Below are 45,555 nucleotides of genomic sequence, written 5' to 3'. Positions count from 1 at the left end.
TGGGCGATTTGTTCGCTGATGTTGCTGGTCTCTTCTTCCTCTCCCCCCCCCCCCCCCCCCTCCCCTCCCCCCCCCCCCCCCCCCCCCCCCCCCCCCCCCCCCCCCCCCCCACCACGTCGAACGCTGGGACGGCAGCCCCGGCCTCGACCTGCGCCTGCCGCCCGTGCACGCCGTGGGCCACCGCGTCGTGCACGGCGGCACCGGGTTCACCAGCCCGACCCTCATCACCGCCGACGTCCGCCGCGAGATCGCCGCCTTGACCGACCTGGCGCCGCTGCACCAGCCGAGGGCCCTGGCCGGCATAGACGCCGCCCAGGTGCTGTTCCCGGCCGTGCCGCACGTGGCGTGCTTCGACACCGCGTTCCACCGCACCCTGCCCGCCGCCGCGTCCACCTACCCGTTGCCGGCCGCCTGGCGCGACCGCTGGGACCTGCACCGCTACGGCTTCCACGGCCTCTCGCACGCATACGCTTCCCGCCGCGCGGTCGAGCTGGCGGGCGGCGGCACCCGCGTCGTGACCTGCCACCTCGGCGCGGGCTGCTCGCTGTCCGCCGTCCACGACGGCCGCTCGGTCGACACCACGATGGGCTTCACCCCACTGGCCGGTCTGCCCATGGCCACCCGCAGTGGCGACCTCGACCCCGGCCTGCTGCTGCACCTGCTCGACCGCCTCACCACCGACGAACTCGCCGACGGCCTCGCGCACCACTCCGGCCTGGCGGGTCTGTCCGGACACGCCGACCTGCGCGATGTCCACGCTGCGCTCGCGGCCGGTTCCGCCGACGCCGCGCTGGCCCTGGACGTGTTCACCCACCGCCTGCGCCAGGGCATCGCCGCCATGGCCGCGTCGATGGGCGGACTGGACCTGCTGGTCTTCACCGGAGGCATCGGCGAGCACGACGACCAAGTGCGAGCCCGAGTGGTGGACGGCTTGGCGTTCCTGGGTCTCACCCTCGATCGCGAGGCCAACGCCGCGGCTTCGGGCGATGCCGGAATCGGCGCGAAGACGTCCCGGACGCCGGTCTGGGTCGTCACCGCCCGGGAGGACGTCGAGATCGCGGCCGGCACGCGGACCACGTTGGCCGCCGACACCGTGTTGTAGAGTTGAAGAAGTTTTCAACTTTGCAACTTGTCGGAGGCCGTCGTGCCACTCCCGCTGTACCAGGCCAAGGCCGAGTTCTTCCGCATGCTGGGGCATCCGGCGCGCATCAGGGTGCTCGAGCTGCTCCAGGACGGCCCGAAGCCGGTGCGCGACCTGCTTGCCGACATCGGCATCGAGGCGTCCAGCCTCTCGGCCCAGCTGGCGGTGCTGCGCCGTTCGGGGATCGTCACGGCGACCCGCGACGGCACGACCGTGGTCTACGCGCTGACCGGCGACGACGTGGCCGAACTGCTCCGCGTCGCGCGCAAGGTGCTCACCGGTCTGCTGACCGGCCAGAACGAGCTGCTGGAGATGCTGCGCGAGGAGGAGCGGGCGTGACGACGTTCCTGCCGGCCAGAGCGGACTGGGCCGGCGCGACGCGAAGAGACCTCGTGGCGGGGGTGACGGTGGCGATCGTGGCCCTCCCGCTGGCCCTCGGGTTCGGTGTCGCTTCCGGGCTGGGGGCGGCGTCCGGCCTGGTCACGGCCGTGGTGGCGGGGGCGCTGGCGGCGGTGTTCGGTGGTTCCAGCCTCCAGGTGTCCGGACCCACCGGTGCGATGACGGTGGTGCTGGTGCCGATCGTCGCGCGCTACGGCGTGGACGGCGTGCTCACGGTGGGGCTGCTGGCCGGGATCTTGCTGGTGCTGCTCGCGGTCGCGCGTGCGGGCCGTTACATGCGGTACGTGCCCGTGCCGGTGGTGGAGGGTTTCACGATCGGCATCGCGGCGGTGATCGCGTTGCAGCAGGTGCCCGCAGCCCTGGGGGTGTCCGCACCCGGCGAGGACCACGTGGTGCTCGCCGCCGTGGCGGCTGTCGGGGACTTCGTCGCGGCACCGCGCTGGGAGGCCGTCGCCCTGGCGGCCGGGGTGGCGTCGGTGATGCTGATCGGCGCCCGGTGGCGTCCCGGCGTGCCGTTCTCGTTGCCCGCCGTCGTGGTGGCGACGGTCGTCGCGCAGTGGGCCGCGCTGCCCGTTGCCACGATCGGGGCGCTGCCGAGGGTGCTGCCCGCAGCGTCGTTGGGGTTCCTGGACCTCGGCGCGCTGTGGTCGCTGTTGCCGTCGGCGGTGGCGGTGGCCGCGCTCGCCGCGTTGGAGAGCCTGCTGTCGGCCGCGGTCGCCGACGGGATGAGCGTCAACCAGCGGCACGACCCGGACCGGGAGCTGTTCGGCCAGGGCTTGGCGAACCTGGTGGCGCCGTTGTTCGGCGGTGTGCCCGCCACGGCGGCCATCGCGCGCACGGCGGTCAACGTCCGCTCCGGCGCGACCTCCCGGCTCGCCGCCCTCACCCACGCCGTCGTGCTCCTGCTGATCGTGCTGGTCGCCGCGCCGTGGGTGGCCGGCGTCCCGCTCGCCGTGCTCGCCGGCGTGCTGCTGGCCACGGCCGTCCGGATGGTCGAGGTCGGCTCGGTGCGCGCCCTGGCCCGGGCCGGTCGGCCCGACGCCGCCGTGCTCGGGCTGACCGCCGTGGCGACGCTCGCCCTGGACCTCGTCACCGCCGTCATCGTCGGTCTCGTGCTGGCCGGCGTGTTCGCCCTGCGCGCGGTGTCGCGGACCGCGCGCCTGGAGGAGGTGCCGCTGGAACCGGGTGACCACCGCGAGGAGGAACGCGCCCTGCTGGCCCAGCACATCGTCGCCTACCGGCTGGACGGCCCGCTGCTGTTCGCCGCCGCCCACCGGTTCCTGCTGGAGCTGACCGAGGTCACGCCCGTCGCGGTGGTGATCCTGCGGATGTCGCGGCTGTCCGCCGTCGACGCCACCGGCGTGCAGGTGTTGCGCGACGCCGTGCGGCGCCTGGAACACCGCGGCATCACCGTCCTGCTCTCCGGCGTGCGGGACGAGCACCGCCGCGCACTGGGCACGACGGACCTGCCCGTGTTCGACCACACGCCCGACGCCATCGACCACGCCCGAACCTTGCTGAGGAAACGGGACCTGCTGCCTTGATCAGGCCCGCAGGCCGTGCGCCGCGAACTGGCCGCGCACCCGCTCGACCAGTTCCGCGTCGGGCGTGGGGGTGTCGGCGAGTGGGAACGGCAGGCCGATGGCTTCGTACTTGGGTGCGCCCATTTTGTGGAACGGCAGCACGTCGACCCGCTCGACCGACGGCAGCGTGGCGACGAACGAGGCGATGCCGTCGACGTTGTCGGGGTCGTCGGTCTGCCCTGGTACCAGGACGAACCGGATCCACATCGGTTTGCCCAGGTCGGCGAGGCGGCGGGCGAACCGCAGCGTGGGTTGGACCTCGCCGCCGGTGACGTGGCGGTAGGTGGTCGGGTCCCACGACTTGATGTCGAGCAGTACCAGGTCGGTGTCGGCGAGCAGTTGGTCGGTGGCGCGGTCGCCGAGGAAGCCGGAGGTGTCCAGGGCGGTGTGCAGGCCCAGGTCCTTGACGGCGTGCAGCAGTTCGGCGGTGAACTCGGGCTGGAGCAGTGGTTCACCGCCGCTGACGGTCACGCCGCCTCCGGCGACTTCGATGAACCGGCGGTACTTCGCGATCTCGGCAATGACGTCGTTCACCGTGACGCGCCGGCCGTACCGCGTGAACCGGGTCTCCGGGTTGTGGCAGTACAGGCAGCGCAGCGGGCACCCGGCGGTGAACACGACGAACCGGGTGCCGGGGCCGTCCACGGCCGTGGCGAGGTCCCAGGAGTGGACGGCCCCGGTGGTCATCACAGTCCTCCGTGGAACGTGCGGTTGACCACGTCGCGTTGTTGTTCGGGTGTCAGGCGTACGAAGTTGACCGCGTAGCCGGACACGCGGATGGTGAGCTGCGGGTACTTGTCGGGGTGTGCCATGGCGTCGAGCAGCACCTCGCGGTTGAGCACGTTGGCGTTGAGGTGGAAGCCGCCGGCGTCGGTGTAGGCGTCGAGCACGCCGACGAGGTTGGTCACCCGCTCTTCGGTGTCGCGGCCCAGCCCGTTCGGTGTGATGCCGGCGGTGAGCGAGATGCCGTCGAGCGCTTCGTCGTAGGGCAGCTTGGCGACCGACAGGGCCGCGGCGACCAGGCCGTGGCGGTCCTGGCCGTTGGACGGGTTGGCACCGGGTGCGAACGGTACGCCCCCGCGCCTGCCGTCCGGGGTGTTGCCGGTGTGGCGGCCGTAGACGATGTTGGAGGTGATGGTGAGCACCGACTGGGTGTGCACGGCGTGCCGGTAGGTCGGGTAGCGGCGCACCAGGGCCATGAAGTCCTCGACCAGTCCGACGGCGATGGTGTCGGCGCGGTCGTCGTTGTTGCCGTAGCGGGGGAAGTCGCCCTCCACCGCGAAGTCGACGGCCAGACCCGTGTCGTCGCGGATCACCTTGACGCGTGCGTGCTTGATCGCGGAGAGGCTGTCCGCGACGACCGACAGACCGGCGATGCCGCAGCCGAGCAGCCGTTGGGCGGGGTGGTCGTGCAGTGCCATCTCGATGCGTTCGTAGGCGTACTTGTCGTGCATGTAGTGGATGATGTTGAGCGCGTCCACGTAGGTGCGGGCCAGCCAGTCGAGCATCCGGTCGAACGCGGCGCGGACCTCGTCATAGTCGAGGTACTCGCGCGCGAGCGGAGGACGGTGCGGTGCGACCTGTTCGCCGGTCATCTCGTCGCGGCCGCCGTTGATCGCGTACAGCAGGGCCTTGGCCAGGTTGACCCGCGCGCCGAAGAACTGCACCTGCTTGCCGACCTTCATGGCCGACACGCAGCAGGCGATCGCGGTGTCGTCGCCGAAGCGGGGCCGGATCAGCTCGTCGTTCTCGTACTGGATCGAGCTGGTGTTCACCGAGACCTTCGCGCAGAACCGCTTGAAGCCCTCCGGCAGCGCGGGCGACCACAGCACGGTCAGGTTCGGCTCCGGCGCCGGGCCCAGGTTGTAGAGCGTCTGCAGGAACCGGAAGCTCGTCCTGGTCACGAGTGGACGGCCGTCCTCGCCGATGCCGCCGATGCTCTCGGTGACCCAGGTGGGGTCGCCGGAGAACAGCTCGTCGTAGGCCGGGGTGCGCAGGAACCGCACGATCCGCAGCTTGATCACCAGGTCGTCGACCAGTTCCTGCGCCTGCGACTCGGTCAACCGACCGGCGTCGAGGTCGCGCTGGAGGTAGACGTCCAGGAACGTCGAGGTGCGGCCCAGCGACATCGCCGCGCCGTTCTGCTCCTTCACCGCCGCCAGGTAGGCGTAGTACAACCACTGCACGGCTTCACGGGCCGTGGTCGCCGGCCGGGAGATGTCGTCGCCGTAGGACAGCGCCATCTGCTTCAGCTCGTCGAGCGCCCGGATCTGCTCGGCCAGCTCCTCGCGGTCCCGGATGATCTCCTCGGTGGACGGGACGTCGTCGATCGCGGCCCGTTCGGCCCGCTTGGCGTCGATCAGCCGGTCCACGCCGTACAGCGCGACCCGCCGGTAGTCGCCGATGATCCGCCCACGTCCGTAGGAGTCGGGCAGGCCGGTGATCACCCCGGCGCGGCGGGCGCGCTTGATCTCGTCGGTGTAGGCGTCGAACACGCCGTCGTTGTGCGTCTTGCGGTACTTGGTGAACACCTCGCGAACGGCCGGGTCGAGCTCGTAGCCGTAGGCCTCCAGACTCGCCTCCACCATGCGCAGGCCGCCGTTGGGCATGATGGCCCGTTTGAGCGGCGCGTCGGTCTGCAACCCGACGATCAGCTCCTGTGCGCGGTCCAGGTAGCCCGGCCGGTGGGAGGTGATGGTGGACGGGGTGTGCACGTCCACGTCCAGGATGCCGCGCCGGCGTTCCTCGGCGAACAGCCCGGACAGGTCCCGCCACAGGCCCGTCGTCCGCTCGGTCGGCCCGGCCAGGAACGCGTCGTCGCCCTCGTAGGGGGTGTAGTTGTCCTGGACGAACCCGCGCACGTCGATGTCGTGCCGCCAGTCCACGCCGCGGAACCCGGTCCACGCGTCCAGCCGTTCCTCCACGGCGGTCATCGGGTCAGCACCACCTTCAGCGCGCCGGTCTCGCCGGCCCGCGCGAACACGTCGTAGGCGAGGTCCATCTCGTCCAGCGCGAAGTGGTGCGTGGCGAACCGCTCGGCGTCGAGCCGGCCGTTCGCCAGCATCGTGAGCAGCGTGGGTGTGGTCACGGTGTCGACCAGGCCGGTGGTGATGGTGACGTTGCGGATCCACAGCTGCTCCAGGTGCAGCGTGGCGGGCTTGCCGTGCACGCCGACGTTCGCGACCCGGCCGCCGGGGCGGATCAGCCGCGTGCACAGCTCGAAGGTCTCCGGCACGCCCACCGCCTCGATCGCGAGGTCCGCGCCCATGCCGCCGGTCAGCTCGGCCACCACCCGCTCGACATCGTCGGCCGCGTTGACGGTCAGGTCCGCACCGAACTGCTTGGCCGCCTCCAGGCGCGACTCGGCCACGTCCACCGCCACGACGTGGCCGGGGCTGTAAAGGCGGGCGGTCTCGATCGCGGCCAGACCGATCGGTCCGGCGCCCACGACGACGATCGTCCGGCCCGGCTCTACCTTGCCGTTGAGCACGCCGACCTCGTACGCGGTGGGCAGGATGTCCGACAGCATGACCGCGGCGGCGTCGGAGACGCCGTCGGGCAGCAGGTAGGTCGAGGTGTCCGCGAACGGCACCCGCACGTACTGCGCGTGCGTGCCGTCCACCGTGTGGCCCAGCACCCAGCCGCCCCCGCCCAGGCACTGCCCGTACACACCGGTCCGGCAGTACGAGCACCGACCGCACGCGCTGATGCACGACAGCAGCACCCGGTCACCCGGCTTGATCCCGGTGACCGCCGCGCCGACCCGCTCGACCACGCCGACACCTTCGTGGCCCAGGATCCGACCAGGCTCCACCTCGGGCACGTCGCCCTTGAGGATGTGCAGGTCCGTGCCGCAGATCGTGGCCGCGGTGATCCGGACGATCGCGTCGGTCGGGTCGACCAGCTCCGGGTCGGGCACGTCCTCCCACGCCCGTCGGCCCGGACCGTGATAAACGAGTGCCTTCATCGTCTCCTCCTCGAATTCCGTCCACTCCGAGCGTCCACCCGGGCCGGTTCGGGAGGCAGAGCCCGAGGTCCCGGCAGGACAGGGCAGTTGGCCGCTGTCGGCCGGTCCGCGGGAGGGGCAGCGTGGTGAGACGACGAAGCAGAGAAAGGTGGTACCGGCGATGGCACGGGCACTCGTGGTCTTCGAATCCATGTTCGGCAACACCAGGGCGGTCGCCGAGGCGGTGGGTGCGGCCTTGGCGGAAGGCAGGCAGGTCGACGTCGTGGAGGTCGCCGCGGCGCCGGACGTGCTGCCCGAGGGCGTCGACCTACTCGTGGTCGGCGCGCCGACGCACGCGTTCAGCCTGAGCCGGGTTTCCACCCGCAAGTCCGCCGCCGACCAGGCGACCGGTGGACTGGTGTCGCGTGGACGCGGCGTGCGCGAGTGGCTCGACGCGCTCGCGCCCGTCGACCGCACTGTGAGCGCCATCGCGTTCGATACCAAGGTCAAGGTGGGATGGCTGCCGGGCTCGGCCGCCAAGGCGATCACCAAGCGCCTGCGGCGACTGCGCTTCACCCTCGCGGGCGCGCCGGTGTCGTTCTACGTCGGAGGCACCCCGGGCCCCTTGCTGGAGGGCGAGATCGAGCGTGCGACGGCCTGGGCCCGGACCATCCGCGCCACCAGCCGGACGTGACCCGCCTGGTCGTGCGGGGTGCGCTCACGACCGACAGGACGGCAGAGCACCAGCCACACCGCTGCGGACGGTGAACGGTCCGTGGTCCGCCGCGCGTGGTTTCCGGTCCGGTGTGCCGGGTAGGCGCTGGTGAGGACCCGCCGGCAAGGAGTGGCCGCCCACCGGAAGGCGCTGTCGACGGAAATCACCGGATCAGGGGAAGATTGCGATGAAGGCCCAGGACCTGATGACACACGCCGTGGTGACCGTGCGGCCGGGGATGGCCGCCAAGGACGCGGCGCGACTGCTGGTGGAGCACGGTTTCACCACGCTGCCGGTGGTCGAGGGCGGCGACCGCCTGGTGGGCGTGGTCGCCGAGGCGGATCTGCTGCGCAACCGCGTCCTCCCCGACCCGCGGACATTCGTGCACGGACAGCCGCCCGAGCCGCTCGCGCCGGCGTCGACGACCGTCGCGGAGGTCATGACGACCGACGTGGTCGCGGTCGACCCGCGCACGCACGTGTCCGAGTTGAGCAGGCTCATGCTGGACAAGCACCTGCGCGTCGTCCCTGTCGTGCGAAACGGCGTCCTCGTCGGCGTGGTCAGCAGGCGCGACCTGTTGCGCATGATCGCGCGGGACGACGACGTGATCGCGACCGACGTGCGGCACCAGCTGGCCGTCGCGGCGGGGCGCGTGCCGTGGCGGATCTCCGTCACCCATGGGGTGGTCACTCTTGCGGGTGAAGGTGCGAACGACGGGGAGCGGCACGTCGCCACCGTGGTGGCCGGTGCGGTGCCGGGGGTGGTCGGCGTGGAGGTGGCCGAGCCCGACGGCACCGCGTGAGGTGCACTGGCGTGTCAGTCGGGCACTGTGCTGTAGGTGATGTCCGCGTTCGTGTAGTCGAACTGGGCGTAGGCGAAGGGTCCGTCGGGCAGGTGCCAGACGGCGGTGCCGCGACGGGGGCGCATGCGGCCCGCGACCAGGCACCAGCCGTCGACGGGGGTGGACCAGCGGGTCTTGACCAGGCCCTCGGGCAGGTCCGCCCAGCGGTCGTCGGTGCTGAACTCGTGTGGTGCGCCTCGGTCGTCCACGGTGACCTGTGCGGTGACGGTGTTGTCGTGGTCGGTGAGGGTGAGGCCGAAGGTGTGCTCGTCGATCGGAGTCCACTCGACGGGAAGGCGCAGCAGCATCGACGGGGCCAGCAGGACGGCGTCGTCGAGGAAGGTGACCAGCTCGCCGAGGTCGAACTCGCGGCCCTCGCCGTCGGCGACGGGAAACAGGCCCAGGGCGGTGGCGTGCATCCGGCCGTGTCCGTGCTCGTAGACGTCCTGCGCCCGCACCGGGATGAGGTGCGCGAGCCTGAGGCGCAGGCGGAAGTCGCGGGTCAGGCTGGTGGCGTCGTTGTGCTGCTCGCTGGTGCAGGCGACCCAGCGCTGGTCCGGGCGGGTCCGGAAGAAGCCGTGCGCGGTGGCGTGGAACGACACGTCGGCCGGACGTCCCGGCACGAGGGCGAACCTCAGGTAGCGCTGTGCCGGCTCGGGCAGGTGGGCGAGGTCGCCCGCGGTGATCGGACCGGCGTGAATCGTGCTCGTCATGAGTGGCACCTCCACGTCTGAGCCTGCTCGAACCCCTGGGCGGGCGGCAGGGCCGAAGGCAACCGTCGGGAGAGGACTTCCGGCCGCGTCATGCCGGTGAGCCGCTCGTGCCGTCGACCATGCCCGGTCCGAACACCTCGTGGTGGATGCGGTCGGCGGGCACGCCCCGGCGCAGCAGGCCGTCCCGCACGTGACGCATGAACGGCAGCGGGCCGCACAGGTGCGCGGTGACGTCGTCGGGCAGCGGGAGGGCGTCGACGTCGATCAGGCCGGGCAGTCCGTCCTCGCCGGTCTCGTACCAGGTGAGCACGTCGGCGTCGGTCAGGCCGGTGGCGAGGTGGTCGACCTCGACGCGCAGGGCGTGCCGGTCGGGGGAGCGCTCGGCGTGCGCGACCACCACCTGTCGGGTGGGGTCGGTGCGGGAGATGTGGTCGAGCATCGCCGCGGTGGGGGTGATGCCGATGCCGCCGCTGACCAGCAGCACCGGTCCGGTGCCGGCGGCGAGGGTGTTCTCGCCTGCCGGTGGGCCGACCAGCAGGGTGTCGTCGGTGTGGACGTGGTCGTGCAGGTGGTTGGACACCGCGCCGTCCGGGGCGTCGCCGAGAGCGCGCACGCGGCGCACGGTAATCCTCAAGGAGCCGCGCGCCGGGCCCTGCGACAGGGAGTACTGCCGGGGCTGGCGTCGCCCGTCGGGCAGGTCGACGGCGACGGAGACGTACTGGCCGGGCGCGAAGTCGGGCACCGGGCCGCCGTCGTCGGGCACGAGCGTGAACGACACCGCGTCGACGGCCTCGTCCTGGCGCTTGGCCACCCGCCATCGGCGCCAGAGCGCCACGGGGTCGACGCCGCCGCGCTCGTACAGCCGTGCCTCGGCGGCGATCAGCTCGCACGCGAGCAGCCAGTAGACCTCGTCCCACGCGGAGGCGACCTCGGCGGTGACGGCGTCGCCGAGGACCGTGCCCACGGCGGCCATGAGGTGGCGGCCGACGATCGGGTACTGCTCGGCGCGGATGCCCAGCGACACGTGCTTGTGCGCAATGCGCTCGGCGATCGGGGCGAAGGGCGGGGCGGCGGGGTCGAGCAGGTGCTCGGCGAAGGCCACGACGGCGGAGGCCAGCGCGACGCGCTGTTGCCCGTTGGCCTGGTTGCCCTGGTTGAACAGGTCGAGCAGCTCGGGGTGGGCGGCGAACATCGACGGGTAGAACACGCCGGTGATCTGCACGGCGTGCTCGCGCACGGCGGGCAGCGTGGCGCGCACCACCTCGGCGGAAGCAGCGGACAGCACGGGTTGTCTCCTCAGGGTGGGGGAGGGGGGTCTCGGCCACAACACTGGACAACGCCCGCCTCGGCGGCCAGGGATCATGGGGCCACCTCGGTCGGGACTTTGGCCTCTGCCGCTCCTCCGGGTGGTGCGCGGGCACATCGGGCACCTCGGAGCCGTGCCCGACGTCCCGGCCGCAGCGGGTCCGTCGACCCTGTTCCACCGCCCACCCGCGAGGTGGACTGGGGGGCATGGTGCTCGTGTCGGGAAGCCATCACACGCCCGAGGGTCGGCGTGCGCCCCTGGTGAACCGGGTGGTGCTGCGCCTGCTCGGCACGGTGGGACGCCGTGCGCTGGACGGCAAGGTGTGCGGGTTGCGGTATCGCGCGGGCGGTGGTGCCACCGTCGAACTGCCGGTGCAGTACGTCCGCGACGGCGACCGGCTGGTGGTGGTCGCGGGTCGGGCGTCGGGCAAGCGGTGGTGGCGCCACTTCCGCGCGGCTGCGCCCGTCGAGGTGCGGTCGGGCGGTCGGTGGGTCACCGCGTCGGGCGTGGTGCTCGGCGCCTCGGAACGCACGGCAGCGCTGGAGGTCTACCGCCGAGTCTTCCCCCGGACCACCGACGACGTCCAGGTCGTGGCGATCACCGGCCTGCCCGCCGGCGGTCCGCCGTTGCGCGGACGGGCGCTGTTCCGCACCTGGTTCCCGCTCGTCACCTTCGCGGAGTTCCTCGGGTTCGCGGTGCCTGCGGGTGTCGGTGCGCTCACCGCGGACAAGGCAGCCGCGCTGGTCGTCCCGGCGCTTCTGGCCGCGGGCGCGGTCGAGGGGGCGGTGCTCGGATGGGGTCAGGCCACCGTGCTGCGGCGGGCACTGCTGGGGGTGTCCCGCTCGCGCTGGGTGGCAGCGACCTCGGGAGCGGCCGTCGTGGCGTACTCGGCGGGCCTCGCGCCCTCCACCTGGGCTGCGGGGATGGCGACGTGGCACCCGGTGCCGTTGGTCGTGGCGTCCGCCGCGCTCGGGTGCGTGCTGCTCGGGTCGATCGGCGCGGCGCAGTGGCTGGTCCTGCGCGGGCACGTGCCGCGGGCGGGCCGTTGGATCGTCACCACGGCGGTCGCCTGGCTGCTCGGGCTGGCGGTCTTCCTCGGGTTCACCATGCCGCTGTGGCAGCCCGGGCAGGCCCTCGCGGTCACCGTGGCCATCGGAGTCGTGGGCGGCCTGCTGATGGCCGCCACCACCACCGCCGTCACCGGCTACGTCCTGCGACGCCTGCTTCCCGCGTCATCATGATCCGATGGACGTCAACGAGGTGCTGTTGCCCGGTGTGGGGCTGCGCTACGAGTTCACCAACGCCGACGGGGACCGGATCGGCGTGATCGCCCGCCGGGACGGCGACTTCGAGCTGGTCGCCTACCCGCCCGAGGACCCCGACGAGGGCCGGCCGCTGTTCCGGCTCACCCGGCAGGAGGCGGACACGGTCGCCGAGATCCTCGGTGCCCCGCGCATCGCCGAGCGGTTCGCCGACCTGTCCAGGGAGGTCCCCGGACTGGTGTCGGGCCGCGTGGACGTGCCGGCCGGGTCACCGCACGTCGACCACCCGCTGGGCGCGATGCGGGCGCGCACCCGCACGGGCGCGTCGGTGGTCGCGGTCGTCCGCGGCGAGGACGTCGTCGCCTCGCCCATGCCGACGGAGGTCATTCGCGCGGGTGACGTGCTGGTGGTGATCGGCACGGTCGAGGGCATCGAGGGCGTGCGCCGGATCGTCGAGGGCTGAGCACGGGTGCACACGTCACTGGCCCTGCTGCTGGAGCTGGGCGTCATCCTGGTGGTCCTCAGCGCGCTCGGCACGGCCGCCCGCCGGTTCGGTCTTCCGCCGATCCCGCTGTACCTGGTGGCGGGCCTGGCGCTCGGCGAGGGCGGCGTCGCTCCGGTGCCCGCGGCCGGCGGGTTCGTCGAAGCCGGCGCCTCGATCGGTGTCGTGCTGCTGCTGCTCACGCTGGGACTGGAGTTCTCCACCGCCGAGTTCACCCACAGCCTGCGCCGCCACGTGCCCTCCGCCGCGGTGGACCTGGTGCTGGGCGCGGGGCCCGGCGCGGGCGCGGGGTGGCTGCTCGGCTTCGACGCCGTCGGCATCGTCGCGCTGGCCGGTGCGACGTGGGTGTCGTCCTCGGGCATCATCGCCCGCCTGCTGGGCGACCTGCGCCGGCTGGGCAACCGGGAGACACCGGCCGTGCTGGCGGTGCTGGTCATGGAGGACTTCGCCATGGCCGTCTACCTGCCCGTGCTGGCCGTGCTGGTGGCGGGCGGCACGTGGTGGCAGGCGACGCTGGGCGTCCTGGTCGCGGTGGCGGCCGTCGCCGTCGCGTTCGTGCTGGCCCACCGCTTCGGCCACCACGTCAACCGGTGGCTGGCCCACCCCGACGCCGAGCAGCTCATGCTCCGGGTGCTCGGCACGACCCTCGTCGTGGCCGCCCTGGCCGAGTACGTCAACGTCTCCGCCGCCGTGGGCGCCTTCCTCGTCGGCCTCACCCTCACCGGCGAGGCCGCTGAACGTGCCCGCCAGGTGCTGGGACCGCTGCGCGACCTGTTCGCCGCGGCGTTCTTCCTGTCCATCGGCCTGGCCGTCAGCCTCGCCGACCTGCTGCCCAGCCTCCCGACGGCGCTGGCGCTGGCCGTGGTCGGCGCCGCGGGCAAGGTCGCCACCGGCTGGTACGCCGCCCGCCGCGACGGAGCCGCCCGCCGGGGCCGACTGCGTGCGGGCACCGCGCTGATCGCCCGCGGCGAGTTCTCCATCGTCATCGTGGGCCTGGTCGGTGCCGTCCAACCCGAACTGGGGCCGCTGGTCACCGCCTACGTGCTCGTCCTGGCCACCACCGGACCGCTGATCACCCGCTGGGCCGGCTCACCGACCGCAGGCCCACCCCGGAGAGGGTTCCGGCGGACCCCGATGTGAGGTCGGGCAGACCCACCGGCGCGGGCCGGGGGACCGTCACGATCCCGCGCTTTCTCACCCGGACGTGCCAGAGCGGGCGAGCCGTCGAGGCCCGCCCGCTCCAGTGGTCGTCATCGCAGCCAGGCGTGGTCGCGGACCACAGGCAGGGTCGCCCACCAGCGGCCGAGGCCCCAGGTGGCGCCCGCGCCGGCGAAGGCGACCGCGATCAGGGCGACGGCGTAGATGATGTGGTAGTCGATGACGGGGTTGGTGGACATGCTGGGTTCGCCGGCCGACGTGAATTGGGCGAGTGGCCATTCGGCGGCCCACATGAGCAGCATCATGAGGGTTCCGGCGGTGGCGGCGAGGCGCAGGCCGATGCCCGCCACCACCGCGACGCCGATGGCGAGAAGGCCGAGCATGAACAGCCAGTCGGCCCACCAGGCGCCTGCCACGGCGTGGAAGGTGGACTCGAACGGTCCGACCGCGACCCGGCTGAGGAAGCCCTTGGTGGGCGACCCGCCGTTGATCCACGCGTTGGCGGCCTTCGTGGCGTAACCGAGGCCGAACAGCTTGTCGAAGAACGCCCAGAGGAACACGAACCCGGTCGTGATCCTCAGGACCGCGAGCGCGATGCCCCCGGCGTCGGCGCGGACCGCCGTCGTCGCGGTCGTACGGGCCGTGGCCTTTGTCGTGGCACCGGAGTGGCTGAGCGCTGTCATGGCTTCTCTCCTCTTGCTCTCGTCTTCGCCATGAGCTTCGCGCCGCCGACGGTCGTGCGACGCGGGCGAAGGTCCCTGATCGACTGGGACGTCCGGCACCACGTGAGGCTCGTGGTCGTCACGGGTCGACGTCCGGTGCGACCAGGGCGTGCAGGAGCTTGACGAGCTGGACCAGGAGGGCGATCGACACGGCGACGAGCACGATGGTCAGCGTCGTGCGTGTGATCGTCGTCCACGGGATTTCCGCGTCGTCGAACCGGAACGGCCACACCGCCGACATCGATGTCAGCGCGGCCAGCGTCGCCGTCGTCGTCAGCACGTCGCCGAGCAGCACCAGCCGGCGTCGGGGGAACAGCGCGCAGAGCGTGTTGACGACGATGCCGAGCACCAGCCCGACGTCGACCCACACCACCACGTCGACCGCGTCCTCGGTGAGGAACGGAACGGCACCCCACCCCGGTGACACGTTGACCAGGACCAGCAGGATCACGTTGACCACGGTGCCGACCAGATAGCCGGCACGTGGTCCAGTCGTGACGATCGGTCGGATCGATGTGCTCGTCATCGTCTCCTCCTGACCGGTCAGGTCCGCGGTGGTTCGTGCCGCTCGACGTCGATCGACCACTCGCTCGCCAGGGCCGCGATCGCCGCGACGGCGGTCACGACGGGGGCCACGACCGCCGCCACGACGCCTGCCGTCACAGGGATCTCCATCACGGTGTGGCCCTTGTCGTCCTTGATGACCAGACGCCGGACGTTGCCCTCGTGGAGCAGTTCCTTGACCTTCTCGACGAGTGCTTGCCCGCGCAGGCGCGTGGTCCGCGGGGTTTCCAACTGCTCGGTCATGTCGAACCTCCGTTCCCGGTCACCTGGTCAGGTGCGCCGGCTCGTGGGTGACACCCTCGATGTCGGACGTCGCGGCGTCGAGGAGTTGGTGGGCGAGGTCGGACAGCGCCCTCGCGGTGGCGAGTTCGTCGCCGATCTCGGGGATGTCGGTGTCGGCCGGGTTCAGCCTTGCCGTGCCGACACCGACCAGGTGGGTGTCGTCGCGTGTGTGCAGGCGCGCCTTCGCCCTGGTCTTGTCGTCGTGCTCGTCGATGGTGACGTTGACGCGCCACTGCTTGGTCTCTCGCATCGGGTCCTCCTTCACTCTCGTGTCCGTGGTCAGCGGTCGCGGGGTTCGACGTGGTGCTCGATCCGCACGGCGACGCGCTCGAGCGCGGCTCGGTGGCGGCGTTCGTGGTGGTCGCAGAACGTCAACTGCCCGTCCCTCAGCACAATGCGCACCCGTCCACGCGCACCACACCGGTCACACCGGTCCGCGACGGGGTTGAGGCTGGTCGTGATGGTGTCGAGCGCGGCGGTCATGGCGTCCCTCTCTCCTTTGTGCTTTCCAGCCTTCTCCCGGGCGGTGCGGCGGTACAGGGACCTTCGACCCGCGCAGGCCGGGATCCGCGCCGAGTGCCGGGACTTGGCCCGTGAGGACCTCCGACCCTGGGGTTCGCGGTTCCGGAAGGCGAAGGTGGAAGCGCACGGGCAGGTGTTCGAAGCGTCACGTCCACCCGGAGGAGGAACCGCCATGACCAGTCGCATGAACGACCACGGCACACGCACGGACCAACCGAAGGACTTCGTGGTCTCGTGGCCCCCGGAGGCCGATCCTCCGGAGACCTTGGCGTTCCCGACGGTCCGGTCCGACACGCCGGCCGGAGAGCGTCCGCTCGACGGGTTCCACACGGGACGGCTGTGGACCGGTGGAGCCGCGACCGCGCTGGTCGCCGGACTGCTGGCGGTCGTCGGGATCCTCGTGGCCCGCGGGTTGCTCGACATCGCGGTGCTCGCACCGAAGGGCGAGGGCGCCTGGGGCAACGCCAACACCTTGACCTACGCGCTTGTCTCGGCGGTGTGCGCGTTCGCGGCCACCGGCCTGGTGCAGTTGCTGCTGACGACCACCCCTCGTGCGGTCCGGTTCTTCACCTGGATCATGGTGCTGTTGACCGCGATCGCGGTGGTGCTGCCGCTGAGCCTCGACGTGGCCACCGAGAGCCGTGTGTTCACGGCCGTGCTCAACGCCGCGATCGGCTTCTCGATCACGGCGCTGCTGTCCGGTGTCGTGGGCAGCGCCCGCCGACGGTGGAACGCGTGAGCCGTACCGGACGCGTCCAGTAGACGAGGTCGGTGAGTCCTGATGCGACGGTTCCGTGCGCTCTCGCGCGAGCTGCTGCTGTTGATCGCGGTGAGTGCGCTGCTCGTCGGTGGCGGGATCGCCCGGTTGTCCGGGTCGGTTCCGGCGGATGTGTTGTGGGCGGCCGCGGCCGGTGTGGCGTTGGTCCCGGCGATCGCCTGGGTCGTGGCGGACCTGCGTGCCGGTCGGTGGGGCGCCGACCTGCTCGCCGTCCTCGCTCTCGGCGGCACGCTGGCCGTGGGTGAGTTCCTTGCGGGGGCGATCATCGCCGTGATGGTGGCCACGGGACGAGTGCTGGAGAGCGCGGCGCGCCGCCGCGCGCGACGCGACCTCTCCGCCCTGCTCGAACGGGCGCCGAACCGCGCGCACGTGCGACGGGGCGACCGGGTGGACACGGTGGTGATCGGTGACGTCCGGCGTGACGATCGTGTCGTGGTGCTTTCCGGTGGGATCGTGCCGGTCGACGGCGTGCTGCTCGACGGCGGTGTGTTCGACGAGTCGGCGCTCACCGGGGAGGCCGCGCCCGTTGCGCGTGTCCGTGAGGACTCGGTGCGCAGCGGTGTTGTGAACGCGGGGGCCGCTGCGGACCTGACCGCGTCGGCCACGGCCGAGGACAGCACGTACGCCGGTGTGGTGCGGTTGGCCCGTGAGGCTGCCGCGGGCAGTGCCCCCGTGGCGAGGCTGGCGGATCGGATCGCGGTGTGGTTCCTGCCCGCGGCCTTGTTGCTCGCCGCGGTCGCGTGGGCGGTGACCGGGGACCCGGGACGTGCGGTGGCGGTGCTGGTCACCGCGACGCCGTGCCCGCTGCTATCGACGTGGCGGTGATCCTCAACGCGCTGCGCGCCCTGCGCAGCCCTGTCCGACGCCACGTCACCGACGAGGCCGACCGGCTGCTGCACCGGTTCGCGCACGAGCACGGGGAGCTGCTCGCCGCGCGCAACGCCGTCCGGCAGGCCGCCGACGCACTCTCGGACGGAGCCTGCCCGGACGCCGACGCCGCCATCCGCCGGGCGCACCACCTGCTCGCCGAGCGGATCCTGCCGCACGAACGAGCGGAGGAGACCGAGCTGTACCCCGCGTTGGTCGGGCTCCTGAGCGGGCCGGAGAGCACGGTGACGATGAGCCGCGGCCACGCCGAGATCGAGCGCCTGGGCCGCAGGCTGGATAGGCACCTGCGCGAATCACCCGACGGTATCGAGCCGGAGCAGGTCGACGACGTCCGCGCCACCCTCTACGGACTGGACGCCGTGCTGACGCTGCACTTCGCCCAGGAAGAAGAGGCCTACTTCACGCTCGCCTCGGCGCATGAGCCGACGCCCCGGAGCTGAGGGCACCACCATCACCCCAGCCGCTCGGCCGCCCGGATAACGCGATCGCTCGGGCCGCTCGGCGCTGCCTGAGCCACACAGTCGTCAGCCCGATGGGCCTCCCGAACGTCGGGTGGCCGGCGGACGCCCGTCCGGGGTCGGCAGACGGATGGTGCAGGTGCTTCCCCCGGCCGCTCCCGACGCAGCCGTGACGGTGCCGCCGTGGGCCCTGACGACCGCGAGGCCGCGGCACCGCGTGCGCCACCAGGGTGGTCCGGGCGGTGGCCCGTGAGAAGGATCGGCCGTCGCAGGGGTCGGGGGTGATCCCGAGTCCCTGTGTCGTGCCGGATCCACGACTCTGGCGTACCGCACGGCGGCGCCGTCGTGTGACGGTCGGTGCTCGGCGGTTGGTTTCACGCTGTCGAACCGTGTTGTCCACGTCGATCAACGCGACGGACAAGTGCAACCGGGTCTCACCGGACGTGTCGGCGCGGACCGCCGACATCCTGTCACCGCTCGTCCTCCTTTCCGCGCACCACCAGAACCGGGCACGGCGCTTGGTGGATGACGGCGCGGCTGGCGGAGCCGAGGGCGTAGCCGGTGAGCGAGCTCCGACCGCGACAACCGACGACCAGTGGTGACGACGCCGTCGAGTCGTCCGGTCCGCACCGTGGGTCAGGTGCCCTGTGGCACGCGGATGACGTCACCGGGGTTGATGACGTTGGGGTTGGTGATGGTGAGCGGGTTGGCGGCTACCAGTCGGTAGTAGAGGTTGCCGGAGCCGTAGTAGCGGGTGGCGATCGCCCACAGCGTCTCGCCCGCCGAGACGACGTGCTCGAGGTAGGAGTGGTAGCCGGGGACGATCTTGGAGCCGAGGACCACGGGGACGATCACCTTGTCGAGTTCCTCACCGTCTTTGGGGGAGGTGTGGTAGACCTCGATGAATACCCGGTTCAGGGTGAACGCCGCCCCGGTCACGTCCGCGGCGACCTGGAACTGGCCGTGTCCGCCGGTGCCGTCACCGGCCATGAAGTACCCGACCACCTCGTCGTGGCCCTCGTGCACGCGGTAGTTGAAGTTGGCCTCGAACGCGCCGCCGGCCACCCCGGCGAGTTGGATCACGTCGCCCACCAGGTCGTAGGCCTTCGGTTGTTGCACGTCGATCGACATGGTCACACCTCTCTTGTGGACATTCCCGTGGCGATGGCGGGATCACCGCGGAACGCGACCGCCTCGGTCGCGGCTCGAAGCCGATGACCACGAGCCTTCAACGACTCCTCCGACCAGTCTCGGACGCGCTGCGGCACGCCTCCAGGGCAGAAAGTCCCGGGATGGCGGGGAACCCGCCCCGAAGGACCGATCGACCGATGAATCCGGCAGCGGGCCGCACGCGCACGGGGCGAGAGGGGCGAAGTCGCCGCCGCGCCCGTCGCATTGCCGATGGGTGGTCGAGGAGCAGGCGGTGCGGCTCGACGAACCCGTCCCCGTGCGCAGGTGGTCCACCGCTTCGTCGGCCCGCGTCCGGATCCGGTCGAGCGGCGGGTCGCGAACACGTCGCGTGGTCCGGCACACCAGCGGACGGCGAGGGGCACCGTCGGGCCGGGACTCCCGACCCTGGGATCCACACGGCGCCGGTGCCGGCGTTGGCGGTTAGAGGTCCGCGTCGAAGGGGGCCGGCCCCTTCCGGGACGACGCCGGCGTGTGGGCAGCCGGTTGCCGCACCGGTGAAAGGCGCGGCGAGTCGGACTTCGTTGTGCCGTCACGTCCATGGTGCCCTCCGGATTCGTCGTCCGAGGGCGTCCTCGGGTCGGGACTGCCGGACCGGCGGGCAACGGCGCCGCGAGACGGAACGGCTGCAAGCGGCGACCGTCCGCTCGCGAGCTGTGGACTACCTACCGGGAATATCGGACGCAGTTGCGGGACGAGTCGATACCCGTGCGTCGAGGCGGACCACCGCGACGTTGAGCCGATTCCGGCATCGGCCGGCGCACCGCCGTTGCCCGAGGTCGGAGGCCGCGGTGGGAAGTGCGTGTCCCGGTGTCGGGCGGTGTCCGATGCGCCCCGTGGTGGCCAGGGACGTTCGGAGCGTCGACCGGGGACCTTCGGCAGCGGCGTGGCCGATGCGGCCGGTGCATCGTGAGAGGGCGGGATGGGACCGGATGGAGTGCCGTCATGAGCGGTTTGATCGTCTGCGGCATCGCGATCTTCGGGCTGTTGCCGGAGGCGGCGTCGATCAACGTCCTGAAGCGGCGTGAGCAGGGACCACCCCGTGCGCGTGCCGGTCCGAGTGAGCCTCCCGGCTTCCGCCGTGCCGTCCAGGCACCTGTTCAGAAGCGACTGAAAGAGGAGCGATGACGATGCCCAAGTACGTGTACGACTTCGCCGAGGGCAACCGGTTCATGGCGGACCTGCTCGGCGGAAAGGGCGCCAACCTCGCGGAGATGACCGTGATGGGGCTCCCCGTGCCGCCCGGGTTCACGATCACCACCGAAGCCTGCCGCGCCTACCTGGCCACCGGTGCGGTGCCGGAAGGGCTGGCCGCGGAGGTGGACGAGCACCTGCACGCGCTGGAGCGGGCGATGGGCCGCAAGCTGGGGCAGGTCGACGAGCCGCTGCTGGTCGCGGTCCGCTCCGGCGCCCGGTTCTCGATGCCCGGCATGATGGACACGGTCCTGGACATCGGGTTGACCGACGACTCGGTGGCCGGGCTGGCCGCGTGGGCGGGGGACGAGCGGCTCGCGTGGGACTCCTACCGCCGGCTGGTGCAGATGTTCGGCACGACGGTGCTGGGTGTCGACGGGGAGCACTTCGCCGCTGCCCTGCGGGCGGCCAAGCGGGCCAAGGGCGTCACCGGCGATCTCGGCCTGGACACCGCCGACCTGCGCGCGCTGACCGCGACGTTCAAGGACATCGTCCGCGAGCACACCGGCCGGGAGTTCCCGCAGGACCCGCGTGAGCAGTTGGACATGGCGATCGCGTCGGTCTTCGCGTCGTGGCGCACCGAGCGCGCCCAGGTCTACCGGCACGCCGAGCACATCCCGGAGGACCTGGGCACGGCGGTCAACGTGTGCGCGATGGTGTTCGGCAACCTGGGTGACGACTCGGGCACCGGTGTCGCGTTCACGCGCGACCCGGCCACGGGTGCGCCCGGCGTCTACGGTGACTACCTGCCCAACGCCCAGGGCGAGGACGTCGTGGCCGGCATCCGCAACACGCTGCCGCTGCACCGCCTCGCCGACCTGCAACCGAGGGGTCACGAGCAGCTGATGGGGATCATGGCGACGTTGGAGGAGCACTACCGCGACCTGTGCGACATCGAGTTCACCATCGAGCGCGGCAAGTTGTGGATGCTGCAGACCCGCGTGGGCAAGCGCACCGCGGCCGCCGCGTTCCGCATCGCCGACGCGTTGCGCGAGGAGGGCTTGATCGACGACGACGAGGCGCTGCGGCGGGTGACCGGCGCGCAGTTGGCCCAGCTGATGTTCCCGCGCTTCGGCGACACCGACCGGGCACCGCTGGCCACCGGTATCGCCGCGTCGCCCGGCGCGGCGGTCGGCGAGGTGGTGTTCGACTCCGCGACCGCGGTCCGCCGGGGCGAGGAGGGCGCGGCGGTGATCCTCGTGCGCCGCGAGACCAACCCCGACGACCTCGACGGGATGATCCACGCCCGAGGGGTGCTCACCAGCCGAGGCGGCAAGACCTCGCACGCCGCGGTCGTCGCCAGAGGTCTCGGCCGGACCTGCGTGTGCGGCGCGGAGTCGCTGACCATCGACGCCGAGGCCCGCCGCTTCACCACCGCCGACGGCACGGTGGTCGCGGAAGGCGACGTGATCTCGGTCGACGGGACCTCCGGCACGGTGTACCTCGGCGAACTGCCGGTGGTCCCGTCCCCCGTCGCCGACTACTTCGAGGGCCGCCGCCCCGCCGGGGGCGACGACCTGCTGCGGGCCGTGGACCGGATCATCATCCACGCCGACCGCCGGCACCGGCTGGAGGTGCGGGCCAACGCCGACACCCCCGAAGACGCGCGCCGTGCCCGCCGACTCGGCGCCACCGGCATCGGGCTGTGCCGCACCGAGCACATGTTCCTCGGCGACCGTCGCGTGCTCGTCGAACGACTGATCCTCGCTGCCGATGACGACGCCCGTGCCGAGGCGCTCGCCGCGCTGCTCCCGTTGCAGCGCGGCGACTTCACGCGCATCTTCGAGGAGATGGACGGCCTGCCGGTCACGATCAGGCTGCTCGACCCGCCGCTGCACGAGTTCCTGCCCGACCGCGTCGAGCTCACCGCTCGCGTCGCGGTCGCCAAGGCGCTCGGCCGGACGGACGCACCGGAGGACCTGCTGCGCGCGGTCGACCGGCTGCACGAGCAGAACCCGATGCTCGGCACCCGCGGCGTGCGGCTCGGGCTGCTCATCCCGGCCCTCTACGACCTGCAGGTCCGCGCGATCGCCGAAGCCGCGGCGTCGCGGATTCGGGCGGGCGGGAAGCCGCACGTGGAGATCATGATCCCGCTGGTCGGCGACTCGCGCGAGTTGGAGGTGGTCGCGGCGCGGGCCCGGCGAACCGTCGCCGACGTCGCCTTCGAGTCCGGCGTGGGCATCCAGTACCGCATCGGCACGATGATCGAGCTGCCACGCGCCGCGGTCACCGCGGGCCGCATCGCCGGGACCGCCGAGTTCTTCTCCTTCGGCACCAACGACCTGACGCAGACCGTGTGGGGCTTCTCCCGCGACGACGTCGAGGGCTCGTTCTTCCCGGTGTACGAGGCCGAGGGCGTGTTCGACGTGTCGCCGTTCGAGACGATCGACCGCGAAGGCGTCGGCCGGTTGATCCAGATCGCGGTGAGGGAGGGCCGTGCAGCGCGTCCGGACCTCGCACTGGGCGTGTGCGGCGAGCACGGTGGCGACCCCGCGTCCATCCGGTTCTTCCACGAGGTCGGCCTCGACTACGTGTCCTGCTCACCGTTCAGGGTGCCCGTCGCCCGCCTTGAAGCAGGCCGTGCCGCGGTCGGCGAGGCCGACGCGACCACCGACAACCGTTAACAAGGGCCCGTCGACAGGACGCTCACCGGAGAACGTCCTGTCGACGGTCTCCCGGACGTGCGCGGGGTGCTTCGGTTACTTGGGGTCGTTGCGGACCTCGACACCACCGAGCAGCGCCGTGGCGTTGACCTTGAGCACGGGCGCGTCGAGGGCGTTCGCCGTCTCGCGTTCGGTGTTGTCGTCGTAGCCGCCGAAGAACGGCAGTCCTCCCATCGAGACGCGCCACCCCCTCGGAACGAGGATCTCCACGCCGCCGAACAGCGCGAAGGCGTCGACAGAAGCTTCGTCGTCGATGTGCGCGTCGCGGAGGTCGAGGACCGCTCCGCCGAACACGGCCGACACGCTGGCGCGGGTCAGGTGCTCGGCGCGGCTGCGTACCTTCGTGCCGCCGAACAGCGCCACGGGCACGCCGATGTCGTCGGTGTCGTGGTGGTCCGCCGTGTGGAGGGTGCGCAGTCCGGCGAGAACGGCGACGCCGACGAGCAGCAGCAGGACCGGCCACAGCAGGTTGCCGGTGGTCCACCCCTGGCGGTCGGCCAGGAGCACGAGCCCGATCGCGCTCACCGCGGCCGGGCCGAGCGAGACGTGCTTCTGGGTGAGCATGGCGGTGAGGCCGACGCCGATGACGGCGATCGGCCACCAGTCGCCCAACGTGGTGCCGAAGTCGAGGACGTCCGTGGCGTCGAGCACGCCGAGCACGCCGAGCGTGACGAGCACGGTGCCGATCCAGATCCGCACGGGCTTCATGATGGTGCCACCTTCCGGTCCTGGTGCCGTTCGAGGGTGATGGTCCAGCCGCACGAGAGGGCGGCGATGGCGGCGACCGCGGTCACGATCGGCGCGAGGGCGCCGAGGACCACGCCGGCGATGACCGGCATCTTCACCACCGGATGACCGTCGTCGTCCTTGACGACGACGTACCGGGCGCCGGCTCCGCGCGCGAGTTCCTCCGCCTTGTCGACGATCGCCTGACCCGTGACCTGTGCGGTGTAGGTCCGTTCCTGTTGTGTGGTGGTCATATCCGTCTGCTCCTGTCATCGTGTGACGTCGTGGCGTTGGAACACTGCAATTGCCGCGCCCATCAGGACTGCTGTGACGAGCAGCAGCACCGCGATCCCGCCCCAACCCGGGTGACCGGCGAGCGCGTCGTCGATCCCGGCGTGGTGGAAGGGCGAGAGCACTCGCCACGGCCGCAGGTCGTCGCTCAGCGCGGACAAGGCGTCAAGCAGGAACGTGGGCAACGCGACACCGACCGGCACCGCCACCGCCCACCCCGGACGGCCGGTCGTCGCACCCACCAACAGGGCGAGCGCCCCGAACGGCAGCGCGACGACCGCCGAAGCGGCGCACGCGGCCATCAGGCCGGGAACCGGCACGTCCAGACCGGCCATCCGGCCACCGACGACGAGCACGGCGGCCAACGCCGCCGTGACGGCCAGCAGGCTCACCACGATCGCGAGTGCTTTGTCCGCCAGAACCCTGGTGCGGGACACCGGGTTGGCCAGGAGCAGGTCCAGGGTCCCGGCGCGCTCCTCGGCCGCGGTGGCGCGGGCGGCTTGGCCGATCACGACGCCGAGCAGCACCAGCGGCGCGAGGAAGCCGAAGACCTCGGCCTGCACGTACCCGACGCCACTGGTGAACGAGCCCTGCACGCCGAACAGCGCCTTGAACGCCTCGGGGTAGGCATCGAGGAGTTGGTCGAGGTCGGCGCGGGCATTGCGGACCGCCGGGTAGACGGCCAGCTGGAGACCGACGCTCGCGACCAGTACCGCACCCCAGCCCAGCGCGCTGCCCCGGTTGTCCCGCAGGGTCTTCCCGATCAGCTCAGCGGCCACGGTCCTCGCCCTCCACGTAGTCGAGGAAGATCTCCTGCAAGTCGGGTTCCTGACTGGTCACGTTGACCAGGGAGTACAACGCCGCGGCACGGACCAGTTCGCCGACCGGGCCCACGACCCGGCAGTGCACGGACATGCCGTCGGCACGCACCTCGCGCACGCCGGCGACGCCTTCGAACACCGAGGCCGGCACCGGCTCGGCGAAGGTGAATGTCAGGGCACGCAACGCCTTGGCCTTCAACGCGTCGACCCGCGCGTCGACGACCAGGGTCCCCGAGAGCAGGATGCCGACGCGGTCGGCGACCTGCTCGACCTCGGACAGCACGTGCGAGGAGAACAGGGCGGTGCCGCCGTCGGCGGCGAACTCGCGCAGGTGTGCGTGGAACTCGCGCTGGGCCACCGGGTCCAGACCGCTTGCGGGCTCGTCGAGGATCACCAGCTCGGGGTGGTGCAGGAAGGCCTGCACGATGCCCAGCTTCTGCCGGTTGCCCTTGGACAGCTCGCCCGCGCGGCGGCCCAGGTCCAGGTCGAGCCGCTTGGCCAGCACGCGGGCCTCGGTCAGGTCCGGGTGCCCGCGCAGCCCCGCGAACAGCCGCAGGTGCTCCTCGCCGGTAAGCCGGTCGTAGAGCACCAGGTCACCCGGCACATAGCCGATGCGCTGACGCGCCTGGACCGAGCCGGTGGCGAGGTCCTCGCCGAAGAGCACCATCCGGCCCCGCGTGGGGCGGATGAGGTCCATCAGCAGGCGGATGGTGGTGGTCTTGCCCGCGCCGTTCGGTCCGAGGAGCCCGTAGACCTCGCCGGCGTGCAGGTCCAGGTCGAGCTGGTGCAGCGCCCGCCGACGGCCGTAGTCCTTGCTCAGCTGTTTGGTGTGGACGACGACGGTCATCGGGTGCCACCTCGTTCGGCGTGTTCCTTGATCGACCGCAGGACCGCGTGTTCCAGCAACGTGACGAATGGGCCGGCCAGGTGCCAGTAGCGGCGCAGGCGTGCCCACGACCGCGGGTCGGTCGCGGTGGTCCGCGTGTCATAGGTCAGCAGCGTCCGCCGCTGCCCGTAGGGGACGACCGACAGGGAGCAGACGACCTTGCCGTAGCCCGGCCGGACGAAGTCGGGGAAGTCGCGCGCTTCGAGATCGCGGACGTGCACGAACGGCCGCCAGAACGTGCCGATGGCGCCGAACACGATCTCGGTGCCCGGCAGTTCGGCGAGGCGGACCCACCCCGAATCGGCGGGGATGTCGTCCAAGGTCATCCGGGCGTGCCAGGTGGGACGCCCCTTGAGCAGGTTGGGCAGCCTGCGCGCCCAGGTCATCGCGTCCAGCACGGGCCCGTGGAGGTCACTGAAGTCGAGCTCGCGCAGCGCGTCGTAGGTCGCGACCGGGTCGGCCTCGACCACGACGTGCGCGGACCGGGTGAAATCAGGCCGCGGCGCGAGCTGGTCGATCAGCAGCGGACGCGGGAGGGTGGAAGTCACGGCGGATCACCTCGGTTCAGGGGTTTCGCAAGAGGTCGCGCACGCGCCGGAACTCGTCCGCGTCGATCTCGCCCCTGGCCAGTCGGGCCTCGAGGACGCGCAGCGCGGAGCCCTGGTCTTCGTGCGGGCGGCGCATCGCCAACACGGTGATCGCGACCGCACCACCGAGCAGCAGGAGTCCGATCAGGGCCATCATCACGCTGCCGTAGCCGATGCCATACCCGTGATACCAGTGCATGACCACTCCTCTCGTCGACACCAGTAGCTCACCCGGCACCCCTCGGTGGATGCGGTCGAAGGCCCTCGACGAGCGGGGCACTAGGTCCAGCGATCGGAGTACAAGGACCCTGTGGTCTCGCACGCCACCGGGAGGACGCTGGCCGGTATGAAGAGGCACAAGACCTGGTTGGAGATGACCTCCGCGCAGCGGCGCGGCATCCTGGCGCTGAGCGCGGTCGAGGTCGCGCTCGCGGGCGCGGCGTGGGCGGACCTCGCGCGGCGGCCCGCCGAGGCCGTCAACGGCCGCAAGCGCTGGTGGGCCCTGGCGATCGCGGTGAACATCGTCGGCCCACTGACCTACTTCCGCTGGGGCCGCAAGGGGCACGCCCCCCGACCTCACCGGGACAGCGACCGGTGCAGGCGCCACGCGCCGAACGCGAACAGCACGACCGCGTAGCCGGCCAGCACGCCGATCTCGGGCAGCACGTCCACCAGACCGCCGTGCCGGGCCAGTTCGGCGAACGCGTTGTTCGCCCACGCGTGGGGCGTGACGAGCGCGATGGTCCGGACGGTGTCGCCGAACAGCTCCAGCGGCACCATCGACCCTCCCAGGGCGGCGAACCCGATGCCCAACATCAGCGCCGCCGCGCCGACCTGCTGCTCGGTGCGGAAGACCGCTCCCAGCACCATCCCCGCACCGCCCGCGACGAGCGCGAACACCAGCAGCAGCACCCCGGCGGCGATCGGATCACCCCAGCGGACGCCGAAGAGCAGCGAAGTCCCGGCGACGATCACGACGCCCTGCACCAGCGCCACCGCGACGCGGCCGAGTCCTTCACCGAGGACGATGGCCGTCGAGGTCGTCGGTGTGGCCAGCATCCGTCGCGACACACCGAGCCGTCGGGTCTCCACCAACGCCGCCGAGCCGGTGAGCGCGGTGAGGAACACGAACAGCAGCAGTTGCGTGGACGCGCTGGTGTCGAAGCGCCCGGCGCTCTCGGGGAACGCCGATCGGCCGCTGGTCGTGACCTCGACCGACACCGGCGGCACCGCGTCCACCACCGAGTCCACGACAGCCAACGCCGCCGACTGGTCCACGCCGGTCTGCGTCGAGGTGAACCGGGCCGCGGCGAGCCGCGCGGACTCGCGGGACAGCACGTCGTCCACGGCCAGCCGCATCTGCTGCCCACCCTGGTCGGGCCTGGTCAGCAACCGCACCTCGGTCGGTGTGACGACCAGACCCGCGCTGACCTCCCCGCGTTCGACCGCGGTCCGCAACGCGGCGTCGTCGGCCGAGGTCTCCACCTGGAGCGCCCGGTCGGCGCGCAGGGCGTCGAGCAGGTGCGCGTCACCGCCCACCACGCCGAGCTTGGGCGTCACCCCGCCGCCGAAGGCCGCGCCCAGCACGAGCACGAGCAGGAACGGGAGCACGAACAGGAAGAACAGGCCGACGCGGTCGCGGAACATCCGACGCAGGTTCACCCCGGCGATCGCGAGCGCCTTCACAGCGCCACCGCCTTCTTCGTCATCAGCAACGCCGCGCCGATCGTGAGGACTGCGAACCCGCCCAGCGCGGCGACCGACGGCAGCACCGCGCTCACCTCACCGGCGGACAGGTCGGCCAAGCCGCGCAGGAACCACTGGTGCGGCGAGAAGCCCGCCGCTGCCGCCAACGCCCCGCCGACCTGCGCGACGGGGAAGAAGGTGCCGCCCAGCGAGCCGAGCGTGACCGCCACGACCGCCTGCCACCCACTGGCCTGCGCGGCCGTGCGCGCGAGCACGGACACCACGGCGACCGTTCCGGTGGCCGCCGGCACGCACACGGCGACCAGCAGCGCGACCCCGAGCGGGTTGCCCCAGCGGGCGCCGACGAGCAGGGTCGTGCCCACCACGAGCAGGGCCGTGCTCACCCACCCGACGGCGACGCTGGTCAGCAGCTTGCCCACCAGGATCGACGAGGGCCTCAGAGGCGCGGCGAGCAGCCTCGCCAGCGTGCCGTCGTGGCGCTCGTCCAGCAGGCTGGTGATCCCGAACTGCACCGTGAAGAACAGGAAGAACACCACCATGCCCGCCGCGTAGTACGTGGTGGTGTCGAGCTCGCGGCGCTCGGTCGGGTCGTCCACCACCGGCCGGGGGTCGGGTTCCGCGGCGGCCAGTCGGGCCAGTTCGGCCGGGTCGAGCGCCGATCCCGCCCGGACGGCGGCGGCCACCGCGACACGCGTCGAGTGCAACCCGTCGGTGAACGACGCGGCGATCGACCTGGCGACTTCCGTGCCGAGCGGGGCGTTCACGTCGCCCACCACCTCGATGGCGGCGGCCGTACCGGACAGCACGTCAGTCGACAGGTCGGCGGGCAGCAGGAACGCCGCCGAGACCTCGCCGTCCGCGACGAGCCGTCGCGCCTCGTCGGTCGTGGCCGCGGTGCGGACCTCGACCGCCCCGCTCTCCTCGGCAGCGGGCAGCACGTGCTCCACGAACGCGACCGCCACGGGTCCGTGGTCGTCGTCCACGACGACGTACCGGAAGGGCGACGAGCCGGACAGATCGCCCAACACCAGGTTGAGCACGAGGACCAAGCCGAGCGGGAGCAGCAGCCCGAAGAGGAACACGGACTTGTCCCGGGCGCGTTCGCGCAGGTCCTTCGCGGCGATGAGCACAGCGTGGCGCATCCGGCTCACTCCCTCAACGCTCGGCCGGTCAGGTGCAGGAACACGGCCTCCAGGTTCGGTTCGGCAACCTCGACCGACCGCACCACGACCCCGTCGACGCGCACGGAGGCGAGCACGTCGGGCAGGCACGCGCTCGCGTCGTCGACCACCAGGTCGATCTCGTGGCCGTGCGCGGCGGCCGCGAGCACGACGGGCAGCGAGCCGACCGCGCGCAGCGCCTGCTCGGTGTCGCCCTGCAACACCAGCGAGATCCGATCGTGCTCGCCGAGTCGGTCCACCAGCTCGCGCCGGGTGCCCTCGGCGATCAGCCGACCCGAGTCGATGACGCCTACCCGGTCGCACAGCCGTTCGGCCTCTTCCATGTAGTGGGTGGTGTAGAGGATCGCCATGCCGGTGGCCGCGAGCGCGTGGACGTTGTCCATGATCTGGTTGCGGCTCTGCGGGTCCACGCCCGCCGTGGGCTCGTCCAGCACCAGCAGCAGCGGCTCGTGCAGCAAGCCGATGCCGACGTTGAGCCGCCGCTTCATCCCGCCCGAGTACTCCTTGGCGAGGTCACCCGCCCGGTCCGCCAGACCCACGACGTCGAGCACGTGGTCCACGCGCCTGGTCGCGGCCCGGCCGGACATGCCGTACAGGCGGGCGAAGAAGCGCAGGTTCTCCCGACCGGTGAGGTCCGGGTAGAGCGCGAGTTCCTGCGGCACGTAACCGATGAGGCGCTTTGCGTCGGTGGTCTTGGTGGACAACCGCCTGCCATCCACCATGACCTCGCCCGCATCGCGTTCGAGGATCCCGACGGCCATCGAGATGGCGGTCGTCTTGCCCGCCCCGTTCGGGCCGAGCAGCCCGTAGGTCTCACCGGCGGCCAGTTCGAAGCTCAAGCCGTCGACCGCGACCAGGTCACCGAAACTCTTGCGCAGGCCGCGACAGGTGAGCACCGTCCGCGTTGTCATCGTCCTTACCTCCCACCGGGACGATCACGACGGGGCAGTGGCCGTGCCGCAGGCAGTGCGCGGTCACCGAGCCGACGACCTCCAGTCCCGCCCTGCGGTAGCCGTGGCCGCCCAAGACCAGGACGTCGGCGTCCTTCGAAAGTTCCACCAGCACGTGTCCGGGACCGCCGGTCGGCACGAGCCGCTCGACGCCCTCGGCCTCCGGTCCGACTTCCGCCACCGCATCGCGCAGGAACCGCTCGTGCAGGCCGCGGAACGCGTCCGGTCCGGTCCCGAGTGGCGGTGACGCGTTCGTGGGCACGGGGTGCACTTGGCACACCGAGACCGCCGTCACCCGTGCGCCGTGCTCCTCGGCGTGCCGCACCGCCCAGGCCAGTGCCGCCTTGCTCGCCGCTGATCCGTCGACACCGACCACGATTCGCTTGAAACCGTCCACAGCAGGACTTCCTCTCTGAACGAGGGAGCAGGCGGACCGGGGGAGGGGAGGTCCGCCTGCTCCGGGGCGTCACCGCAGCCAGGCCTTGTCACGGACCTGGGGCAGGCGCGCCCATTGGCGGCCGAAGCCCCAGGTGTCACCCGCGTTGGTGAACGCGACGGTGACCAGGGCGACGGCGTAGACGATGTGGTAGTCGACGATGGGGTTGGTGGACATGCTGGGTTCGCCGGCTGAGGTGAACTGGGCCAGTGGCCATTCGGCGGCCCACATGAGCAGCATCATCAGGGTTCCGGCGACCGCGGCGAAGCGCAGGCCGATCCCGGCGATGACCGCGACGCCGATGCCGAGCAGACCCAGCATGAACAGCCAGTCTGCCCACGAGTCGCCGGCCCAGGCGTGGAAGGTGGACTCGAACGGGCCGACCTCGACCCGGCTGAGGAAGCCCTTGGTCGGCGACCCGCCGTAGAGGTACGCGCCGGCCGGCTTGGTGGCGTAACCCAGCCCGAAGAACTTGTCGAAGAACGCCCACAGGAACACGAACCCGGTCGTGATCCGCAGGACCGCGAGCGCGATCGCACCGGTGTCGGCGCGGGGCGCGGCCTTGGTGTCGGCAATGGCGGTCATGGCTACGTCTCCTCGTCTCGTGCCTCGTCCCCAGCCTGCTGGGCGCGGCTCACGGGCGACGCCGTCGAAAGTCCTCAACGGCCCGGGACGTCTGTCGCGACTTCCCGCATGACCTCGCGCACCAGCTCGGGGACGGCCGCGGCGACCGGTGGGCTGAGGCCGGGGCCGAAAGCCACGTCCGACACCTCCACGGCCAGCACGACCAACCGCCGCGGCAACCGGTCCAGCGCCTGCGCCAGCTCGACCGCTTCCGGAACGCCGAAGCCGTGCGAGCTGGTCGCGCTGCCACCGGCGTCGAGGAACGACATGCGGTGCACCCGCCCCGGTCGTGCGGGCGTGCACCGGACCGCGTCCACGACCACGACGAGGTCGGCGTCCGCCCACGCCTCCATCAGCCGCACCGGGTCGCCATCGGTGATCTCGGCGCGCACGCCGAGGGCGCTCACCGCGCGGGCGACAGCCGGACCGACCCCGTCGTCGCGGCGGAACTCGTTGCCCACGCCCACCACGACGGCCGTGCTCATCCGCGGTCCACGGTGAAGTCGAGGAAATGTGCCGAACACGAGATGCACGGGTCGTAGTTGCGGATGGCCCGCTCGCACAGCGACACCAGCGAGTGGTCGTCCAGGTGCAGGTAGGACGTCATCAGCCGGGTCACGTCGTCCTCGATCGCGGACTGGTTCTGCGAGGTCGGGGGGACGATGTCCGCCGTGACCACGAGCCCGCCCGGACCGATTTCGTAGCGGTGGTACAGCAAGCCCCGTGGCGCCTCGGTGATGCCGTGCCCCACGCCCACCATCGAGGGCACGTCCAGGAACGGCAGCGCGGGGCGTTGGTACTCCGCGATGATCCTGAGGGCCTCCTCGACCGCGTAGACCACCTCCACCGCCCGCACCACGATGCTGCGGAACGGGTTGCGGCACTCGGCGCCCAGACCGCCGGCCGTGGCCGCCTGCGCTGCGACGGTGGACAGCCGGTCGGAGTTGAGCGTGTACCTGGCCAGCGGACCCACCAGGTACATCCGGCCGTCCAGCCGGGCGTGCAACGCGGTCGAGTGCGGCACCTGGTGCTCGACCACGTGCTCGCCGAACTCGGCCGCGGTGAAGGACAGGCCGGTGGTGACGCGCGGTTCTCCTCGGTCGATCGGATAGCCGTCGGTGTCCCGCAACGCCATCAGGTCGTGCGGCACGTCGAGGTCTGGGAACTCGAAGCCCGCCACCCACTGCACCGTGGCGAGCGCGTCGTCCAGCGTGCGGCGCAGCCGCACCGCCAGTGGGCGCAGCTCGGCGGCGGTCGGCGCGCGGTAGAAGCCACCGACGCGGACGTTGACCGGGTGGATCGCCCGACCGCCTACCAGGTCCATGATGGTGTTGCCCGCCTGTTTGAGAGCCAGGCCGCGTTCCACCAGGGTCCGGTGTTCGGCGGCCATCGCGATGCCGTCCGGGAAGCCGAGGAAGTCCGGCGCGTGCAGCAGGTAGATGTGCAGGGCGTGGCTGGAGATCCACTCGCCGCAGTACAGCAGTCGACGCAGTGCCAGGACCTGCCCGTCGACCACGACACCGCACGCGTTCTCGATGGCCCGGCACGCGCTGATCTGGTAGGCGACCGGGCAGATGCCGCAGATCCGCGCGGTGATGTCCGGCGGTTCGAGGTAGTCGCGGCCGCGCAGGAAGGCTTCGAAGAACCGCGGCGGCTCGTAGATGTTCAACGCCACGCCCTCGACGCGACCGTCCTTCGTGCGCACGTGCAGCGCGCCCTCGCCCTCCACCCTGGCCAGGCCCGCGACCCGCAGCGTGCGGTTGGCGCGATGCGTCATGCCCACTCCCTCCCGGAGTTGAAGGTGCGGAACACCCGACCCACCTCGTCATCGGTCATACCGCTGCGACGCAGCAGCGGGATTAGGGCGGGCACGTTCGGGCGCGTCATCGGGCCGAAGCAGCCGTAGCAGCCGCGACCCACGGCCGGGCACAGCGCGCCGCACCCGGCGTGCGTGACAGGCCCGAGGCACGGCACGCCGTCGGCCACCATCACGCAGGTCAACCCGCGACGCTTGCACTCGGCGCACACGCTGGTGTCGGGCAGGTCCGGCTCCCGGCCCGCGAGGAACGCCGACAGCACCTCCAGCAGCTGTCCCCGGTCGATGGGGCACCCGCGCAGTTCGTAGTCCACTTCGACGTGCGCGGACACGGGGGTCGACGTCGTCAGCGAGTCGATCAGCTCCGGGGAGGCGTAGACGACGGACCGGAACTCGGCGACGTCGCCGAAGTTGCGCAGCGCCTGGATGCCGCCGCCGGTGGCGCACGCGCCGACCACGACCAGCACTCGTGACTGCTCGCGGATCCACCTGATCCGCCGCTCTTCCTCCGGTGTGGTGACCGATCCTTCCACGATGGAGATGTCGTAGGGGCCAGGTCGGGTTTCCGGTGTCACTTCGAGGAAGTGCGCGATCTCGACGCGGTCGGTGAGGACGAGCAGTTCGTCCTCGCAGTCCAGCAGGGTGAGCTGGCAGCCGTCGCAGGAGGTGAGCTTCCAGACGGCGAGGGTCGGCTTGGCCATCACAGCTCCTTCACGGACAGCAGGCCGGCGGCCACCGGGTAGTCCACGACCGGTCCGTCGCGGCACAGCAGCAGCGGCCCGAGCTGGCAGTGCCCGCACCGGCCGGTGCCGCACTGCATGTTGCGCTCCAACGAGACCTGGACGCGGTGGTCGGGCACGCCGCGTCCGATCAGGACACCGGCGCAGGCGCGCATCATGGGTTCCGGTCCGCACAGCAGGGCGATGGTGCGTCCGGGGTCGAGCGGCATGGCGGCGAGTGGTTCGGTCACGAACCCGATGCGGCCGGTCCACCCGTCGCCGGGCTGGTCGACGGTCAGCAGGACTTCGACGCCGGAATCGTCGTCCCACCGGCGCAGTTCGTCGCGGTAGAGGAAGTCGGTGGGTGTGCGGGCGCCCGCGACGAGCACCACCCGGCGGTAGCGGTGCCGGTGGGTCAGGGCATGGCGCACCGCGGGCCGCAGCGGGGCCAATCCGATGCCACCGGCGACAATCAGCAGGTCGTCCACGCCGTCGAGCCGCCACGCCGTGCCGAACGGACCCCGCACACCCAGCACGGTGCCCGGCGTCGAGTCGTGCAACGCCCGGCTGACCGCGCCGACCGAGCGGATCGTGTGCACCAGGTCGCCGGTCTCGGGGATGCCGCTGACCGAGATGGGCACCTCGCCCACGCCGTGCGCGTAGAGCATCGCGAACTGGCCTGGTCGGAACGGGGCCAGCGGCTCGTCCGCCGGGCGCAGCGTCAACGTCGCCGAGTCCGCGGTCTCCCTGGTCCGCCGCTCCACCCGGTACCGGGTCGGCAGCCAGGCCGCCGGCGGGATCACCGCGGGTTCCGATACAGGTCGAGCAGCCGCAAGCGGGTGGACTGCAGCCGGTTGAGCATGGCTTCGGCGAGCGCGAGGGACAGCCGGTAACCCAGTGCAGGGTCTTCCTCGGCCAGCTCCCGCAACCGGGCGGCGTCCCACGCGATGGCGCGGGTCGGGGAGACGACCGTCGCCCCGAAGTGCCACCGGTAGGGCGGCACGAACCAGGACAGGCCCAGCAGTTCGCCCGGCCCGATGCTCTGCACCGCCACGGATCCCCGGCCGGGCACCGGGATGTCCACCATCACGCAGCCGCAGAGCACCACCCGGGCGCGGTCGGCGGGCTGCCCCTCCTCGAACAGCCGCGTCCCCGGTCGGTGGGTTTCCAGTTCACCAGTGCCGGCGAGCACCGCCCGCTGGGTGGGGGTGAGCGCGCCGAGCAGCGGCACCGTGTCCAAGTCCGGGATCATGACGCCCCCCGCGCCAGGGCCGCGGCTTCTTCGGTGATGTCGATTCCCGCCGGGCACCAGGCGATGCACCTGCCGCAGCCCACGCAGCCGGACGTGCCGAACTGGTCGAACCACGTGCTCAGCTTGTGGCTCATCCACTGCCGGTAGCGGGCCGCGCCGGACTCGCGTACCGGGCCGCCGTGCAGGTACGAGAAGTCGGTCTCGAAGCACGAGGCCCACCGTTGCCGCCGCTCGGCGTGGCCGTCGGAGAGGTCGGTGACGTCCTCGACCGTGACGCAGAAGCAGGTCGGGCAGACCATGGTGCAGTTGCCGCACGTCAGGCACCGCTCGGCCACGCGTTCCCAGTGCGCGGAGTCCCGGTTGGCGGCCAAGAGGTCGCGCAGGTCCGGTTCCGGCATGGCGCGGCCCATGCGCAGGCGCGCGGCGTCGACGTCCGACCGCGCGAGCCCTTCGTCCGCCGCGCTCGCCGGGTCGGCGCGCAGCCAGTCGAGCACGTACTTCCCGGCCGAGGTGGCCGCCGTGGCGAGGAATCGGTGCCCGTGGGAGTCGATCCGCTCGGTGAGCGCGATGTCGTAGCCGTCCCGGGCGTCCGGGCCGCATCCCATGGACGCGCAGAAGCACAGCTCACCCGGTTCGGTGCACTGGGCGGCGACCACGAACGGAGCCCGTTCGCCGAGGACCTGGCACAGCTTGCCGATCGCGGCGAGGTCACACGGGCGCACACCGAGGAACGCGTAGCGGGGTCGCGTGTCGGCCACGGAGTGGAAGCCGTCGTCGTCGGCCGTCAGCAGGGTTCGTTGCGACGGGTGCAGGAAGGTCTTCCACGACTGCGGCCCGGCGGAGTGCCCGAACACCGCGTCGTCGTCCCGCCGCCGGACCCGGTAGTGACCTGGCCCGGTCTCCACGCCCCACCCGGCGGGCAGGTCGTCGGCGGTGTCCAGTTCCGCCAACGTGATGGCGTCGTCGCGCAGGACCGGTCCGACGACCGTGTAACCCTGGAAGCGCAGTTCCGCGATCAGCGCGTCGAGACCTGCCAGGTCGAGCACGGCACTCACGGCAGCGTCCCGGCGATGTGGCGGACCAGGTCGATGGTGCGGTTGGCATAGCCCCACTCGTTGTCGTACCAGCCGAACACCTTCACGATGGAGCCGGTTGCCTTGGTCAGGCCGGCGTCGAACACGCACGACGCCTGATCGCCGATGATGTCGCGGGACACGACCGGCGCGGTGGTGTAGCGCAGGATGCCCTTGAGCCTGCCGTCGGCGGCTTCGGCGAATGCCCGGTTGACCTCCTCGACCGTGGCAGGCTTGTCCAGCAGCACGGTGAGGTCGGTGAGCGAGCCGTCCTCCACCGGCACGCGCACCGCGAGACCGTCGAGCCTGCCCGCCAGCTCCGGGATGACGAGGCCGACCGCCCTGGCCGCGCCCGTGGAGGTGGGGATCATGTTGACCGCCGCCGACCGCGCCCGGCGGAAGTCCTTGTGCGGACCGTCCAGCAGCGACTGGTCGTTGGTGTAGCTGTGGATCGTGGTCATCAGGCCCTCGCGGATGCCGAACGCCTCGTGCAGCACCATCGCCATCGGCGCGACGCAGTTCGTCGTGCACGACGCGTTTGACACCACGTGGTGCCGCTGCGGGTCGTAGGTGTCCTCGTTGACGCCCATCACGATGGTGGCGTCGACGTCCCTGCCCGGCGCGGTGATCAGCACCTTGCGGACACCGTGCGCGAGGTGCGTGCCGGCCGTCTCGCGGGTGCGGAACCGGCCGGTCGCCTCGATCACGACGTCGACGTCCCAGTCGAGGGCGACCGGGTCGGCCTCCGAGGTGACGCGCACCCGGTGTCCGTCGACCGCCAGCGCGTCCGCCCCGGCGCTCACCGCGTGTGCCCACGGCCCGTAGGTGGAGTCGAACGCCAGCAGGTGCGCTAGCGCTTCCGGTGTGGTGAGGTCGTTCACCGCGACGATCTCGATGCCCGTGTCGCCGCGGTCGAACACCGCCCGCATCACGTCCCGTCCGATCCGTCCGAACCCGTTGATGCCAATGCGAACCGTCATCTCGTCCTCCTCGGTGGTACTTCGATGCTCGTCGGGACCGGTCGACCGGGGGAGTGGCGAAGGGCCCGGTCTGCCGGTCCATGGGTCCCTGGTGGGGTCAGCAGATCCTGGGCAGCTGTTCGCCGACGAGGACATCCACGATCCGCGACGAGCCCACCAGGGTCCGCGCGGTCACGCGGCCCGCGCGCCCGCCGGTCACCCGGCCGATCACGGCCGTCCCGGCGCCCTCAGGCAGGGCGCGCATGGCCGCCAGCACAACCGGTGCGGACGCCGGGGCCACGAGTGCCACCAGGCAGCCCTCGTTGGCCACGTGCATCGGGTCCAGGCCGAGCAGCTCGCACGCCGAGGCGACTGCACGCGGCACCGGAACATCGGCCTCCACGATCTCCATGGCGACCCCGGACGCCTGTGCCAGCTCGTTCAGCGCGCTGGCCAGGCCTCCGCGGGTGGGGTCGCGCAACGCGTGCACGTCACGGCCGCCGGCCTCGATCATGGCGGCCACCAGCCGGTGCAGGGGACGGCTGTCCGAGGCGATCTCCGCCTCGAACCCGAGGCCCTCTCGCGCGCTGAGGATCGCCGTGCCGTGCAGCCCGATCGGTCCGGACAGCAGCACCACGTCACCCTCCGCGCCGCCCGCAGCCGACGGCCACGCGTCGCGCAGCCGCACGCCGACACCCGTGGTGGTGACGTAGATGCCGTCCGCCGCGCCGCGACCGACCACCTTGGTGTCGCCGGTGACGATCGGCACGCCGACCGCCTGGGAGGCATTGGCCGCGGACCGGGTGATCTGCCGCAGCTCTTCCACCGGCAGTCCTTCTTCGACCACGTAGGCCAGGCTGAGGGCGATCGGGCGGGCGCCGCGCATCGCCAGGTCGTTCACGGTCCCGTGCACGGCCAGCGAGCCGATGTCGCCGCCGGGGAAGAACCTCGGCGTCACGACGAAGCCGTCGGTGCTGAACACGAGGTCCGCGCCGGCCACCCCGATCACGGCGGCGTCCTCCAGCGGCCCGTCACCGCCGAGTTCGGGGGTGATGACGTCGGCGAGCAGCTCGGCCATGAGCTGCCCGCCGGAGCCATGACCCAGCAGGACGCGTTCGGTCTCCACCACGGGCAGAGGGCAACTGGTCATCTCGACTCCGATCCGCGCCCGGCGTTGTGGAACGCGGCGCAGGTTCCCTCGCTGGACACCATCGGTGCGCCCAGCGGCGTGCGGGGTGTGCAGGTGCGCCCGTAGGCTCGGCAGTCGGTGGGCAGCTTGGTGCCGCGCAGGATGTCGCCCGCGATGCAGTCCGGTGCCTCACGGGCGGTGATCGCGTCGGTGGCGAAGCGGCGCTCGGCGTCGAACGCGGTGAACTCCTCGGTCAACGCCAGGCCGCTGGCCGGGATGGGGCCGACACCGCGCCACGTCCGGTCGGTGACCCGGAAGACGCGCCCGATCACCTCCTGGGCGGAGGTGTTGCCGGACCGCCGCACCGCCCTCGCGTACTGGTTCTCCACCTCGGCGCGGCCGTCCTCCAGCTGCCGGACGGCCATCAGGATGCCCTCCAGCAGGTCCAGCGGTTCGAAACCGGTCACCACGATCGGCACCCGGTAGCGCTCGGCGATGGGCTCGTACTCCGTCCACCCCATCACCGCGCAGACGTGGCCCGCGGCCAGGAACGCCTGCACCTGGTTGTCGGGCGCGTCGAGCAGCGCGGTGATCGCGGGCGGCACGAGGACGTGGCTGACCAGTGCGCTGAAGTTGGCCACGCCCGAATCGGCGGCGTGCAGCACGGCCATCGCGTTGGCGGGCGCGGTGGTCTCGAAGCCGACGGCGAAGAACACCACCTGCCGGTCCGGGTTCTCCTGCGCGATCCGCACCGCGTCCAGCGGCGTGTAGACCACCCGCACGTCCGCGCCCCTCGCTTTCAGGCCCAGCAGGTCGCCGGTCGTGCCCGGCACCCGGAGCATGTCGCCGTAGCTGGTGAAGATCACGTCCGGTCCGCCCGCGATGGCGATGGCCTTGTCCACCACCTCCAGCGGCGTGACGCACACCGGGCAGCCGGGGCCGTGGATCATCCGGACGCCTATGGGCAGCAGCTCGTCGATGCCCTGCCGCACGATCGTGTGCGTCTGGCCGCCGCACACCTCCATGACGGTCCACGGGTGGTGGGCGGTGGCGTGCAGTTCGGCCAGCAGCCGGCGGGCCAGTACGGGGTCGCGGTACTCGTCCAGGTGCTTCACGACGGCCCCAGTTCGGTGGCCAGGGCGTCGGGCATGGCCCGCAGCACGGCGAGGGTCTTGGCGGCCTCGACCTCGTCCACCAGGCTGATGGCGAAGCCGACGTGCACGATCACGTAGTCGCCGATGGTCGCGTCCGGCGTGTAGACCAGGCACACGGGTCGGCGCAGCCCGTCGAAGTCGACGGTGCCACTGCGCAGGCCGGTGTCGTCGATCGCGACGATCCGGCCGGGAATGCCGAGGCACATCGTCCTTCACCCCCTCAGTCGGGCCGCGGCGACCACGGCCTGTCCGTAGCTGATACCGCCGTCGTTGACCGGCACGCGCTCACCGACGTGCACCTCGAACCCGGCGTCCGCGAGCTCGCGCACCAAGGCGGTGGTCAACCGGCTGTTCTGGAACACACCGCCGCCGAGGCACACGGTGTGCACGCCGGTGGCGTCGGCGGTCTGCTCGACCAGCGCGCGGGTGGCGTGCACGAGCGTCGTGTGGAACCGGGCCGCGACCACTCCGACCGCCTGTTCGGAGAGCACCAGGTCGCGCAATGTCGGCACGGGGTCGTAGACCCACAGCGAGTCGCGACGGTGCAGTCGCCACGACAGCGGCTCGCCGTCGGGATGGCCGGAGGCGGCGGCCTCCAGCAGCACTGCCGCCTCGCCCTCGTAGCTGTTGACGTCGCACACGCCCAGCAGGGCCGCAGCGGCGTCGAAGAGCCTGCCGACGCTGGAGGCGAGCGGGCTGTTCACGCCCTGGACGATCATCCGACGCACCAGCTCGACCTCCCGCGGCTCAACCCGGTCCAGCAGCGCGGCGGACCTGATCGGCCGAACGCCGAAGTCCTCCGCGCCGAACAGGTAACCCAGCGCCATCCGGGCCGGCCGCCGCACGGCCGCCTCACCGCCGGGCAGCGGTGCGGCGCCGATCCGACCGACCCTGCGGTAGGACCGGTAGTCGGCTAGCAGCACCTCGCCACCCCACAACGTGCCGTCGTCGCCGAAGCCGAGGCCGTCGTAGGCCACACCGATGAACTCGCCGCGCACGCCGTGCTCGGCCGCCGTGGCCACGACGTGCGCGTGGTGGTGCTGCACGGCTACGCGGCGGTCGGCGGGCCACCGCCCGGCGTGCCCGGTCGACAGGTAGCCGGGGTGCAGGTCGTGCGAGCAGTACCGAGGTTCGACGTCCTGCCAACGGCACAACGTCCGCGCGGTGTCCTCGAACGCCGCGTAGGTCTCGACGTCGGAGAGGTCGCCGACGTGCGGGCCGACCACCGCGTGCTCGTCGACCGCGAGCGTCGTCGTGTGCTTGAGCTGTGCCCCGACCGCGAGGACGGGCTCGGCAGCGGGAACGGGCAGCGGCAGCGGGTCGGGCGCGTAACCCCGCGCCCGCCGCAGCAGCGCCGTACCGCGGACCACCGAATCGTCGTAGCGGGAGCGGATCGGCCGGTCGTGCGACAGGATGCCGTCGACAAGCGGGCCGAGCACGGTGCGGGCATCGTCGTCGCGGGTGATGATCGGCTCGCCTGACCGGTTGCCGCTGGTGACCACGAGCGGCCGGTCGAGGTTTGCCAGCAGCAGGTGGTGCAGCGGGCTGTAGGGCAGGAACAGGCCGATCTCGGTCAGGCCGGGCGCGACCGAGGGCGCGAGTCCCGCATCCGTGCGCCGCGGCAGCAGCACGATCGGCGCGGCGATCGAGGTCAACGCCGTGTCCTCCTCCACCACGGACAGCGCGTGAGCGGCGGCGTGTGACGGGACCATGACGGCGAGCGCCTTGGTGGGTCGGTGTTTCGCGGCACGCAGCCTGGCCACGGCCGCATCGTCGGTCGCGTCGCACGCCAGTTGGTAGCCGCCGATGCCCTTGACCGCCACCAGTCCGCCACCGGCCAGCGCGCCGACGGCGGTCCGCAACGCGTCATCGCCGGACAACGCGCCCCACGACAGCGTCGGACCGCAGTCCGGGCAGGCGATGGGCTCGGCGTGGAACCGTCGGTCGCCCGGGTCGTGGTACTCCGCCGAGCACGCCGGGCACATCGTGAACCGGCGCATGGTCGTGCGGACCCGGTCGTAGGGCAGCGCTTCCACAATGGTTGCCCGCGGCCCGCATTCGGCGCAGTTGGTGAACGGGTAGCGGTACCGGCGGTCGGCCGGGTCGAACAGCTCCGCGAGGCAGCGCTCGCAGGTGGCCAGGTCCGGCGGCAGCCACCGGGGGCCGGGGCCGCCGTCGGCCGCGCTGTCCCGCACCACGAATCCGGGCGGTGGCGCCGCCTCGGCCGGCAGCGGCGACACCGTCACGGACTCGACGTGCGACACCGGCGGCGGCCGCTCGCCGACCAGCCTGCGGAACTCGGCGAGAGCCTCCGGCTCGCCCGCTGCGGTGATCACCACGTGGCCGTCGACGTTGCGCACGTCCCCGTCGATGCCCAGCGCCGACGCGTGGCGGTGCACGTGGGGCCGGAACCCCACGCCCTGCACCGTTCCCCGCACCTCGATGCGCTGGACCTGCTTCACCGCCGTCGCTCCAGCACCAGCCGGCGCTCGGCCGCACCGGTCACGGCCCTGGCGGCGGCGACGGGGCTGACCGAGACCGACGTGATGCACAGGCGGACGAGGTGCTCGACGAACTCCGCGATCGCGAAGTCGTGCGCGCCCTGTCCACCGAGAGACCTGCCGCAGCCGCTCATCTCGGCTCCCACTGGTCGATCAGCTCGGTGACCGCGCGACGGGGTGTCGGCGGCAGCGGGTCGGCGTTGAACGCGGCCCAGCCGACGCGCAGGAGGATCTGCGGGCAGGAGGTGCCGTCCAGCACCTCGTCGCGCACCCGGTCCCTGGTCTCGGCGACCTCCAAGGGCTGGCTGAGCGGGCACGTGGCCAGGCCGGCCGCGGTCGCCTCCAGCAGTACCGCGCTCATGGCCTCGCCGGCGCGCAGCAGCGACAGCCGGTCGTCCGAGGACGTGGCGAGGACGAGCAACGAGGCGCCGTCTTCCTCCCACTCGTCCAGCCGCTCGTCGAGGAGCTCGCCGCCGGGGAATTCACGCAGTTGCACGTCACCGTGCTGCGGAACGCCGGCAGGCGCGTTGGCGGCGGGGACACCGTCGACGTTCGCGCGGCCGCCGCTCCAACGGCGGACCTCGGCCTGGTAGGTGGGGTCGGCGTCCTGCACGGCCGCGGCCCTGCCGATCGCAGTGGCGAGGTCGAAGCGGTCACGGGTGCCGGTCACCTCGTGGGCGGTGGCGTCCTCCTCGATGGCCCGTTCGGCCAGCAGGTCCAGCACCGGGCGGGGCACGTCCCAGGAGGAGAAGCGTCGGCGGTCGGTGCGGCGGCGCGGGATGGCCGAGGCCATCGCCACGTCGGCGTCGGTAGGTTCCCGTCGGGTGAACTCGACCGCTGCGAGGTGGTCGGGATCGGCCGGATTGGGCAGCCGGTGGACGACCGCGCGCCAGCCGAGCGCGGCCAGGGCGACGCGCAGGTGGTGCAGCGCGGCGCCGCAGCTGAGCAGCAGGTCCGCGCCGCGCGGGTCGGTGGCGGGCAGCTGCCGGGACGGGTCCGCGTACAGGTGCACGCTCCGGTCGCCCACTCGCCAACGCCACGGTTGGGTGTTGTGCACCGAAGGCGCGCGACAGGCCAGGGCCACCGCCGCCGCGATCGTTTCCTCGTCCGGCCGGCTGCGGTCCATCCGACTCACCTCCACGCTGTTGGTCTCTGTGGTTCGCTTTCGACCGTGGCACCGGCGGTGGGTGCTCTCGCAGGGTCGGAGGTCCCGATCCACCAGGGACCGACGTGCCGTGCCGGTGCCGGAGGACCAAAGGCATCGCCCGGAAGTGCCGATGCGCCCTGCCGACGATCGGCGGGTGAGCGGACCGTTGCGGGGTATGAACGCCGCAGATGTGATGACCCGGCCCGTCTACACGGTCGAACCGTCCACCACCGTGCGCGCCGCGAGCGCCGTCCTGGTCGACCACGGCTTCTCCGCGCTCCCCGTCGTCGGGCCGGGCGGGCTGCTGGTCGGCGTCGTGTCCGGCTCCGACCTGCTGCTCGCCAACCTCGAACAGGGCGTCGCCGCCACCGTCGACCAGGTGATGGCGACCAACGTCACCAGCGCGCCGCTCACCGCCACACCCACCGAGTTGGCCGGCGCGATGCTCGGACACCGGCTGCGTTGCCTGCCCGTGGTGGACGCCAGGGGAGTGGTGGTCGGTGTGGTGAGCCGCGGCGACCTGCTGCGCGTCCTCACCCCGGACGACGACGTCCTCGCCGCCCGCGTCGACCGGCTGCTCACCGCCTACAGCCGCACCCGCCGCTGGGACGTCGACGTGGCCGACGGCCGGATCGTGGTGGCCGGCCAGTTCGACGACGAGGCCGAGCGCCGCGTCGTGACCGCCCTCGTCCGCACGGTTCCCGGCGTGGCGGGTATCGAGCTGCGTCCGGTTCCGGTGTCGACCGGGACCGTCTGACCTCACGGGTGCCAGGGCGGAATGCCCTGTGCCGCCCGGGATCGCCGACGGGCCGTCCAGTGCCGACGCCTCTGCACCGCTCTCGCATGACGGACGACGCTGAGGTCGGAGAGATCCACAGAGAGGACGGATAGAGGGGAGATCCACGATGTCACGGTTACGGCGATCCATTGGCGCGCTGTTGTTGACGGTCGTCGTCTGCGCGGGAGCGTCGACGGGACCGGCGCTCGGCGACACCTCGGTGCCGTCCGAACCCGCCGCGACCTCGCCGGCCGAAACGGAGCCGACCACCACCGCACCGGTCGAGACCTCGACGACGGTCCCGACCGAGTCGATCACACCGACCGGTTCGCCCACGACGACCCCGAGCACGCCGTCACCCGCACCCGCCGACCCCACGGCTGCGGAACCCGTTCAAGGATTCGTGGACCTGGTTCTCGCGGTCGTCTTCGACAAACCGGAGTTCGTCGCGGACGAGCCGGTCACCGCACGGGCCACGGTGACCAACGTCGGCACCGCGCCGGCGAGCCGCGTGACCATCGACTCGACCGGGAACGTGGCGGGCGAGCGCTACTGGGAGGAGATCGGGTACTTCGGCGTGCGCGTCGAACCCGGGCAGACCGTGCAGGCCACGTACGTCGGTCGGGTGACGACGACGGAGTACCCGGCGTCGATGGTCGTGACGATCAGGTCGCTCGACGAACCGGACGCGAACCCGGCCGACAACGTCGCCACGATCAGCGCCCCGGTCACCGTCGTCCGCGGCACCTTCACGGGAACCGTCTACGCCGACCGCAACGGCGACGCGACCATGAACGCGGGCGAAGCCCTCACCGACCTCCCGGTCGAGGTCAGAGGCGGGCGGCCGGCCGGCTTGTACACCACGAGAACGGACTCGGCCGGCCGTTTCACGTTCCGCGACCTGCCCCGCGGCGACTACGACGTCCTGTTCGGCACCGGTGAGGTGTCGTTCCCGCCGAAGACGGTGCGGGTGGACGGCGTGCGCGACCCGGACCTGCTGTTCCGCGGTGCCCTCTGGGTCGAACCGGTCCTGACCGCGTCGGCGACGCTCGACCGGCAGACCTACCGCATGGGCGACATCGCCCGCATGACGCTGACCCTGACCAACAGCGGCGCGGTGTCGATCCCGGCAGTGCTGGCGTCGTCGTGGGCCAACGGCGGCGTCCAGGTGGACCTCGGGGACCTCGACAACCCGGGCCCCGGCGTCACCGTGCCCGGGAACGCGACCCTGACCATCGACGTGCCGATCCCGATCGGTGACGCGGTCGCCGACTACGGCTACCTGTCGGTGGAGTGCGTGTTCGGCGCGCCGCCCGTCTACAACGGCAACATCCGCACCACCGTGCGCGCCAAGGTCCTGGGCGCGGTGGCGCCCAGGGTCACCGGCTGGGTGGCGCAGGAGCGCTTCGTGCCGCGACCCAGCGTGTTGGGCGGTCCCTACACCGGCCCGGCGGTGCCCGGCTTGAAGGTGTACCTCAAAGACCGGGACACAGGTTCGGTCGCCGCCCGCGCCACGACGAACGCCCAAGGCACCTTCGAGTTCCGGGACGTCCCGGCGGGTGAGTACGTGTTCGACGTCGTCGGGCCCTGGAAGGTGATCTTCGGAGGCACGTTCTTCATCCGGGCGAGCGCCGAATCCTGGCGCACGGTGATAGTGACCCCGGGACCGGACCGGCCCGAACCCGATGTCACGCCCCCGCCCGACGTCACGCCCGCGCCCGGTGAACCACCCGCGCCGGGTGCCGGGCCGGCGCGTCAGCCCACGGCCGCCGACCTCGCCGCGACGGGCGTGAACGTCACCTGGCTCGCGTTGGGCGGCCTGCTCACGCTGCTCATCGGGCTCGGCCTGGTCGTGCGCTCCGGTCGCAGGCAGATCTGACTGGGTGGTGCACCAGTCGGGGGGGGGGGGGGGGGGGGGGGGGGGACGGGGGGGGGGGGGGGGGGGGGGGGGGGAAGAAGGAAGGACAGGCGACGCAACAAATACGCGGCTGAC

50 protein-coding genes and 1 pseudogene are annotated in these 45,555 nt (G+C 71.9%); 15 read left to right on the top strand and 36 right to left on the bottom strand.

Annotated features, from left to right (window positions below; translation table 11 throughout):
* Positions 1–163 precede the first annotated feature (163 nt).
* Genes ACZ7GX_RS29025 through ACZ7GX_RS29015 form a run of 3 tightly spaced genes read left to right on the top strand, consistent with a single transcriptional unit; the run spans position 164 to position 3,084 of the window.
* On the top strand, positions 164–1,102 hold the full coding sequence (locus ACZ7GX_RS29025) for an acetate/propionate family kinase (RefSeq protein WP_498781197.1): 939 nt from the start codon (positions 164–166) through the stop codon (positions 1,100–1,102).
* 42 nt (positions 1,103–1,144) lie between these two features.
* Complete coding sequence (locus tag ACZ7GX_RS29020) at positions 1,145–1,480, top strand: ArsR/SmtB family transcription factor (RefSeq protein WP_498781195.1); 336 nt, start codon at positions 1,145–1,147, stop codon at positions 1,478–1,480.
* The gene (locus ACZ7GX_RS29015; protein ID WP_498781193.1) at positions 1,477–3,084 is read left to right on the top strand and encodes a SulP family inorganic anion transporter; all 1,608 of its coding nucleotides are present in this window, start codon (positions 1,477–1,479) and stop codon (positions 3,082–3,084) included. The genes ACZ7GX_RS29020 and ACZ7GX_RS29015 overlap by 4 nt, the downstream gene beginning before the upstream one ends.
* On the opposite strand, the gene pflA is transcribed toward ACZ7GX_RS29015, so the two are convergent.
* From pflA to ACZ7GX_RS29000, 3 genes are read right to left on the bottom strand one after another with little or no spacing between them, the layout of a single operon-like run.
* Positions 3,085–3,810, bottom strand: coding sequence for a pyruvate formate-lyase-activating protein (gene pflA / locus ACZ7GX_RS29010; RefSeq protein WP_498781192.1), 726 nt, complete (start codon positions 3,808–3,810; stop codon positions 3,085–3,087).
* A complete protein-coding gene (gene pflB / locus ACZ7GX_RS29005) occupies positions 3,810–6,056 on the bottom strand; it encodes a formate C-acetyltransferase (RefSeq protein ID WP_498781190.1) in 2,247 nt (748 codons plus the stop codon). The genes pflA and pflB overlap by 1 nt, the downstream gene beginning before the upstream one ends.
* Positions 6,053–7,090 carry a zinc-dependent alcohol dehydrogenase family protein gene (locus ACZ7GX_RS29000; protein WP_498781188.1) on the bottom strand — a complete coding sequence of 346 codons (1,038 nt, stop codon included), beginning with the start codon at positions 7,088–7,090 and terminating at the stop codon, positions 6,053–6,055. The genes pflB and ACZ7GX_RS29000 overlap by 4 nt, the downstream gene beginning before the upstream one ends.
* A gap of 160 nt (positions 7,091–7,250) precedes the next feature.
* On the opposite strand from ACZ7GX_RS29000, the gene ACZ7GX_RS28995 reads away from it, so the two are divergent.
* Complete coding sequence (locus tag ACZ7GX_RS28995) at positions 7,251–7,763, top strand: flavodoxin family protein (protein WP_498781186.1); 513 nt, start codon at positions 7,251–7,253, stop codon at positions 7,761–7,763.
* 208 nt (positions 7,764–7,971) lie between these two features.
* Entirely contained in the window at positions 7,972–8,586 is a 615-nt protein-coding gene (locus ACZ7GX_RS28990) for a CBS domain-containing protein (protein ID WP_498781184.1), read from the top strand.
* A 14-nt stretch (positions 8,587–8,600) separates the two neighbouring features.
* Here ACZ7GX_RS28990 and ACZ7GX_RS28985 read toward each other — a convergent pair whose 3' ends face one another.
* Complete coding sequence (locus tag ACZ7GX_RS28985) at positions 8,601–9,338, bottom strand: DUF6544 family protein (RefSeq protein WP_498781183.1); 738 nt, start codon at positions 9,336–9,338, stop codon at positions 8,601–8,603.
* An 88-nt stretch (positions 9,339–9,426) separates the two neighbouring features.
* On the bottom strand, positions 9,427–10,623 hold the full coding sequence (locus ACZ7GX_RS28980) for a globin domain-containing protein (protein WP_498781181.1): 1,197 nt from the start codon (positions 10,621–10,623) through the stop codon (positions 9,427–9,429).
* A 281-nt stretch (positions 10,624–10,904) separates the two neighbouring features.
* Between ACZ7GX_RS28980 and ACZ7GX_RS28975 the strand changes: the two genes are divergently transcribed.
* Genes ACZ7GX_RS28975 through ACZ7GX_RS28965 form a run of 3 tightly spaced genes read left to right on the top strand, consistent with a single transcriptional unit; the run spans position 10,905 to position 13,548 of the window.
* Positions 10,905–11,885 carry a PNPOx family protein gene (locus ACZ7GX_RS28975; RefSeq protein WP_498781179.1) on the top strand — a complete coding sequence of 327 codons (981 nt, stop codon included), beginning with the start codon at positions 10,905–10,907 and terminating at the stop codon, positions 11,883–11,885.
* Between the two features lie 4 nt (positions 11,886–11,889).
* Positions 11,890–12,369 carry a cation:proton antiporter regulatory subunit gene (locus ACZ7GX_RS28970; RefSeq protein WP_498781177.1) on the top strand — a complete coding sequence of 160 codons (480 nt, stop codon included), beginning with the start codon at positions 11,890–11,892 and terminating at the stop codon, positions 12,367–12,369.
* Positions 12,370–12,375: 6 nt separating this feature from the next.
* A complete protein-coding gene (locus ACZ7GX_RS28965) occupies positions 12,376–13,548 on the top strand; it encodes a cation:proton antiporter (protein ID WP_498781176.1) in 1,173 nt (390 codons plus the stop codon).
* A gap of 110 nt (positions 13,549–13,658) precedes the next feature.
* Here the strand turns inward: ACZ7GX_RS28965 and ACZ7GX_RS28960 are convergent, their stop codons facing one another.
* From ACZ7GX_RS28960 to ACZ7GX_RS28940, 5 genes are all read right to left on the bottom strand, one after another.
* Positions 13,659–14,249: a hypothetical protein gene (locus ACZ7GX_RS28960; RefSeq protein ID WP_498781174.1), complete on the bottom strand. Its 591-nt coding sequence runs from the start codon at positions 14,247–14,249 to the stop codon at positions 13,659–13,661.
* Positions 14,250–14,367: 118 nt separating this feature from the next.
* Positions 14,368–14,814: a hypothetical protein gene (locus ACZ7GX_RS28955; RefSeq protein ID WP_498781172.1), complete on the bottom strand. Its 447-nt coding sequence runs from the start codon at positions 14,812–14,814 to the stop codon at positions 14,368–14,370.
* 17 nt (positions 14,815–14,831) lie between these two features.
* The gene (locus tag ACZ7GX_RS28950) at positions 14,832–15,095 is read right to left on the bottom strand and encodes a DUF4342 domain-containing protein (protein ID WP_498781170.1); all 264 of its coding nucleotides are present in this window, start codon (positions 15,093–15,095) and stop codon (positions 14,832–14,834) included.
* Positions 15,096–15,114: 19 nt separating this feature from the next.
* Positions 15,115–15,384 (bottom strand): DUF1876 domain-containing protein, encoded by a 270-nt coding sequence (locus tag ACZ7GX_RS28945; protein WP_498781168.1) that lies wholly within the window; start codon positions 15,382–15,384, stop codon positions 15,115–15,117.
* Between the two features lie 29 nt (positions 15,385–15,413).
* A complete protein-coding gene (locus ACZ7GX_RS28940; RefSeq protein WP_498781167.1) occupies positions 15,414–15,617 on the bottom strand; it encodes a DUF7455 domain-containing protein in 204 nt (67 codons plus the stop codon).
* 211 nt (positions 15,618–15,828) lie between these two features.
* Between ACZ7GX_RS28940 and ACZ7GX_RS28935 the strand changes: the two genes are divergently transcribed.
* Together ACZ7GX_RS28935 and ACZ7GX_RS28930 are read left to right on the top strand one after the other, a co-directional pair.
* Positions 15,829–16,395, top strand: a complete 567-nt coding sequence (locus ACZ7GX_RS28935) for a DUF6069 family protein (protein WP_498781165.1) — start codon at positions 15,829–15,831, stop codon at positions 16,393–16,395.
* A gap of 42 nt (positions 16,396–16,437) precedes the next feature.
* Positions 16,438–17,762 (top strand): annotated as a pseudogene (locus ACZ7GX_RS28930) (heavy metal translocating P-type ATPase).
* A 488-nt stretch (positions 17,763–18,250) separates the two neighbouring features.
* On the opposite strand, the gene ACZ7GX_RS28925 reads toward ACZ7GX_RS28930, so the two are convergent.
* The gene (locus ACZ7GX_RS28925; RefSeq protein ID WP_498781164.1) at positions 18,251–18,448 is read right to left on the bottom strand and encodes a universal stress protein; all 198 of its coding nucleotides are present in this window, start codon (positions 18,446–18,448) and stop codon (positions 18,251–18,253) included.
* Entirely contained in the window at positions 18,417–18,911 is a 495-nt protein-coding gene (locus tag ACZ7GX_RS28920; protein ID WP_498781163.1) for a Gmad2 immunoglobulin-like domain-containing protein, read from the bottom strand. Before ACZ7GX_RS28920 ends, ACZ7GX_RS28925 begins: the two co-directional genes overlap by 32 nt.
* A 1,002-nt stretch (positions 18,912–19,913) precedes the next feature.
* Between ACZ7GX_RS28920 and ACZ7GX_RS28915 the strand changes: the two genes are divergently transcribed.
* Both ACZ7GX_RS28915 and ppdK read left to right on the top strand, forming a co-directional pair.
* Positions 19,914–20,096, top strand: coding sequence for a hypothetical protein (locus ACZ7GX_RS28915; RefSeq protein ID WP_498781161.1), 183 nt, complete (start codon positions 19,914–19,916; stop codon positions 20,094–20,096).
* A complete protein-coding gene (gene ppdK / locus ACZ7GX_RS28910; RefSeq protein WP_498781159.1) occupies positions 20,093–22,786 on the top strand; it encodes a pyruvate, phosphate dikinase in 2,694 nt (897 codons plus the stop codon). Before ACZ7GX_RS28915 ends, ppdK begins: the two co-directional genes overlap by 4 nt.
* A gap of 75 nt (positions 22,787–22,861) precedes the next feature.
* On the opposite strand, the gene ACZ7GX_RS28905 is transcribed toward ppdK, so the two are convergent.
* From ACZ7GX_RS28905 to ACZ7GX_RS28880, 6 genes are read right to left on the bottom strand one after another with little or no spacing between them, the layout of a single operon-like run.
* Positions 22,862–23,533, bottom strand: a complete 672-nt coding sequence (locus ACZ7GX_RS28905) for a LiaF transmembrane domain-containing protein (RefSeq protein ID WP_498781157.1) — start codon at positions 23,531–23,533, stop codon at positions 22,862–22,864.
* A complete protein-coding gene (locus ACZ7GX_RS28900) occupies positions 23,530–23,805 on the bottom strand; it encodes a DUF4342 domain-containing protein (protein WP_498781155.1) in 276 nt (91 codons plus the stop codon). The genes ACZ7GX_RS28905 and ACZ7GX_RS28900 overlap by 4 nt, the downstream gene beginning before the upstream one ends.
* A 15-nt stretch (positions 23,806–23,820) precedes the next feature.
* A complete protein-coding gene (locus tag ACZ7GX_RS28895; protein ID WP_498781153.1) occupies positions 23,821–24,621 on the bottom strand; it encodes an ABC transporter permease subunit in 801 nt (266 codons plus the stop codon).
* Complete coding sequence (locus ACZ7GX_RS28890; protein WP_498781152.1) at positions 24,611–25,510, bottom strand: ABC transporter ATP-binding protein; 900 nt, start codon at positions 25,508–25,510, stop codon at positions 24,611–24,613. The genes ACZ7GX_RS28895 and ACZ7GX_RS28890 overlap by 11 nt, the downstream gene beginning before the upstream one ends.
* A complete protein-coding gene (locus tag ACZ7GX_RS28885; protein WP_498781150.1) occupies positions 25,507–26,097 on the bottom strand; it encodes a hypothetical protein in 591 nt (196 codons plus the stop codon). The genes ACZ7GX_RS28890 and ACZ7GX_RS28885 overlap by 4 nt, the downstream gene beginning before the upstream one ends.
* Positions 26,098–26,113: 16 nt before the next feature.
* A complete protein-coding gene (locus ACZ7GX_RS28880; protein WP_498781148.1) occupies positions 26,114–26,335 on the bottom strand; it encodes an SHOCT domain-containing protein in 222 nt (73 codons plus the stop codon).
* A gap of 147 nt (positions 26,336–26,482) precedes the next feature.
* Here ACZ7GX_RS28880 and ACZ7GX_RS28875 point away from each other — a divergent pair, with 147 nt between their 5' ends.
* Positions 26,483–26,773 carry a PLD nuclease N-terminal domain-containing protein gene (locus ACZ7GX_RS28875; RefSeq protein WP_498781146.1) on the top strand — a complete coding sequence of 97 codons (291 nt, stop codon included), beginning with the start codon at positions 26,483–26,485 and terminating at the stop codon, positions 26,771–26,773.
* Here the strand turns inward: ACZ7GX_RS28875 and ACZ7GX_RS28870 are convergent.
* From ACZ7GX_RS28870 to ACZ7GX_RS28785, 18 genes are all read right to left on the bottom strand, one after another.
* Positions 26,713–27,822, bottom strand: a complete 1,110-nt coding sequence (locus ACZ7GX_RS28870; protein ID WP_498781145.1) for an ABC transporter permease — start codon at positions 27,820–27,822, stop codon at positions 26,713–26,715. The genes ACZ7GX_RS28875 and ACZ7GX_RS28870 overlap by 61 nt on opposite strands.
* A complete protein-coding gene (locus ACZ7GX_RS28865; RefSeq protein ID WP_498781144.1) occupies positions 27,819–28,985 on the bottom strand; it encodes an ABC transporter permease in 1,167 nt (388 codons plus the stop codon). The genes ACZ7GX_RS28870 and ACZ7GX_RS28865 overlap by 4 nt, the downstream gene beginning before the upstream one ends.
* A gap of 5 nt (positions 28,986–28,990) precedes the next feature.
* The gene (locus ACZ7GX_RS28860; protein WP_498781142.1) at positions 28,991–29,935 is read right to left on the bottom strand and encodes an ABC transporter ATP-binding protein; all 945 of its coding nucleotides are present in this window, start codon (positions 29,933–29,935) and stop codon (positions 28,991–28,993) included.
* Positions 29,883–30,371 (bottom strand): universal stress protein, encoded by a 489-nt coding sequence (locus ACZ7GX_RS28855; RefSeq protein WP_498781141.1) that lies wholly within the window; start codon positions 30,369–30,371, stop codon positions 29,883–29,885. Before ACZ7GX_RS28855 ends, ACZ7GX_RS28860 begins: the two co-directional genes overlap by 53 nt.
* Positions 30,372–30,440: 69 nt before the next feature.
* Positions 30,441–30,995, bottom strand: a complete 555-nt coding sequence (locus ACZ7GX_RS28850; RefSeq protein ID WP_498781140.1) for a hypothetical protein — start codon at positions 30,993–30,995, stop codon at positions 30,441–30,443.
* Between the two features lie 74 nt (positions 30,996–31,069).
* The gene (locus ACZ7GX_RS28845) at positions 31,070–31,519 is read right to left on the bottom strand and encodes a hydrogenase maturation protease (RefSeq protein WP_498781139.1); all 450 of its coding nucleotides are present in this window, start codon (positions 31,517–31,519) and stop codon (positions 31,070–31,072) included.
* Positions 31,516–32,811 (bottom strand): Ni/Fe hydrogenase subunit alpha, encoded by a 1,296-nt coding sequence (locus ACZ7GX_RS28840; RefSeq protein WP_498781138.1) that lies wholly within the window; start codon positions 32,809–32,811, stop codon positions 31,516–31,518. The genes ACZ7GX_RS28845 and ACZ7GX_RS28840 overlap by 4 nt, the downstream gene beginning before the upstream one ends.
* Entirely contained in the window at positions 32,808–33,551 is a 744-nt protein-coding gene (locus ACZ7GX_RS28835; protein WP_498781136.1) for an NADH-quinone oxidoreductase subunit B family protein, read from the bottom strand. The genes ACZ7GX_RS28840 and ACZ7GX_RS28835 overlap by 4 nt, the downstream gene beginning before the upstream one ends.
* Positions 33,551–34,372, bottom strand: a complete 822-nt coding sequence (locus ACZ7GX_RS28830) for an FAD/NAD(P)-binding protein (RefSeq protein ID WP_498781135.1) — start codon at positions 34,370–34,372, stop codon at positions 33,551–33,553. The genes ACZ7GX_RS28835 and ACZ7GX_RS28830 overlap by 1 nt, the downstream gene beginning before the upstream one ends.
* A complete protein-coding gene (locus ACZ7GX_RS28825) occupies positions 34,369–34,821 on the bottom strand; it encodes a Crp/Fnr family transcriptional regulator (protein WP_498781134.1) in 453 nt (150 codons plus the stop codon). The genes ACZ7GX_RS28830 and ACZ7GX_RS28825 overlap by 4 nt, the downstream gene beginning before the upstream one ends.
* Positions 34,818–35,876 carry a 4Fe-4S dicluster domain-containing protein gene (locus ACZ7GX_RS28820; protein ID WP_498781132.1) on the bottom strand — a complete coding sequence of 353 codons (1,059 nt, stop codon included), beginning with the start codon at positions 35,874–35,876 and terminating at the stop codon, positions 34,818–34,820. The genes ACZ7GX_RS28825 and ACZ7GX_RS28820 overlap by 4 nt, the downstream gene beginning before the upstream one ends.
* Entirely contained in the window at positions 35,873–36,874 is a 1,002-nt protein-coding gene (gap, locus tag ACZ7GX_RS28815; protein WP_498781130.1) for a type I glyceraldehyde-3-phosphate dehydrogenase, read from the bottom strand. The genes ACZ7GX_RS28820 and gap overlap by 4 nt, the downstream gene beginning before the upstream one ends.
* Positions 36,875–36,971: 97 nt before the next feature.
* Positions 36,972–38,003: a hydrogenase expression/formation protein HypE gene (hypE, locus tag ACZ7GX_RS28810; RefSeq protein WP_498781128.1), complete on the bottom strand. Its 1,032-nt coding sequence runs from the start codon at positions 38,001–38,003 to the stop codon at positions 36,972–36,974.
* Complete coding sequence (gene hypD / locus ACZ7GX_RS28805) at positions 38,000–39,097, bottom strand: hydrogenase formation protein HypD (protein ID WP_498781126.1); 1,098 nt, start codon at positions 39,095–39,097, stop codon at positions 38,000–38,002. The genes hypE and hypD overlap by 4 nt, the downstream gene beginning before the upstream one ends.
* Complete coding sequence (locus ACZ7GX_RS28800; RefSeq protein ID WP_498781125.1) at positions 39,094–39,342, bottom strand: HypC/HybG/HupF family hydrogenase formation chaperone; 249 nt, start codon at positions 39,340–39,342, stop codon at positions 39,094–39,096. Before ACZ7GX_RS28800 ends, hypD begins: the two co-directional genes overlap by 4 nt.
* Before the next feature lie 6 nt (positions 39,343–39,348).
* Positions 39,349–41,598, bottom strand: a complete 2,250-nt coding sequence (gene hypF / locus ACZ7GX_RS28795; RefSeq protein ID WP_498781123.1) for a carbamoyltransferase HypF — start codon at positions 41,596–41,598, stop codon at positions 39,349–39,351.
* A complete protein-coding gene (locus ACZ7GX_RS28790) occupies positions 41,595–41,771 on the bottom strand; it encodes a hypothetical protein (protein WP_498781121.1) in 177 nt (58 codons plus the stop codon). Before ACZ7GX_RS28790 ends, hypF begins: the two co-directional genes overlap by 4 nt.
* Positions 41,768–42,763, bottom strand: a complete 996-nt coding sequence (locus ACZ7GX_RS28785) for an Acg family FMN-binding oxidoreductase (RefSeq protein ID WP_498781120.1) — start codon at positions 42,761–42,763, stop codon at positions 41,768–41,770. The genes ACZ7GX_RS28790 and ACZ7GX_RS28785 overlap by 4 nt, the downstream gene beginning before the upstream one ends.
* Positions 42,764–42,959: 196 nt before the next feature.
* Between ACZ7GX_RS28785 and ACZ7GX_RS28780 the strand changes: the two genes are divergently transcribed.
* Positions 42,960–43,541, top strand: coding sequence for a CBS domain-containing protein (locus tag ACZ7GX_RS28780; protein ID WP_498781119.1), 582 nt, complete (start codon positions 42,960–42,962; stop codon positions 43,539–43,541).
* Between the two features lie 424 nt (positions 43,542–43,965).
* A complete protein-coding gene (locus ACZ7GX_RS28775; RefSeq protein ID WP_498781117.1) occupies positions 43,966–45,441 on the top strand; it encodes a carboxypeptidase-like regulatory domain-containing protein in 1,476 nt (491 codons plus the stop codon).
* The last annotated feature ends 114 nt before the right edge of the window (positions 45,442–45,555 follow it).

Source organism: Actinosynnema sp. NPDC037264 (genome assembly GCF_055603705.1).
Note: the sequence above shows the minus strand (reverse complement) of the source record. Positions and strands in the feature narration are given on the sequence as shown.

What these genes read in the sequence shown, in the direction of transcription:
- ACZ7GX_RS28790 (WP_498781121.1), bottom strand. Translation starts at nt 41,771, where the DNA reads ATGAGCGGCTGCGGCAGGTCTCTCGGTGGACAGGGCGCGCACGACTTC.
- ACZ7GX_RS28955 (WP_498781172.1), bottom strand. Translation starts at nt 14,814, where the DNA reads ATGACGAGCACATCGATCCGACCGATCGTCACGACTGGACCACGTGCC.
- ACZ7GX_RS28850 (WP_498781140.1), bottom strand. Translation starts at nt 30,995, where the DNA reads ATGACCGCCATTGCCGACACCAAGGCCGCGCCCCGCGCCGACACCGGT.
- ACZ7GX_RS28950 (WP_498781170.1), bottom strand. Translation starts at nt 15,095, where the DNA reads ATGACCGAGCAGTTGGAAACCCCGCGGACCACGCGCCTGCGCGGGCAA.
- ACZ7GX_RS28835 (WP_498781136.1), bottom strand. Translation starts at nt 33,551, where the DNA reads ATGGCCAAGCCGACCCTCGCCGTCTGGAAGCTCACCTCCTGCGACGGC.
- ACZ7GX_RS28995 (WP_498781186.1), top strand. Translation starts at nt 7,251, where the DNA reads ATGGCACGGGCACTCGTGGTCTTCGAATCCATGTTCGGCAACACCAGG.
- ACZ7GX_RS28920 (WP_498781163.1), bottom strand. Translation starts at nt 18,911, where the DNA reads ATGTCGATCGACGTGCAACAACCGAAGGCCTACGACCTGGTGGGCGAC.
- ACZ7GX_RS28825 (WP_498781134.1), bottom strand. Translation starts at nt 34,821, where the DNA reads ATGATCCCGGACTTGGACACGGTGCCGCTGCTCGGCGCGCTCACCCCC.
- ACZ7GX_RS28900 (WP_498781155.1), bottom strand. Translation starts at nt 23,805, where the DNA reads ATGACCACCACACAACAGGAACGGACCTACACCGCACAGGTCACGGGT.
- ACZ7GX_RS28985 (WP_498781183.1), bottom strand. Translation starts at nt 9,338, where the DNA reads ATGACGAGCACGATTCACGCCGGTCCGATCACCGCGGGCGACCTCGCC.
- ACZ7GX_RS28990 (WP_498781184.1), top strand. Translation starts at nt 7,972, where the DNA reads ATGAAGGCCCAGGACCTGATGACACACGCCGTGGTGACCGTGCGGCCG.
- ACZ7GX_RS28780 (WP_498781119.1), top strand. Translation starts at nt 42,960, where the DNA reads ATGAACGCCGCAGATGTGATGACCCGGCCCGTCTACACGGTCGAACCG.
- hypE (WP_498781128.1), bottom strand. Translation starts at nt 38,003, where the DNA reads ATGACCAGTTGCCCTCTGCCCGTGGTGGAGACCGAACGCGTCCTGCTG.
- pflB (WP_498781190.1), bottom strand. Translation starts at nt 6,056, where the DNA reads ATGACCGCCGTGGAGGAACGGCTGGACGCGTGGACCGGGTTCCGCGGC.
- ACZ7GX_RS28915 (WP_498781161.1), top strand. Translation starts at nt 19,914, where the DNA reads ATGAGCGGTTTGATCGTCTGCGGCATCGCGATCTTCGGGCTGTTGCCG.
- ACZ7GX_RS28905 (WP_498781157.1), bottom strand. Translation starts at nt 23,533, where the DNA reads ATGAAGCCCGTGCGGATCTGGATCGGCACCGTGCTCGTCACGCTCGGC.
- ppdK (WP_498781159.1), top strand. Translation starts at nt 20,093, where the DNA reads ATGACGATGCCCAAGTACGTGTACGACTTCGCCGAGGGCAACCGGTTC.
- ACZ7GX_RS28960 (WP_498781174.1), bottom strand. Translation starts at nt 14,249, where the DNA reads ATGACAGCGCTCAGCCACTCCGGTGCCACGACAAAGGCCACGGCCCGT.
- ACZ7GX_RS28800 (WP_498781125.1), bottom strand. Translation starts at nt 39,342, where the DNA reads ATGTGCCTCGGCATTCCCGGCCGGATCGTCGCGATCGACGACACCGGC.
- ACZ7GX_RS28785 (WP_498781120.1), bottom strand. Translation starts at nt 42,763, where the DNA reads ATGGACCGCAGCCGGCCGGACGAGGAAACGATCGCGGCGGCGGTGGCC.
- ACZ7GX_RS28940 (WP_498781167.1), bottom strand. Translation starts at nt 15,617, where the DNA reads ATGACCGCCGCGCTCGACACCATCACGACCAGCCTCAACCCCGTCGCG.
- pflA (WP_498781192.1), bottom strand. Translation starts at nt 3,810, where the DNA reads ATGACCACCGGGGCCGTCCACTCCTGGGACCTCGCCACGGCCGTGGAC.
- ACZ7GX_RS28945 (WP_498781168.1), bottom strand. Translation starts at nt 15,384, where the DNA reads ATGCGAGAGACCAAGCAGTGGCGCGTCAACGTCACCATCGACGAGCAC.
- ACZ7GX_RS29000 (WP_498781188.1), bottom strand. Translation starts at nt 7,090, where the DNA reads ATGAAGGCACTCGTTTATCACGGTCCGGGCCGACGGGCGTGGGAGGAC.
- ACZ7GX_RS28935 (WP_498781165.1), top strand. Translation starts at nt 15,829, where the DNA reads ATGACCAGTCGCATGAACGACCACGGCACACGCACGGACCAACCGAAG.
- ACZ7GX_RS28875 (WP_498781146.1), top strand. Translation starts at nt 26,483, where the DNA reads ATGAAGAGGCACAAGACCTGGTTGGAGATGACCTCCGCGCAGCGGCGC.
- ACZ7GX_RS28865 (WP_498781144.1), bottom strand. Translation starts at nt 28,985, where the DNA reads ATGCGCCACGCTGTGCTCATCGCCGCGAAGGACCTGCGCGAACGCGCC.
- ACZ7GX_RS28880 (WP_498781148.1), bottom strand. Translation starts at nt 26,335, where the DNA reads ATGCACTGGTATCACGGGTATGGCATCGGCTACGGCAGCGTGATGATG.
- ACZ7GX_RS28840 (WP_498781138.1), bottom strand. Translation starts at nt 32,811, where the DNA reads ATGACGCATCGCGCCAACCGCACGCTGCGGGTCGCGGGCCTGGCCAGG.
- ACZ7GX_RS28860 (WP_498781142.1), bottom strand. Translation starts at nt 29,935, where the DNA reads ATGACAACGCGGACGGTGCTCACCTGTCGCGGCCTGCGCAAGAGTTTC.
- ACZ7GX_RS28970 (WP_498781177.1), top strand. Translation starts at nt 11,890, where the DNA reads ATGGACGTCAACGAGGTGCTGTTGCCCGGTGTGGGGCTGCGCTACGAG.
- ACZ7GX_RS28890 (WP_498781152.1), bottom strand. Translation starts at nt 25,510, where the DNA reads ATGACCGTCGTCGTCCACACCAAACAGCTGAGCAAGGACTACGGCCGT.
- ACZ7GX_RS28845 (WP_498781139.1), bottom strand. Translation starts at nt 31,519, where the DNA reads ATGAGCACGGCCGTCGTGGTGGGCGTGGGCAACGAGTTCCGCCGCGAC.
- gap (WP_498781130.1), bottom strand. Translation starts at nt 36,874, where the DNA reads ATGACGGTTCGCATTGGCATCAACGGGTTCGGACGGATCGGACGGGAC.